The organism is Microvirga sp. BSC39 (assembly GCF_000739015.1).
Classification (GTDB): domain Bacteria; phylum Pseudomonadota; class Alphaproteobacteria; order Rhizobiales; family Beijerinckiaceae; genus Microvirga.
This window is the reverse complement of sequence record NZ_JPUG01000044.1, coordinates 1-49,410: the sequence shown is the minus strand read 5'-3', so window position 1 is coordinate 49,410 and position 49,410 is coordinate 1. Positions and strand designations below refer to the sequence as shown.

At 59.1% G+C, this 49,410-nt stretch carries 42 protein-coding genes and 2 pseudogenes; 21 read left to right on the top strand and 23 right to left on the bottom strand.

Going from position 1 to position 49,410, the window contains the following annotated elements:
• Window positions 1–421, top strand: a 421-nt coding sequence (locus MA07_RS05490; RefSeq protein WP_036347889.1) for an acetamidase/formamidase family protein, incomplete at its 5' end; no start/stop codon positions are given.
• On the opposite strand, the gene MA07_RS05485 is transcribed toward MA07_RS05490, so the two are convergent.
• On the bottom strand, window positions 418–1,662 hold the full coding sequence (locus tag MA07_RS05485; RefSeq protein WP_036347888.1) for a DUF763 domain-containing protein: 1,245 nt from the start codon (window positions 1,660–1,662) through the stop codon (window positions 418–420). The two genes, MA07_RS05490 and MA07_RS05485, sit on opposite strands and share 4 nt — an antisense overlap.
• A 108-nt stretch (window positions 1,663–1,770) precedes the next feature.
• A complete protein-coding gene (locus tag MA07_RS05480; protein WP_036347887.1) occupies window positions 1,771–3,285 on the bottom strand; it encodes a DEAD/DEAH box helicase in 1,515 nt (504 codons plus the stop codon).
• Between the two features lie 269 nt (window positions 3,286–3,554).
• Between MA07_RS05480 and MA07_RS05475 the strand changes: the two genes are divergently transcribed.
• The 3 genes from MA07_RS05475 (at window position 3,555) to glpK (ending at window position 7,890) form a co-directional block, all read left to right on the top strand.
• A complete protein-coding gene (locus MA07_RS05475; RefSeq protein ID WP_081928803.1) occupies window positions 3,555–4,757 on the top strand; it encodes an MFS transporter in 1,203 nt (400 codons plus the stop codon).
• Window positions 4,758–4,846: 89 nt separating this feature from the next.
• Window positions 4,847–6,367 (top strand): glycerol-3-phosphate dehydrogenase, encoded by a 1,521-nt coding sequence (gene glpD, locus MA07_RS05470; protein WP_036347886.1) that lies wholly within the window; start codon window positions 4,847–4,849, stop codon window positions 6,365–6,367.
• A gap of 26 nt (window positions 6,368–6,393) precedes the next feature.
• On the top strand, window positions 6,394–7,890 hold the full coding sequence (glpK, locus tag MA07_RS05465; protein WP_036347885.1) for a glycerol kinase GlpK: 1,497 nt from the start codon (window positions 6,394–6,396) through the stop codon (window positions 7,888–7,890).
• 137 nt (window positions 7,891–8,027) lie between these two features.
• Here the strand turns inward: glpK and MA07_RS05460 are convergent, their stop codons facing one another.
• Window positions 8,028–8,459, bottom strand: a complete 432-nt coding sequence (locus MA07_RS05460) for an HIT family protein (RefSeq protein ID WP_152568745.1) — start codon at window positions 8,457–8,459, stop codon at window positions 8,028–8,030.
• 431 nt (window positions 8,460–8,890) lie between these two features.
• Here MA07_RS05460 and MA07_RS05455 point away from each other — a divergent pair, with 431 nt between their 5' ends.
• Window positions 8,891–9,082: a KGG domain-containing protein gene (locus MA07_RS05455; protein ID WP_009494027.1), complete on the top strand. Its 192-nt coding sequence runs from the start codon at window positions 8,891–8,893 to the stop codon at window positions 9,080–9,082.
• 79 nt (window positions 9,083–9,161) lie between these two features.
• Here MA07_RS05455 and MA07_RS05450 read toward each other — a convergent pair whose 3' ends face one another.
• From MA07_RS05450 to MA07_RS05425, 5 genes are all read right to left on the bottom strand, one after another.
• Window positions 9,162–9,710, bottom strand: a complete 549-nt coding sequence (locus tag MA07_RS05450; RefSeq protein ID WP_152568744.1) for a hypothetical protein — start codon at window positions 9,708–9,710, stop codon at window positions 9,162–9,164.
• 27 nt (window positions 9,711–9,737) lie between these two features.
• Window positions 9,738–9,974, bottom strand: a complete 237-nt coding sequence (locus MA07_RS05445) for a hypothetical protein (RefSeq protein ID WP_036347882.1) — start codon at window positions 9,972–9,974, stop codon at window positions 9,738–9,740.
• Between the two features lie 314 nt (window positions 9,975–10,288).
• Window positions 10,289–11,047 carry a PRC-barrel domain-containing protein gene (locus tag MA07_RS05440; RefSeq protein ID WP_081928802.1) on the bottom strand — a complete coding sequence of 253 codons (759 nt, stop codon included), beginning with the start codon at window positions 11,045–11,047 and terminating at the stop codon, window positions 10,289–10,291.
• 362 nt (window positions 11,048–11,409) lie between these two features.
• Window positions 11,410–11,940, bottom strand: a complete 531-nt coding sequence (locus MA07_RS05430) for a hypothetical protein (RefSeq protein WP_036347879.1) — start codon at window positions 11,938–11,940, stop codon at window positions 11,410–11,412.
• A gap of 304 nt (window positions 11,941–12,244) precedes the next feature.
• A complete protein-coding gene (locus tag MA07_RS05425; RefSeq protein WP_036347878.1) occupies window positions 12,245–13,051 on the bottom strand; it encodes a response regulator in 807 nt (268 codons plus the stop codon).
• Window positions 13,052–13,233: 182 nt separating this feature from the next.
• Here MA07_RS05425 and MA07_RS05420 point away from each other — a divergent pair, with 182 nt between their 5' ends.
• Complete coding sequence (locus MA07_RS05420) at window positions 13,234–13,455, top strand: NepR family anti-sigma factor (protein ID WP_036347877.1); 222 nt, start codon at window positions 13,234–13,236, stop codon at window positions 13,453–13,455.
• Window positions 13,452–13,997: a sigma-70 family RNA polymerase sigma factor gene (locus MA07_RS05415; RefSeq protein ID WP_036347876.1), complete on the top strand. Its 546-nt coding sequence runs from the start codon at window positions 13,452–13,454 to the stop codon at window positions 13,995–13,997. Before MA07_RS05420 ends, MA07_RS05415 begins: the two co-directional genes overlap by 4 nt.
• Before the next feature lie 81 nt (window positions 13,998–14,078).
• Here the strand turns inward: MA07_RS05415 and MA07_RS28675 are convergent, their stop codons facing one another.
• On the bottom strand, window positions 14,079–14,252 hold the full coding sequence (locus MA07_RS28675; RefSeq protein ID WP_009494036.1) for a DUF1328 domain-containing protein: 174 nt from the start codon (window positions 14,250–14,252) through the stop codon (window positions 14,079–14,081).
• Between the two features lie 197 nt (window positions 14,253–14,449).
• Between MA07_RS28675 and MA07_RS05405 the strand changes: the two genes are divergently transcribed.
• Complete coding sequence (locus tag MA07_RS05405) at window positions 14,450–14,653, top strand: hypothetical protein (protein ID WP_036347875.1); 204 nt, start codon at window positions 14,450–14,452, stop codon at window positions 14,651–14,653.
• On the opposite strand, the gene MA07_RS28670 is transcribed toward MA07_RS05405, so the two are convergent.
• Window positions 14,583–14,912: a hypothetical protein gene (locus MA07_RS28670; protein WP_244445162.1), complete on the bottom strand. Its 330-nt coding sequence runs from the start codon at window positions 14,910–14,912 to the stop codon at window positions 14,583–14,585. The two genes, MA07_RS05405 and MA07_RS28670, sit on opposite strands and share 71 nt — an antisense overlap.
• A gap of 158 nt (window positions 14,913–15,070) precedes the next feature.
• The gene (locus MA07_RS05400; RefSeq protein WP_036347873.1) at window positions 15,071–16,402 is read right to left on the bottom strand and encodes a solute carrier family 23 protein; all 1,332 of its coding nucleotides are present in this window, start codon (window positions 16,400–16,402) and stop codon (window positions 15,071–15,073) included.
• Window positions 16,403–16,591: 189 nt separating this feature from the next.
• Here MA07_RS05400 and MA07_RS05395 point away from each other — a divergent pair, with 189 nt between their 5' ends.
• The gene (locus MA07_RS05395; protein ID WP_036347871.1) at window positions 16,592–17,611 is read left to right on the top strand and encodes an alpha/beta hydrolase-fold protein; all 1,020 of its coding nucleotides are present in this window, start codon (window positions 16,592–16,594) and stop codon (window positions 17,609–17,611) included.
• On the opposite strand, the gene MA07_RS05390 is transcribed toward MA07_RS05395, so the two are convergent.
• Window positions 17,608–18,555 carry an NAD(P)/FAD-dependent oxidoreductase gene (locus MA07_RS05390; protein ID WP_036347869.1) on the bottom strand — a complete coding sequence of 316 codons (948 nt, stop codon included), beginning with the start codon at window positions 18,553–18,555 and terminating at the stop codon, window positions 17,608–17,610. The two genes, MA07_RS05395 and MA07_RS05390, sit on opposite strands and share 4 nt — an antisense overlap.
• Before the next feature lie 272 nt (window positions 18,556–18,827).
• On the bottom strand, window positions 18,828–19,481 hold the full coding sequence (locus tag MA07_RS05385) for a hypothetical protein (protein WP_152568743.1): 654 nt from the start codon (window positions 19,479–19,481) through the stop codon (window positions 18,828–18,830).
• A gap of 982 nt (window positions 19,482–20,463) precedes the next feature.
• Between MA07_RS05385 and MA07_RS27565 the strand changes: the two genes are divergently transcribed.
• The 8 genes and pseudogenes from MA07_RS27565 (at window position 20,464) to MA07_RS05345 (ending at window position 31,434) form a co-directional block, all read left to right on the top strand.
• Window positions 20,464–21,483 (top strand): calcium-binding protein, encoded by a 1,020-nt coding sequence (locus MA07_RS27565; RefSeq protein ID WP_052002868.1) that lies wholly within the window; start codon window positions 20,464–20,466, stop codon window positions 21,481–21,483.
• Between the two features lie 644 nt (window positions 21,484–22,127).
• Complete coding sequence (locus tag MA07_RS31155; RefSeq protein WP_280114228.1) at window positions 22,128–22,262, top strand: hypothetical protein; 135 nt, start codon at window positions 22,128–22,130, stop codon at window positions 22,260–22,262.
• 53 nt (window positions 22,263–22,315) lie between these two features.
• Window positions 22,316–22,576 (top strand): annotated as a pseudogene (locus MA07_RS28665) (integrase core domain-containing protein); the annotation flags it as partial.
• Window positions 22,577–22,671: 95 nt separating this feature from the next.
• Entirely contained in the window at window positions 22,672–24,033 is a 1,362-nt protein-coding gene (locus MA07_RS05365; RefSeq protein ID WP_036347862.1) for a DUF6395 domain-containing protein, read from the top strand.
• A gap of 699 nt (window positions 24,034–24,732) precedes the next feature.
• Window positions 24,733–26,793, top strand: a complete 2,061-nt coding sequence (locus MA07_RS05360; RefSeq protein WP_036347860.1) for a glycosyltransferase — start codon at window positions 24,733–24,735, stop codon at window positions 26,791–26,793.
• A gap of 1 nt (window position 26,794) precedes the next feature.
• On the top strand, window positions 26,795–27,751 hold the full coding sequence (locus MA07_RS05355) for a hypothetical protein (protein WP_152568742.1): 957 nt from the start codon (window positions 26,795–26,797) through the stop codon (window positions 27,749–27,751).
• A gap of 362 nt (window positions 27,752–28,113) precedes the next feature.
• Window positions 28,114–28,512, top strand: a complete 399-nt coding sequence (locus tag MA07_RS05350; RefSeq protein ID WP_036347856.1) for a hypothetical protein — start codon at window positions 28,114–28,116, stop codon at window positions 28,510–28,512.
• Window positions 28,513–28,875: 363 nt separating this feature from the next.
• A complete protein-coding gene (locus MA07_RS05345; RefSeq protein WP_036347854.1) occupies window positions 28,876–31,434 on the top strand; it encodes a glycosyltransferase in 2,559 nt (852 codons plus the stop codon).
• A gap of 338 nt (window positions 31,435–31,772) precedes the next feature.
• On the opposite strand, the gene MA07_RS27560 is transcribed toward MA07_RS05345, so the two are convergent.
• The 8 genes from MA07_RS27560 to MA07_RS05305 form a co-directional block, all read right to left on the bottom strand.
• Window positions 31,773–33,446, bottom strand: coding sequence for a glycosyltransferase family A protein (locus MA07_RS27560; RefSeq protein WP_081928798.1), 1,674 nt, complete (start codon window positions 33,444–33,446; stop codon window positions 31,773–31,775).
• Window positions 33,379–34,278, bottom strand: coding sequence for a glucose-1-phosphate thymidylyltransferase RfbA (gene rfbA / locus MA07_RS05335; RefSeq protein ID WP_036347852.1), 900 nt, complete (start codon window positions 34,276–34,278; stop codon window positions 33,379–33,381). The genes MA07_RS27560 and rfbA overlap by 68 nt, the downstream gene beginning before the upstream one ends.
• A 45-nt stretch (window positions 34,279–34,323) precedes the next feature.
• The gene (gene rfbC / locus MA07_RS05330; protein ID WP_036347850.1) at window positions 34,324–34,881 is read right to left on the bottom strand and encodes a dTDP-4-dehydrorhamnose 3,5-epimerase; all 558 of its coding nucleotides are present in this window, start codon (window positions 34,879–34,881) and stop codon (window positions 34,324–34,326) included.
• A gap of 83 nt (window positions 34,882–34,964) precedes the next feature.
• Window positions 34,965–36,026, bottom strand: coding sequence for a dTDP-glucose 4,6-dehydratase (rfbB, locus tag MA07_RS05325; RefSeq protein ID WP_036347848.1), 1,062 nt, complete (start codon window positions 36,024–36,026; stop codon window positions 34,965–34,967).
• Window positions 36,027–36,202: 176 nt separating this feature from the next.
• On the bottom strand, window positions 36,203–38,221 hold the full coding sequence (locus MA07_RS05320; RefSeq protein ID WP_052002866.1) for a glycosyltransferase domain-containing protein: 2,019 nt from the start codon (window positions 38,219–38,221) through the stop codon (window positions 36,203–36,205).
• Between the two features lie 138 nt (window positions 38,222–38,359).
• A complete protein-coding gene (locus MA07_RS05315; RefSeq protein WP_036347845.1) occupies window positions 38,360–39,124 on the bottom strand; it encodes an ABC transporter ATP-binding protein in 765 nt (254 codons plus the stop codon).
• A gap of 9 nt (window positions 39,125–39,133) precedes the next feature.
• Window positions 39,134–39,937 (bottom strand): ABC transporter permease, encoded by an 804-nt coding sequence (locus tag MA07_RS05310; protein WP_152568741.1) that lies wholly within the window; start codon window positions 39,935–39,937, stop codon window positions 39,134–39,136.
• Window positions 39,938–40,067: 130 nt separating this feature from the next.
• A complete protein-coding gene (locus tag MA07_RS05305; protein WP_036347843.1) occupies window positions 40,068–41,375 on the bottom strand; it encodes a nucleotide sugar dehydrogenase in 1,308 nt (435 codons plus the stop codon).
• 476 nt (window positions 41,376–41,851) lie between these two features.
• On the opposite strand from MA07_RS05305, the gene MA07_RS05300 reads away from it, so the two are divergent.
• The 3 genes from MA07_RS05300 (at window position 41,852) to MA07_RS05295 (ending at window position 44,703) form a co-directional block, all read left to right on the top strand.
• A complete protein-coding gene (locus MA07_RS05300; protein WP_036347841.1) occupies window positions 41,852–42,760 on the top strand; it encodes a glycosyltransferase family 2 protein in 909 nt (302 codons plus the stop codon).
• A 68-nt stretch (window positions 42,761–42,828) separates the two neighbouring features.
• On the top strand, window positions 42,829–44,349 hold the full coding sequence (locus tag MA07_RS28660; RefSeq protein WP_081928797.1) for a glucosyltransferase domain-containing protein: 1,521 nt from the start codon (window positions 42,829–42,831) through the stop codon (window positions 44,347–44,349).
• Between the two features lie 51 nt (window positions 44,350–44,400).
• Window positions 44,401–44,703 carry a transposase gene (locus MA07_RS05295; protein WP_152568740.1) on the top strand — a complete coding sequence of 101 codons (303 nt, stop codon included), beginning with the start codon at window positions 44,401–44,403 and terminating at the stop codon, window positions 44,701–44,703.
• A 922-nt stretch (window positions 44,704–45,625) separates the two neighbouring features.
• Here MA07_RS05295 and MA07_RS05290 read toward each other — a convergent pair.
• Window positions 45,626–47,095 carry a DDE-type integrase/transposase/recombinase gene (locus tag MA07_RS05290; protein WP_200879324.1) on the bottom strand — a complete coding sequence of 490 codons (1,470 nt, stop codon included), beginning with the start codon at window positions 47,093–47,095 and terminating at the stop codon, window positions 45,626–45,628.
• Between the two features lie 123 nt (window positions 47,096–47,218).
• Window positions 47,219–48,049 (bottom strand): annotated as a pseudogene (locus MA07_RS05285) (IS481 family transposase); the annotation flags it as partial.
• A gap of 545 nt (window positions 48,050–48,594) precedes the next feature.
• Here MA07_RS05285 and MA07_RS05280 point away from each other — a divergent pair.
• On the top strand, window positions 48,595–49,410 hold an 816-nt coding region (locus tag MA07_RS05280), incomplete at its 3' end, for an IS5 family transposase (RefSeq protein WP_036349069.1).

The window sequence follows — 49,410 nt, the reverse complement described above, 5'->3', positions numbered from 1 at the left end:
CAAGGAACTGGTGGCGGGCACGACTCTCTATCTGCCCATTCATGTGGACGGCGCCCTGTTCTCGGTCGGCGACGGCCATGGCGTCCAGGGCGACGGCGAGGTCTGCGTCACGGCCATCGAGACCGGCCTCATCGGCACCTTTGAGCTGCATCTGCGTGAGGACATGCATCTCACCTGGCCCATGGCCGAGACGCCGACGCACGTCATGACAATGGCGTTCGATCCTGATCTCGACGATTGCGTGGTCATCGCTCTGCGCAGCATGATCGACCTGATCGTTGCCCGCACCGGCATCACCAAGGCGGAGGCTTACGCCCTGTGCAGCCTCGCGGCCGACCTGCGCATCACCCAGGTGGTCAACGGCAACAAGGGCGTCCACGTGATGCTCGACAAGAGCCTGCTGCAGAAGGCGCAGCGCTAAACCTTTTCCGGCGGCGGCTCATCACCGAAGATCGAGCGGCCGACGTAAGCATGCGATTTAGCCCGTTCCTGCCTGATGTGATCCTCCACATCAGGACCGCTGGCACGGCGCTCGAGCTGACGGGCCTGATCGTCCAGGCGCTTGAGCGCAAAGAGCTCCTCCTGCTGACCGAGCTTCGCCTTCTGCACGGCTGATTTCAGCACGCGGATGGTCTCGTCATAGACCCGCACCGGCACGGGATACGGGTGCCGGTCCTTGCCGCCATGGGCGAAGGAGAAGCGGGCCGGATCGCTGAAGCGGCAGGGCGTGCCGTGCACGACCTCCGCCACCATGGCGAGCGCCTCGACGGTGCGCGGACCGACGCCCGGGGTCATCAGCAAATCGGGAAAATCGGTCGGTCCGCGATCCGCCGCTGCCGCGAGGGTTCCGTGGAGCCGGCGCAGCACCACGTCCTTTGGTCGAACATCGTGATGCTCGGGCATCACCAGATGCGGCAGCAGGGGCTGCGGGCTCGCGGCTGGCGCCGTTTCACGCTCTTCGAGCGCCAGGAACTTGCGGGCGATGGTGTCAGGTCCGAGCGAACTCAAGAGATCGATCTGCGCCTTGCGCGAAGCCGCCGCCCGCCGGTCCGTTAGGTTGACGATGGTGCCCTGCCCTTTGCCGTCGATTGCCGTATGCGGCTCTTCGACGAAGCTCCTCAAATCCTCGGACAGCCAGTGATAGCGGCGTGCCAGCCGGGAGGCATCGTTCATCCCCTGCTGGACCACGGCCCATTTGCCGTCGTCCGTGACGATGAAGCCATGCAGATACAGATCGAACCCGTCCTGGATCGCCGCGCTGTCGACCTTCGCCACGAGACGGCTGGCATTCGCAAGCGTCGCGCCGTCGAAGCCGACGCGCTCGCCTATGGCGACCAACTCATGCGGCGTCTGCCGCGAGTGCTTTCCGCGCCCGCCGCAGACATGGATGCCGAGCTCCTTCGAGAGCGGCGTGAGCCCACGCTTCAAAGCGCCGATGACGCTGGTGGTGATGCCCGAGGAATGCCAGTCCATGCCCATCACGGCGCCGAAGGATTGGAACCAGAACGGGTGCGCCAGCCGGCGCAGCAGCTCGTCGCGCCCGTAATGGTGCACGATGGCCTCAGACACCACGCCGCCGAGACGCGTCATGCGGTCCGCCAGCCATTTCGGCACATGGCCGGAATGGAGCGGCAGATCGGCGCTTCCGGCGCGCTTGGCCATCGGGCGGGGGCTCCTCAAAGCTTGTCTTGAGCTGCAGACTTCATGCCATGAACCAAAGCGGTGAACTACAGCGCAAGAAAAAGGCGCCCGAAGGCGCCTTAAACTGTCTTAGCGGCGGCGGGGGCTCTTTTCGAGCCAAGCCACCTGGGCACCATCCCCGCGGCGTCCTTCTGAACGCTGCCCGGCAGGCTTTCCCTGTGCGGGGCGTTGACCCTGCGCAGGCCGTTGGCCCTGAGCCGGACGCTGGCCCTGCGCGGGACGCTGCTGGTTCCCTGTCGACTGGCCGCCCTGCGGCTGGCCGTTGCCTGCAGGCTTTCCGCCGCGACCGCGACGGCGCTTCGGCCCCCGGTCGGCATTCGGATCGGCGCTGCGCGGCTGGCCATGGCCCTGATGCCCGCGGGCATGAGGAGCTGCGCGGCCCCGCGGCTGACCGTTGCGCCCGGACTGCTCGCGGCGCGGCTCGGACGACTCCGACACGGCGGAAGCGGCCGGAAGACCCTCGGGGAGCGGCATGACCGGCACCTTCAGGCGGGTCAGCTTCTCGATGTCCTTCAGGAATGCCTTTTCCTCGTCGTTGCAGAACGAGATGGCGGAACCCGTAGCACCCGCGCGGGCCGTGCGGCCGATGCGGTGGACGTAGGATTCCGGCACGTTCGGCAGGTCGTAGTTGATGACGTGGGACACGCCCTCGACGTCGATGCCGCGGGCCGCGATGTCGGTGGCCACCAGCACGCGGCACGAGCCGTCACGGAAGCCCGCAAGCGCACGCTCTCGCTGCGGCTGGGACTTGTTGCCGTGAATGGCGGCTCCCGCGATGCCGGCCTTGTCGAGGCCGCGCACCACCTTGTCCGCCCCGTGCTTGGTGCGGGTGAAGACGAGGACGCGGTCGATGCTTGGGTCGCGTAGGAGCGTCTCGAGCAGAACCTGCTTGCGGCCGGTCTGCACGAAGATCACGCTCTGCTCCACGCGCTCGGCGGTGGTCGCCACCGGGGTGACGGCCACATGAGCCGGATTGCGCAGGAAGGACTCGGCCAGGGTCGAGATCGTCTTCGGCATGGTGGCCGAGAAGAACAGGCTCTGGCGCTCCTTCGGCAGCAGGGTCACGATGCGCCTGAGCGCATGAATGAAGCCGAGATCGAGCATCTGATCGGCCTCGTCGAGGACGAGGATCTCAATCTCGCGCAAGGACAGCGCCCTGCGGTCGATGAGGTCGATCAGGCGGCCGGGAGTGGCGACGAGCACGTCGACGCCATTGGCCAGCGCCTTCTCCTGGCGGGAGATGGTGACGCCGCCGAACACCACCTCGGTGGTGAGACGCAGGTTGCGGCCATAGACCTTGAAGCTGTCGGCGATCTGGCTCGCCAGCTCACGGGTCGGGCTGAGCACGAGCACGCGGGGGCTCTTGGCACGGCGCGGCTTCGGGGTCTCGGACAGGCGATGCAGGATCGGCAACGCGAAGGCGGCCGTCTTGCCGGTGCCGGTCTGGGCGATGCCGCAGACGTCGCGGCCTTCCATGGCATAGGGAATGGTCTGGGCCTGGATCGGGGTGGGCTTCTCATAGCCCTCGGTCGCAAGCGCCTTCAGGATCGGCTGGGCCAATCCGAAATCGGTAAAGAGTGTCAAAGCAGGTGTCTTTCGAACGGATGCGGTGAGCCGGAAAGCAGGTTCGGCTTCATAAAGCAAAGGCGCTTCAGGGCTCTTTAGGAAACAGCCCGCGTGATGGGGCCGTCTTATGATGGAGCGATTGAAGAAGGGAACCGGGGTCTTCGCTCATGCGAATATCCGTCACGCAGTCCCGCTCAAGCGGCCCGGTATGCCGGTCGCCGTCGCCTGTTGTGCATATGGGGGCTGAAAACCTATCCGTCAACCGCAAGGCCTGACATAAAGCAAGAATGTCACCCTCCGGCTCCATGCCCTGGCGTATCGTCTCGGTTCTCTCGATCACGCATCTGATCTCCTACGGGACGCTGTTCTATGCCTTCGCGCTCCTCATCGAGCCCATGGAGCGGGATCTCGGATGGTCGAAGACGGCCCTGACCGCCGCCTTCTCGCTCGCCCTCATATCCTCCGCGTTCTTCGCCGTGCCGGTCGGGCGGCTGATCGACCAGGGCTACGGGCGGGCCGTGATGACCGGGGGCTCGGTGCTGGCCGCCTTCCTCCTCGTCCTCTGGGCCTATACGGACAGCTACCCGGTCTTCGTCCTGATATGGGTCGGCCTGGGCGCCGCCACGAGCGCCCTGTTCTACGAGGCGGGCTTTGCGGTCCTCGCCTTGAACCTCGGCCTTTTGGCCCGCCGGGGCATCACCATCATCACCCTCGTGGCCGGCTTCGCCAGCACGGTGTTCATCCCGCTCCTTCACATGCTCATCGACCGCTATGGCTGGCGCGATACGATCCTCGTGATGGCAGCACTGAATATCGGGATCTGCGCGGCGTTGCATGCCTTCGGCATTCCTGCCGCTCCGGCCAAGCCAAGGCACGCCGGCGAAAACCGCACGAGCCTTCTCCCCGCCTCGAACCCGCGCCGGGTTCTCGCCAAGCCCGCCTTCTGGCTCTTCGTGATCACCAGCGTTCTCCAGGGGATCATCTCGGTCGGGATTCCCGTCCACCTGATCCCGATCCTCCTCGAGCGGGGATTTTCCATCGAGGCGGCTGTCGCCGCATACACGGTGATCGGGCCGGCCCAGGTGGCTGCGCGGTTCCTGACCGGCTTCGGAGAGCGGGCCATGAGCCTGAAGGGAATCGGGGTGGTGACCATGGCCCTGAGCGCCCTCGGCTTCCTGCTGCTGCCCTTCATTCCGGCCGGGTCCTGGCTGATCCTCGTCTTCGCAGGACTTTATGGCGCCTCCAACGGAATGCTGACGATCGTCAGGGCCCTGCTTCCGCCCGAGTTGTTCGGGCGTGAGGATTACGGAGCCATCCAGGGCATGATCGCCATGCCGGTCCGAGTCACCATGGCCATTGCGCCCTTTGCCTTTGGTGCCCTCTGGGCCTGGTGGGGCAGCTATGATGCCGTGTTGGTTCTCTGCCTCGGCATGGCCGTGTGTTCCCTGGTGGCTTTCGTGCTAAACTTGGCCTTTGCGAAGGAGCCTTGAACAAGTTCAAGAATTGTCTTGCCTAAGGCGGCTAAAGAAACCATGTGCAGGACACCGGGATAGCCCGGATTGAAGGAAAGACGCATTCCGTGACGACAGTGACCGATCTTCTGATTGTAGGCGGCGGCATCAACGGCGCCGGCATCGCGCGCGATGCCGTGGGCCGGGGCCTTTCGGTGGTGCTCTGCGAGCAGGGCGATCTCGCCGGCTACACCTCCTCAGCCTCCACGAAGCTGATCCACGGCGGACTGCGCTACCTTGAGTATTACGAGTTCCGGCTGGTTCGGGAGGCCCTGTTCGAACGCGAGCGGCTGCTGGAATCCGCCCCGCATATCATCTGGCCCCTGCGCTTCATCCTGCCGCATGAGAAGGGCATCCGCCCGGCCTGGTTCGTGCGCCTGGGCCTGTTCATGTATGACCATCTCGCCCCGCGCAAGAAGCTGCCGGGAACGGAAGGCATCAAGCTCACCCGGCACCCTGCCGGCCAAGCCTTGAAGCCCGGCTTCGACACCGCCTTCGTCTATTCCGACTGCTGGGTCGAGGACAGCCGCATGGTGGCGCTCAATGCGCTGGATGCCTTCGAAAAGGGCGCCGACATCCGCGTGCGCACCAAGCTCACCTCCGCCCGCCGCGACGGCCAGACCTGGGTCGCCACCCTCCAGAACGTGGAGACCGGCGACACGGAAGAGGTTCGCGCCAAGGTGATCGTCAATGCGGGCGGCCCCTTCGTGGCCGATGTGCTCAACGCCAAGCTCGGGCTGAACACCACCAAGAACGTGCGCCTCGTGAAGGGCAGCCACATCGTGGTGCCGAAGCTCTTCGACACCAAGGAAGCCTTCATTCTCCAGAATACGGACAAGCGCATCGTCTTCGCCATTCCATACCAGGAGAAGTTCACCCTCGTGGGCACCACCGATATTCCCGTGGAGTCGGTGCCGGACAAGAAGGTCGAGATCACTCCGGACGAGGTCCGGTATCTCTGCAACGTGGTGAACCACTTCTTCAAGCGCGAGGTCACGCCGGCCGAAGTGGTGTGGACCTATTCCGGCGTACGCCCGCTCTTCGACGACGGCTCCACCAACGCCTCGGCCGTGACCCGCGACTACGTGTTCGACATGGACGCACCCCAGGGGCAGGCGCCGGTGCTGTCGATCTTCGGCGGCAAGATCACCACGTTCCGCAAGCTCTCCGAGCATGCTCTCGAGGAGCTGAAATCCTACTTCTCCAACATGAAGCCGTCCTGGACCGAGAAGGCCAAGATGCCTGGCGGCGACATGCCGGACGCGGACTTCGACCGCTTCTTCGCCACCGTGCGCCAGCGCTGGCCCTTCCTGCCCGAGCAGATCGCCCATCGCCTTGCCCGCGCCTACGGCACGCGGATCGAGGAGCTTCTGGGCTCCGCCAAATCCATGGCCGATCTCGGCGAGGATTTCGGCGCCGGTCTGATGGCTGCGGAAGTCGACTACCTGGTTCGCCGCGAATGGGCACGCACCGCCGAGGACATCCTCTGGCGCCGCTCCAAGCTCGGGCTGCATGTGCCGGTTGACGCTCCGGCCAAGATCGATGCCTACTTGGCCAGGACCAAAGCGGCCGCCGTCGCGGCTCAATAAACTTCGGGGCAAATTCGGGGAACGTCATGGCTCAATACGTCGGTGCCATCGATCAGGGCACGACCAGCTCGCGCTTCATCGTGTTCGACAAGGCTGGGAGCATCGTCTCGGTCGGACAGAAAGAGCACGAGCAGATCTACCCTAAGCCCGGCTACGTGGAGCACGATCCGCTCGAGATCTGGCGCAACACGCAAGCGGTGATCCAGGAGGCCCTGGCCAAGAAAGGGTTATCGCCCCGCGATCTCGCCGCCATCGGCATCACCAACCAGCGCGAGACGACGCTGATCTGGGACAGGCGCACCGGCAAGCCCCTCCACAACGCCCTCGTCTGGCAGGACACCCGCGTCGATCCGATCGTCGAGGAGTTCGCCCGCGACGGCGGCAACGACCGCCTGCGCGACAAGACGGGCCTGCCGCTGGCGAGCTACTTCTCCGGGCTCAAGCTGCGCTGGCTCCTCGACAACGTGCCCGGCGCCCGGCAGAAAGCCGCGGCCGGCGACGTGCTGTTCGGCAATATCGATACCTGGCTGGTCTGGAACCTGACCGGCGGCGTCAACGGCGGCTGCCACATCACCGACGTGACCAATGCCAGCCGCACGCAGCTCATGAATCTGCGAACCCTCGACTGGGACGAGAAGATCCTGCGCCTCTTCGACATTCCGCGGGCCTGCCTGCCGCAGGTCCGCTCGTCGAGCGAGGTCTATGGCGAGGCCACCGACAATCTTGCCGGCGTGCCGATTGCCGGCATTCTCGGCGACCAGCAGGCGGCGCTCGTGGGGCAGGCGTGCTTTCAGCAGGGCGAGGCCAAGAACACCTACGGCACCGGCTGCTTCATGCTGATGAACACCGGCGAGACCCCCTACCCGTCCAAATGCGGTCTCCTCACCACGGTGGGCTACCGTTTCGGCCAGGGAAAGACGGTCTATGCCCTGGAGGGCTCCATCGCGATTGCCGGCGCCCTGGTGCAGTGGCTTCGTGACAATCTCGGGATGATCGAGAAGAGCCCCGATATCGAGACCCTCGCCCGCAGCGTCGAGGACAATGGCGGCGTGACCATCGTGCCGGCTTTCTCCGGCCTCTACGCGCCGCACTGGAACTCCCATGCCCGCGGCCTCATCGGGGGCCTGACGCGCTACGCCACCAAGGCTCACATCGCCCGTGCCGCACTGGAGGCCACGGCCTTCCAGACCCGCGAAGTGCTGGACGCAATGACCAAGGACACCGGCATCACGGCCACGGAGCTGCGCACGGACGGAGGCATGGTGGTCAACGAGCTGCTGATGCAGTTCCAGGCGGACATCCTCGATGTGCCGGTGGTGCGCCCGAAGGTAATCGAGACCACGGCTCTCGGTGCCGCCTATGCGGCCGGCCTGGCCACAGGCTTCTGGAGCGGGACCGACGAGCTGGTGCGCAACTGGGCCGTGGACAAGCGCTGGACGCCGGCCATGGAGGCCCCGCGCCGCACGCACCTGAATGCCCTTTGGGACAAGGCCGTGTCCCGCTCCCTCGACTGGGCGGACTGATTCAGAGGCGTGAATCCTCCACGGCATGGCCGGTCTTGTGCCGGCCATGCCGGTCAGACAAGCGCAGCGCCTCACAAATCGAGATCACCGGCACAAGGCCGGTGATGACATGGGGAGCGATGCGCGGACCCGGCCGATCACGCGTCCGGCAGCGCAGCCTGGATCTTCGAGGCTAAACCCGCCAGCACGTCCGGCTTCTCCATCTGGCCCGTGTGGGGCTTCAGCGCCACGCCGTCGAAGCGGGGAATGACGTGGAAGTGGATGTGGAAGACCACCTGCCCGCCCGCGCTCTCATTGAACTGCTGGATCGTCAGGCCATCGGCCGACAGTGCAGCCTTGGCCGCCTTGCTGACGACCTGCACGGCCTTGGCGAGTTCCGCGAGGTCGCCCGGTTCGATATCGAGGAGGTTGCGCGCTTTCGCCTTGGGGATGACCAGGACATGCCCGTCGCCGCGGGGCATGACATCCATGAAGGCCAGGACGCGATCCGTCTCGTAGACCTTGTGACACGGCAGCTCGCCGCGAAGGATCTTTGCGAACACGTTGTTGTCGTCGTAGGTCATCCTGATCTCTGTCCTCCACCGTTTCCACAAGAGCGCCCTAGCACTGCGCCTTCCCTTATACCGATGTGGGCCACCCGAGCACCACTGCCTCTGTGCCTCTTGCAGAGAACGAACGTGTGATTCCGGCTCATCTGAATTCAGAACCCGATTTCAGCCCGAACATTCGATCTTCTATGACTTACCTTCAATAGGCCATCTATTGGCAAATATAGACGCCATTCCTCACCTGTATCGAGGTAAGTACCTTCTTGGCTCTTATTCCTACCGACAAGATGTTGCCTTGTTTCCTCAAGTCAAACGTTTGCCTTAAGTGCGTCAATTCGTGAGGCCTGAATAATTTCGTAAAATTTTTTGCAAAGGTTCGCCCTTTCTCACCGGAACCATCGATTCCGCGAGCGGTTGATGAAGCACGAACACCACTCGATTAGGAGGCATAAATGGCAGGTGGTTCGACCTCGAAGCGTGGCTTCGCGTCGATGGATTCCGACCGGCAGCGTGAAATCGCCAGCAAGGGCGGCAAGAGCGTTCCCGCCGAGAAGCGGTCCTTCTCTCAGGACCGTGAACTCGCCTCGGAAGCTGGCCGCAAAGGCGGTCAGGCCTCGGGCAATACCCGCGGCAACCAGGAATAACGCTCTTATCAGCTGAAATCATCAAAGGGGCCGCTCAGCGGCCCCTTTACTTTATCCCGATGCAGTAAAACCAATATTGTTAGTGTCTGAAGTTGAATTCGGCGCGCGTCAGGGCGGTTTCCACTTGCACCTCCTCGAGTGCTCCAACGCCCATGATGGCCCGGAACTCGGGAAGGTCCGGGACGTCGAACGCCACAGCACCGAGATCCATCTGCCGCACGAGATCTCCTGCCAGGGCCGACATGAAATCGAGCGACACGATGTCCAGATGACGGGCCGCTTCGAGAGCCACCGCCGAAGAGGGATCCCGTGACGCGCCGATCAGCGTCAGAAGAGAATATTCATCCAGGCTTCCATGCCTGGACCCCACCGGCCTATGGATGAAGGGACGTCCGCGCTGCCTGGTCAGAGCAAAGGCGAGAAGGAGCGCTTCCGAGACGATCCCCTTTGCAGTTTCCGGCTGAGTGTAGGTTGCCAGCGCCTGTTCGGGGCCATCGAGCATGGCAAGGTCGTATTGATCCTCAAGACGGTTCAGGGAGCGAAAGACATCGATGACCGGAACTGTGCTCGGATGGAGCAGAACCGCCACGGGATGGCCTGCGGACGGAAATGGCAATGCTTCAACCATGAAAGGAAACCTTGAACTATGGGCTGCTCAGACGATGGAGCTCACCCCGGCCGGCACCACATGCGGCCACGCGGGAACGACGAGATGGCGCCTCAGCATCAGGGGGCAGGTCACCTCGTCCTGGTGGCAGACAGGGATCATGCCGCTCAGCATGGAGGCCACTGAAGGCTGGTCCCTGGAAGGAGAACTCGAGGTCAGCCTGGAGAACTCATCAGCCAGTTCCTCCTGGCATAAAACGGCATCCAGCTCATTCGCTGCAGTCATGGCTTCCTCCGCATCTTGCTAACGGCAACGTATGCCCCACACCCAGGTTCCTTGTGCGTCAACGAGTCCGGATTGTTCGGCAGGTACCGGTGAATGGGAGCGGAGGAAGTTTTCGAAAATTCTCTGGAACCAGACCGCGCGAGGTCCGTTAGGATGATAACCGGTCCGAATGCCCCCTTGGACTGGCACCTTTAAGGCGCAGCTTCATGGCTGCGCCTTTTATTTTGCCCCAAGAGCCTGCCGCACTTGCCTGGATGTGAAAACGGCGCCTGGGTTGCCCCAAGCGCCGCAGAGTCCCTCAATGAGGCAGCAGATTACTGCTTCGGAGCCGTCGAGGTGCCCGACTGCCCGGCAGAACCGGTGGTCGAGTTGTTGGCGTTGCCGCCATCCTGATCGAAGGCAGGAGCAGCCTGGAGTTGATCCTTGGTCATGCGCAGAACCACGCGCTCGGGCTGGTTCTGGTTGCTCGAGGAATTGCTGGCCGTCGTATTGGCCGAGCCAGCCGTGCCAGAGCCAGTCGTGGCGGTGTTGCCCATCGTGGCGCCGCCGGTCGTGGTCGAGCCCGTCGTCGCGACGTTGTTGTTGCCACCGCCGCTGTTGCTGTTCATGGCCTGGGCCTGCTGGGCGTTCATGAACTCAAGAGAATTGAACGGAACGGCCACATCCTTCTCACCGATGCCAAGGAAGCCGCCGACACCAACCACAGCCGCCATGATCTGACCGTTGCGGTCCATGATGACGTCATTGATGTCGCCGATCGATTCGTTGTTGGCGCCGACCACCCGGGTGCCGATCAGATCGGAGGCCATGACATGGTTCGATTCCATCTTGGTGATGAACTGACCCTGCATGCCGCCGCTCTGGCTCATGGTCGACGAGGACTGGCTCATCGTCGTTGACGACCCGGAGGCGCCGGGCTGCATGGCCGGCGAACCGGTCGAGGTGGTGCCGGTGCCGGACGCGGCCGGACGATCGGTCGGAGCCGAGGGCGAGGTGGTGGAGGTCTGTGCAAGGGCGGGCGCAGCCGCGAAAGCCGTCACTACAAGGCAAGCTGCCATATGCTTCTTCAGCATTGCTTATTTCTCCTGAGGGTACATTAAATCGCGTTAAGCGCCAAAGTGCGCGGGGGTTAAACGCCCGGCATGAGCAACCGTTCCGAACATTGTCTTATTCAAGGCAATGTGAATGGCCTGCTCAACATTCCATCCGACTGTGAATACTTAATAATATTTTTTACACCAACGAATTTGCTCTGCCGCGTCTCACGGACGAGCAGCAACACTCAGTCTAACAATGGGAACCTTCGCGACGGCAACCGGTTCCCGGGCAGTCTTGGCCACTGATATGCATGAGGACCATTTCGCTCTCACACGATGCTTGCTTCATGGAGCGAGACGCCTGCGTGGTCCGGGCGCCTCACGACCTCTCACAGATGTCAGGATAGCGACTGCTGAAGGAAGGCCAGGCAGAGGCTCGGCATCCTGTCGGCACTTGCCTTGACGAGAGGGCTGACATCGCCGAGGCAACCGACCGGCTTGCGCACTTTCTGCTTCTGCTCGCTGGGGGCCTCATTACCTTCGCGCCGGTTGGCGGGGTGCTGGGCTGCAGGAGCCTGCATGTCTTCCTTGAGGGTGACCACCGGCAGATCCGTATCGCGAGCGTAGATGGTGCTGCCCGCTTGCGGATCTGACTTGTACAGCACCTTCCCGTCTCGGTCGCGAAGGATCACTGTCGCCTGGGCCACACCAACGAGTTCGACGATCGACACGGTCGCCGGATTTGCGCTTGGGACCGGGGCCATCATACGATCCCCTTTGGCCGAAGCGTTCATGCGCTGGGGCAGCGCAGCGTCGGACAGGACTTCGGATTGCGCCTCGTGAGACATATTGAAGGATGCGGGAACGAAGCTTCCTGCAACGAAGAAAATTCCAGCTAGTCCCACAAGTGCCACGGGGATACGGAACATCCCTCTCTCCTGCTCTTCAACCTCGACGTTTCAAAAAATTAACGCGACCATATCTTTGATGTTCCTGCATCCTTACGTAGGAGAGAAGAATAAAAAGAGGGATAAAAACCCTGGAACCTTTGTTTTCGATAGGGCGTTCTTTAGGTACCGGCCTCCTGGTCCTCCCCGCATTCCCCTTGTGCATTGGCCGGCACCTTAGACGGGCTTTTGAGCCCGTCTTTTTTTGTGCCCAATACATCCGCACAAAAGAATAGCCCGGCCTTTAAGCCGGGCTATTACTATTCAGACTGTTATCCGTTTGTTTTCAGGCCGTCGCTGCGCGAGCCTCGCGCCGCCGCGCGCTCTGCTGGAAGAACAGGGCCTGGCTGATGACGGCGGAGACGTTTGCCGGCTGGAACGGCTTGGCGATCAGGAAGGCCGGCTCAGGGCGTTCACCCGTGAGGAACCGCTCCGGATAGGCCGTGATGAAGATGACCGGAACCTCGAAGGACTTGAGGAGGTCGTTCACCGCATCGAGGCCGGAGCTTCCGTCCGCCAGCTGGATATCCGCCAGGATCAAGCCGGGCTGCTTGGCAGCGGCCAGCTTGACGGCCTCCGTCCGCGTGCGGGCGACGCCGGTGACGTTGTGGCCCAAGCCTTCGACAAGAGCTTCGAGATCCATGGCGATCAGAGGCTCGTCCTCGATGATGAGGATGTCGGTCGCCATATCGGCTGCGAGTTCACGGCCCGCTTCGTCGACGAGGTCACGCACGGTTCGTGTGTCGACATCGAGGATCTGGCCGACTTCCTCTTCTCCGAAGCCTTCGAGGCAGGAGAGAAGGAAAGCCTGACGGGGAAGAGGTGTGATCTGCCCGAGCCGAACCTCAGCCGGGAGGTCGCGCTGGATCTGCTCGCTCCGGCCGTTCACCGACAGGGAGTTCCAGATCCGGGTGAACACCTGGAAAAGCTCGACCTTCACGTTCCCGGAAGGGCCGATGGTCTCAGGCTCGCTCACAAGCGTCTCGAGGGTGGCCGCCACATAGGCGTCCCCGGCCATCTGGCTCCCTGTAAGAGCGCGCGCGTAGCGGCGAAGATATGGTAAGTGCTGGACGACAAGCTGGGCTGTCGACATTCGCTTCCCCTTAACTGTGCTTTTGACTCGTTGTACCGATGGTTCGTTCAACGCGGCAAAGCTGCAAAAGTTCCGCTGCATGGAACCGGGTGCAGCAATGAGCGTTATTGCTCGAAAACGAATATATGGATACTGCCAAGGTTGGCTACCCCGGATAAACGAGGGGTGGCAAGGGGAAGAATATGACGGTTGATAAGGGGAACAAGCTCGCCCGGGCCAGTCTCGACAATGGCTCCGGCGGAAAGCTTGCAACCGATCCTAAACTCGACAGCGGCAGCCAGAAACGGATCGGCGACCAACTCCGCGCCATGTACGACGAGCTCATGCAGCAGCCCGTCCCGGATCGTTTCAGAGACTTGCTCGACCAGCTGGACAAGAATGGGCAAAAGGGCGGGTCTCAATGACCCTAGAGCCGGAGCCCGAGTTACGGGAGGCTCTTCTCGCGGCGGTCCCTAGCCTCCGCGCCTTCGCCATCTCACTCTCGGGCCAGGTCGACAGGGCCGATGACCTCGTTCAGGACACCCTCCTCCGAGCCCTCTCCAATCTGCATCGGTTCGAACCCGGCACGAACCTGAACGCATGGCTCTTCACGATCCTGCGCAATCTCTTCCACTCCGAGTACAGAAAGCGGCGCCGCGAGGTCGAGGATCCCGACGGATCCTACGCCGGCCGGTTGAAGGTTCAGCCCGGGCAGGGCTCTCACCTGGATTTCGAAGACTTTCGCAGCGCCCTCTCCCAACTCCCCTCCGACCAGCGTGAAGCCCTCCTTCTGGTGGGAGCATCCGGCTTTTCCTATGAGGAAGCGGCGAGTATCTGCGGCTGTGCCGTCGGCACCATCAAGAGCCGCGTGAACCGGGCGCGCCTGCGTCTCGCTTCGCTCTTGAATGTCGACGACATCGACGATCTGGGCCCCGACAGCATGACCCGAGCAGCCCTGCAGGGCTGACGCATGGCACGCCGAGCACCCTGGAACGACAAACGCCGCCCCTGAGGAGCGGCGTTCGACGTCAGGTATGCCGAAGCGGCATCACATAGGGCTGCGTCCGCGCAGCAGTCCGATGACGGCGGAGATTGCGAACAGCACGATCGCAACGAAGAAAATCAGCTTGGCGATTTCAACGGCAGTGCCGGCAATGCCGCCGAAGCCGAACAGAGCTGCGACGAGTGCGATGATGAGAAAAGTGACTGCCCAACCGAGCATGGTGTTACCTCGCTAACATGACAATCGACTGTAAGCCGACGATGTTCAAACAACGCCAAGCGCGACTGTAAGGTTCCGCCTTTCGCCGTTCATCGGTTCTGTTCATCAGTCGTTCAAAAGTAATCTTCCAGGCTTTTGTTCACATGGAACTCGACTTCAGCCCACACGTTTTCCAGAACACTTGGGAGAGATGGCCAATGAATCGTTCGGTTGCCCTTCGTGCGCTTTTCATCTTTGCAGTTGCTACTGTCTTTGCAGCGATCACCGGCGTGGCCTCTCAGGTCGAGATCGCGGAAATTCTCTTTCTGATTGGCGGCTCTCTCTCGGCTGTCATGCTGCTCTTCGTTCTGATGACGCCGGCGCAAACTCCGGTTCCGGTGCGTGTGCGCCGCAGACGCTGATATCGTCAGCAGCGATCCAAAGAATTGGGCGGCTCTTGCGAGCCGCCCTTCTTGTTTTTAAGCCCGGTGGGATCTCCGCCGTTCGGGTGCAGGAGCAGCCGGTGATGGACAACGAATCCTCGAACGCCAGGAACAGGTAGGACGGCGCCACTTCACGTGGTTGGCCGGGGCGTCTCACAGGCGTGATGGCGCCGAACTGCTTCACCTTTCCGACCCGGAAGATCGAAGAAGCCGGCGGCGTCCAGATCGGTCCCAGCACCACGCCATTCACGCGAATGCCTCGCCGGCGAGCTTCTGCGCTAAGGACTAGAAGGATGCGGACCTGTTAGCCGCCATAGTGAAAGAGGCCGAGCCAAATGACGAAGCCCGCGTTGAAGCTCAACGCGGGCTCGGAAAGCGTGTTTCTGGCGATGCTGGTCAGTGCACGGTCTCGGTGCGATCCGCCATGCCCGGTGCCATGCTCAGGAGGTGGTAGAGGATGATGGCGCCGAAAGTCGCTGTGCCGATGCCGTCCAGGGTAAAGCCGGCCACGTTCAACTTGAAGTTGCCAGCGCCCAGAACCAACGCCACCGCCACCGTGATGAGATTGCGCGGATTCGAGAAGTCGACCCGGTTCTCCACCCAGATCCGACCCGCCGTCGCAGCGATGAGGCCGAAGACCACGATGGAGAGGCCGCCGAGCACAGGTCCGGGAATCGTGCCGATGAAGGCGCCGAACTTGGGCGAGAGACCGAGCAGCAGCGCGAAGGCAGCCGCGATGAGGAAGACTAGCGTCGAATAGATGCGCGTCACGGCCATCACGCCCATGTTCTCGGCATAGGTCGTCATGCCCGTGCCGCCGGCTGCACCGGACAGCATGGTGGCGACACCGTCGCCCATGAAGGCGCGGCCGAGATAGGGATCCAGGTTGCGGCCCGTCATGGCGCCGATCGCCTTGATGTGCCCGAGGTTCTCGGCCACCAGGATCACCGCCACCGGAGCGATCAGGCTGATGGCACGCATATCGAAGACGGGGCTCTGGAAGGACGGCAGGCCGAACCAGGCCGCTGCACCGATCTTGGCGAAGTCGATGGGCTGACCGAGGCCCAGGATATTTGCGCAGATGAAGTAGATGAGATAGCCGAGCGCCCCGCCGACCAGCACCGGCAGGCGACGCCACATCCCGGGCGCATAAACGGCCACGAGGCCGACCGCAACGACGGTGGCGAGTGCGATCCAACGGGCGAAGTCGCTGCCGTTCTGGTTATCGGGCGTGATGCCTGAGGCGCTGTTGATCGCAATCGGCGCAAGCACCAGGCCGATGGCCGCCACGATGGCGCCTGTCACCACCGGCGGCATCAGCCGCTCGATCCATCGGTGTCCAGCCAGCTGCACTACGAGGCCAATGAGGAAGTAGAGCGCACCGGCCGCGATGATGCCGCCGAGCGCCAGGGGGATGTTGGGATTGGGGCTTCCCACGCTCGCACCGGTGGCGACCAGGACAGGGCCGATGAACGCGAAGCTCGAGCCGAGATAGCTCGGCACCCGGCCGCCGACCACGAAGAAAAAGATCAGAGTCGCGATGCCGGAGAACAGGATCGAGACATTCGGATCGAAGCCCATCAGGATCGGCGCCAGCACGGTCGCGCCGAACATGGCCACCACATGCTGCAGGCCGACCACCACCATCTGGCCGGTCGGCAGCCGCTCGTCCGGCATGACAACCCCTTCGGTCTTCAGGCTCCAACGCGGCAGGAAACCATCGCTCATGACTACACCCCCAAGTACGGCGCCAATGTATGACACCATTGTCTGACACCTGGGGCTGCACCGTAGACTTAGCGCCTGTGGAATGGCTAGGTGGGATAAGGACTTATTAACCGGCACGAAAGCTCCCGTTCTGGACAAGTGCCGTTTCAGCCGTCACATCTCAGGCAGTTGATCTGGCGAGGAACAGCGATGCGCAAGAACCATGACGTGCCCGCAGGCACGGTGCACAGCCTCTGGATCGAGAGCGATTTCCTCAAGGACAACCTGCTCGGTGATCCCTCCCGGCGCCGGATCGACGTCTATATCCCGGCCGGCCATGATGGCCGGGACCTGCCCCTCCTCGTCGATCTCGTCGGCTACACGGCCGGCGGTCCCGCTCATACCAACTGGAAGAACTACGGCGAGAACGTACCCGAGCGCCTGGATCGGCTCATCGGCACCGACGTCATGCCACCCGTTGCCGTAGCCTTCCCCGACTGCTTCACGCGCCTTGGCGGCAACCAGTATGTCGACAGCATCGCCATGGGGCTTTGGGAGACTTTCCTGATCCGCGAGATGCTGCCCTTTGTCGAGGAGCGCTTCGGCTGCGGCAGAGACGGACGCCGGGGCGTGTTCGGTAAGAGTTCGGGCGGCTTTGGTGCCATGGTGCATGCGCTTCGCCATGGCGGCTCCGTCTGGTCGGCCGCGGCCTCCCATTCGGGGGATGTGGGTTTCGAATATCTCTATCACCTGGGCGAGTTCGCCGGAGCGCTCCGCCATCTGGTGGATCACGGCATGTCCATCGAGGCCTTCATGCACAAGTTCGAGGCGGGGCCCAAGGCTAAGGACAAGGATTGGCATACGCTGATGCTGCTCGCCCAAGCGGCGAGCTTCGATCCCGACCCGAGCCAGTTCTACGGCATCCGCCTGCCGGTGGATCTCGAGACCTGCGAGATCATCGGGGAGCGCTGGGCCAACTGGCTGCGTTGGGACCCGCTGCGGATGGTGGACGACTATCGGTCCCATGAGAACCTGCGTGGGCTCAAGGCCTTCTACATCGATTGCGGCGACATCGACCAATACAACATGGTCTACGGTTCACGGATCATGCGCCGGAAGCTCGAGGCCGCCGGCATTCCCCACATTTACGAGGAATTCCACGACGACCACTCCTCTGTCGACTATCGCATGGACATCAGCCTGCCGCTCCTGGCGAAGGCGCTTACTTAAGCACCACCGGGCTCGTCCTCGGTGGGCAGCTCGCAATGGTTGTGGATGTGAGCGGCCGCGAAGGCGGCATGGCCCATGCCCACCACGATCTGATCGAGACCCCGTACGATGTCGCCGACCGCATAGAGGCCTTTGACCGTGGTCTGGCAATGGCTGTCGACGATCAGGCTGCCTGAAGGGTCGTGCTCGGCGCCGAGGGAGATGGCGAGGTCAGAGCGGTACTTGAGGCCGAGCGCTGAATAGAGCACATCGAAGCGATGCTCCGTGCCGGCAACATTCACGGCGGAGATCCGGTCGCTTTCCATAGACAGGGACTCCACCGGAGCCTCGACCACCTTGATCCCATGCTCGTCGAGCTTGGCCTGCTGCTCCGGGTCGAGTTCGAGGCGCTGCCCCAAGGTTAGGAGCGTCACATCCCGGGAATAGGTGCGTGCGATGAAGACCGCCTCTCCGATCCCATGAGCCCCGTAGGCGATGACGGCGATCTTCTGGTCACGAGACTCGTAGCCGTCGCAAATCGGGCAATAGCGCACGAGTCCCTGCTGGATCGCGTTGGGAACATCGGGCAGATCAGGTTCGATATCGACCGCCCCCGTGGCCAGAACCACCCGGCGCGCGGCAATCTGGCTCGTGGAGCCGTCACTGCCCTCCACCACGGTGATGAAGCGGTCGGGCTGCTTGCGCAGACCCGTGACCATGCCGGGCAGAATGCAATCCCCATACTGCTCGAGATTGGCCCGGGCTCTGGCCAGGAGATCCTTGCCCGAGATCCCTTCCGCGAACATGGGGATGTTGTGGCTGGTCGGGATCCAGGCCGCCCGAGGTGACCCGCTGTCGATCACCCGAAACCGCCGCTTGAAGCGGGCCAGATACAACGCCGTCGTCAGTCCCGCCGGGCCTCCTCCAACGATCAGGCAGTCCAGAATTTCCCCATTGCCCGCCATTCCGCACGACCCTTTCCCCTGGCTTCACAGGAAGCACAACACCCGAACGGGGGAAAAGATCGGGAGGGGTCAGGCATTGCAGCATGTCGCATCTTAGAGCGCACACGACAGATGCATTTGGCTTCGTTCTGCCAAAACCGATCTACGACCTCCGGTGCAGCATAACGAGATCAGGTACTCAGAGGCTGGAAGGGAGGAGCCCCCAACGGCTCAAGGGAACCTTTCACTCTGATGTCAGTTAACGTAACATTAATTTAATGTTATATAGTTAATTAGTGGTATAGGAGGTGCTCGCATGAATGATGATCGAGATCGATCCACTCATCATTTATATCTACATGCTGACCTCTTGTTTCCGGGCTGATTCCATCGACTGTAACCTCTGTAAACTCGGCGTCCTCAATCTCCTCCTCCGCATGGTGCAGAGTTGAGTTCCGGTACCATTCGAGGTCTCGGATTGCTGCGTCGCGCAGAGCCTCGGCGCGGGTCCGCTGGCGGATAATTTGTTCCAGGGACACACCATGCTTCTGATAGGCAGCGAGAAGTGTCGTCCGTGCTGCGGCGCGGTCTGCCTCAGATGGCGTTGTCGGCCTGCTACGGCGCGGTGCTGTGCCCTGGCCTTGCGGTAGCCCGATGGGTTGGCGGGTAGACGTCGGCATGGCTGTAGCGGTTTGGCTCGCACCTTCCTGTTTGGGACCCGCCAACAGGCATGCCTCGATCATCCGGCAGCGTTGGATCTTCCAGATCTCATCGATGATGGTTTGAACCAATAAAGTCTCGATGGCATCACATGGCTTGGTATCGGCAGTGATCGCTTGGTGAAGCGCCCGATAGGCCCTGTGATCCTCGCCGCGGGCGAGCGTCAAGCCTGCTGCAGATGCCAAGGATCTCCGCCGAGGGTTGGTACGCAAACGGGTGCGGGTCATCGGGGAGGCTCTCGTGCTGTACCATCTGCCGTCAGTACAACGCGGCAGGTTCTATGAATAAGGCGCGGCTTCTCCCTGCTCTGCGGGCCCGAACGCGTCAGGCCGCGCGGTATTGCTCCAGTTCGTGGAGTACTGATCGGCGCCGGGCCTCCAAGATTGCGATCGTGCGCCCGATCCGATCAAGCTCGGCGCTGTGGTGGATAAAGGACTGAGCTATATCACTCGGACCGGCTGGATCACTCTGTGAGACCGAGCCCTGAGAATCCGTGGCAAGATACTCTTCCACGATCTTGGCGAATTGTGCCCTGATCTCTGGCGTGTTCGACCGATGGTCCAGCCCTCGCTCCTGAGCCCAGTTGTAAATTGCGAGGCCGGCATATGCCTCTGCCATGTGCCGCTGGATTGCGTCGTCGGTGCGGTCCGCATTACGAGCCTGCGCCTCAAGAAGTCCGGTCTAAACCTGCCTTAGTCTCTCGATCTCTAGGGTCTGATCGACGAGGTCCTTGGCCCAGAATGTCTCGATTGAATCCTGCGGCTGCAAGGTTGCGAGCATATCGGCCAGACGCCGCCTGTATGAGTGCTCGTCATCTCCAGCGTGCACGGCAAACCGCTCAAAGAGCTTGCGGGCAGCAGTTGGAAGTGAAGGAGGCAAGACGAGAGAGTTGCGTTTTGAGCTCATAGGCAACCTCGGTGACAGGGCTCAGGTGTCGTCAGACGGAGGAACGCGCAAGTTCAATCTTTGTTCTCACTTCGGACGACATCTCATGTGACCGGCAGATCAACCATGGATCCAATCATCCTCAAGGAGATCGCCGTGCTATGCTTCAACTGCTTCGAATTAAGTCTTGACCGAAGCAACAGTGCCGGCTTGTTCTACGGTTGCGCTACTTTGATGCAGCATGGAACGGCAAAGCCACAAGCAAAGTTGATGAAGGAGAAATGAAGTGTCCGGGGCATCCCGGTCCGTTGTAGGAGTCTGCCCATGCCCACCGTGATTGCTATCGAGGCCAAGCCCGTTGAATTCGAGGGGATCGATACCGGCTTCGTCCACCTTTATCTCGTCAAGACCGTAACCGACGACCAGGGTCGTGTGATCTCGGAGAAGGTGATCCGAGGCACAGCAGGATCGAACGGCGATCTCGAGACGCTTGTCGACGCCAATCTGGCCACCTCCCCCGACAGGAGAGGCTCGGACACGCTCGAGGAGAGGCATAGAGAAGTCCTCGATCTCGGCACCAGGGACGCCAATGATGTCTGGAAGATCATGGTGCAGCATGCCAACAACATCGAGAAGGCGGACCTGGACTACAGCATCGACATCTTTCGTGAAGCTCCCGGAGGGGACCTGAACAGCAACTCCGTTGTCGCATCGGTGCTCCATTCGGTGGGGCTGAACTTGACCACGAGCTTCCCGGATGGCGTGAGCCGCTCCGATGCCCCTCTCTATGGCCAGCTTCAGTTCATGGCCGTGGATGACGCGCTTTTTGGGACATCCAACAACGACCGGGTTATGGGAGGTGTTGGGAACGACCGGCTTTATGGTCGAGAGGGAAATGACGGCCTATATGGCGAGAACGGCAATGATCGTCTTTATGGCAGTTTTGGCGATGATGTTCTAAGTGGCGGGAATGGGAATGACCGCCTCTATGGCGAGTCTGGCGCAGACATTCTTCGAAGCGGTTTGGGTCAGGACGCCTTCGTTTACAATTCGATTCCAAACAGCCAAGCAGGGGTAGACACTATCGAAGACTTCTCCGTTGCCCATGACACGTTTTGGCTGAACAACAGGAAGTTCACGGGGCTCGGAGGCGATGGAACCTTGAAATCCTCGGCCTTCTGGACCGGAACGCAGGCACATGACGCAACCGACCGTGTCATCTACGATCGCGCCAACGGCGTCCTCTACTATGATCAGGACGGCACCGGCGCAACAGAGCAGGTTATGGTGGCGAAGCTCTCCACAGGACTGCGGATGAGCAACTTGGACATCTTAGTCATCTAGGTTCCGCCTATAATGATCCTGCGCAGTGCAGCCGAGATCACAGGATGTGAGATCTGAGGAGGTTGTTCATCCCGTCTGAGGGCCTGAAGGTTGTCGTTGCGACACGAACCCCTGACGGACCTGAGAGATGAACAACCCGCATCAGAATGCTCGCACGACCCGCTTGGGTCGAGCGGAAATGATCGGCCGCATCCTTGAGGACGGCCAGCCTGTCGGGGAGGTCACCAGAGGTTTTGGCATCAGCGCACGTACGGCTCGCAAGTGGCTGGCCCGCTTCAAGGCTGGGGTCCAAGTAGGCCGGATGACCATTCGTCCCGCCCAAAGACCGTTGCCAATCGTGCGGGCGAGTACTGGGTCGGCGTGATGGCAATGCAGCGCGGGGGTGCTGGCTTGCCGCCGAGGAGATTGCCGGCAAGCTGATGCTGGCCCGCTCCACCATGGCGGCCCAGCTCACCCGGTGCGGCTTGGGGCCGCCTGGCGGCCTTGGAGCCGAAGGAGCCGCCCCGACGCTATCAGCGTCAGCATTCTGGCGAGTTGATCTATCTGGAGATGAAGAAGCTGGCTCGCTTTGAGCGTGTGAGCCACCGCATCCTCGGTGATCGGCGCCATGCGAGCACCGGTGTGAAGGCTACAATTGTTTCCCTGTGGCGATTAATGACGCCACCCGGCTGGCCTACGTCGAGGTGCTGCCGGATGAGACCCGCCGCTCCACCACGGCCTCCCTAGTGCGGGCGCTGCACTGGTTCAGTGCACGAGGCTCCGTGTCGAGCGGGGGATGACCGACAACAGGCCTGGTTACGTCGCGCGGCTGTTCGGCAAAGCCCCGCGGCTGCTCATAATCCGGCATATCCGCCCCCGTCCTTCCACGCCCAAGACCAATGGCAAGGCTGAGTGCTGCATCCAGACGCGCCTGCGGGAATGGGCCTATGTAATCCCATTCTCCTCGTCGGATGCTTGGGCCGCTTACCTGCTGCGGTGGCTGACTTGGTATAATCAGCACCGCCCGCATGGAAGTCCTGGCCGACGAACACCGGCTCAGGCCCTTGCCGGAACAACCGAATCAGAACTCACAGCTAGGAGCCCGTCCGTTTAAGATATCAACTGAGCTTGCGGATTTGACTTCGGTGCAACGGGATGCAAGTAAATATCATAAGCTTTGATAGCGTCGATATAGTAAGAGACACAAGCATGTTCATAAACTATCAAAATGTAGGCAATCGGGTTGTATTTAGTCTGCGTCCGACGGCGGACGAACAGCTTAATAAAGACCGAATAACTTTAGGAACGCACAAAGCTACTATTGATTTGCCCTACGACGTCGGCCGGGTTCACCCAGACATCATGGGCCTGTGCGCTTTCCTAATTGCTGGGCCGTTTGCAACGGAGACCCTGACCTTCCAAGACGGCATCAGCCCACAACTTGCGGATGCATTCGGAGCGGTCAAACCAAACTGCAAGATCGGTCCTGTCGATCATCATCTCGCCCCGCGTGCTCGACCGAAAAATGGAAAACCTGGACTGTGTTTCAGCGGGGGGGCGGACTCAACCGCTGCGTTAGAGCTCCTGCCTGCTCAAACTGAATTGTTCTTCCACAAAAGAATTGCCCCGCTGAACCCGATCAACACCTCTTATTGGGCGGCATTTCAGAGGGCTGCGCGTGCAGCAAAAAGGATAGCTCTCAACAGAAAGTCCTACCATAAGAGCTCGGCGGCGGGGGAGCGCTTCTGCGAGGCGTTGCAAGAAGCCGGACACACGGCATTCGTTGTCGGCTCTGATCTGGAATACGTCCGGAATCCTGTCGGATTCCCCCATAACATATCATGTTCGGTGCCCCTCCTCCTCATGGCAGAATCACGCAACTTGGATGCGATCGCCTGGGGAACGATTGGAGAGGCTGCATATCAATTCGGCAGTGCCGGCAAATACGTGGACTTCGCCACCCGCAACGCGTTCAAGCATTACAACGCATTACTTTCGACTGTAGGTCTGCCGTTCCTGAACCCGGTTGTTGGATTGAGCGAAGTCGCGACCAGTAGAATCGCCTTGTCATCCGCTTACAAACACTACATTCAGTCCTGCCAAAGTGGAACCGTCAAGCCTTGCGGGCGCTGCATAAAATGCTTCCGGAAAAGTCTTTTAGATGCCACCGTTACAGGACAGTGGCCGAGCGACCGTCAGTTTGATCGCTTCTTCTCAGATTCTGACATTGCCAGAAACTTGAAGGAAATTCCTATCAAACTGGAAAATGTCTATGCGTTCACGGCCTCGCGGTATGAAGGGAAGCACCCGATCATGCTTGCATTAAAGCAACGGGTCCGGGGCGGCCAGGTCCCCGTCAATTGGATGACCAAGTATATCCCTTCTTACATTGAGCAAGCTCCGCCCGAATATCGCTTGGGCCTGAAAGAGAAGCTATCCCGCTTCCTGGATCCAATGTCTGATGAGGATCTCCGAAATCTACAGAACTGGAATGTCACAAATATCGGCAGCGATCCGCAAATTGTTAGATATGCAAAGGAATTGAAGTCGCTCATCGAGAGCCGAGAATGATTCGAGCCACGGAATGCCTTCAGGCCAAAAGCGGATTAGAGAAGCATCTCTAGGGCGGTCTGGGTCCAGTGATTTATGACTGGCTACCTCTGCGGTAGTGATGTTTGACCCGAACGCAGAAGGTGATCATGCTAGACTGTCAGGCTCAGTGCTTCATCCTGGACATTCAAATCGCGTTGCCAGGGAAGCTTGGCCGCGGCCGAACAGACGGCGTGGAGCCTCAATCTGCGGCAGTATCATTTTGGCCTTTGTGAGCCCGAGGCCACCAAGACCGGCATGGCACAAACGCGTGATGTGAGCCACCCAACTGCGCAATCGTGGCATTGGTGTTTTGACCAGCACGGCCTGGAGGAATTGCTGGATCGGCCTTGGGCCTAGCATGCCCCGCCGCATCAACGATGCGGATGTGCGCTGGGCCATCACTCACACGCTTGAGGCTGATCCGATCGGAGTGGCTACACATTAGAGCACATGTTCCTGGGCCAGGACATGTGGCATGAGCCAGACGATGGCAATCCAAACCCGACTTGCTTCTGTGTGCAGCCGGATTGCTGGGGCGTACAAGCGCTCCCACTCACGCTTGGTCGCCATAGTTCGTGAGGCGGGCGGTTGTGCTACGACGCTCTTCTCAAACCACTCTCTCGACGCTAGTAAGCTCATTACATAGCCAACAGCGGCAGGCCCGGAATGGATACAACGATGCTTTTCTCGCAAGGAGGCGTTCGACAGCCACTCCTAAGTGTGGTGATCGGCATCCGGAACTGGGGCCTCGACAGGCTTGAAATTGCCATTCGATCCCACCTTCAGTCCAGTATTCACGACATTGAAATTGTGATCTCTGATTATGGCTCGGATAATAAGCAAGAAATCCAGGCTGTTGCCCACAAGTATAAATGCAAGTATATCTACACTGAGGCGAAAATCTGGAGTCGTTCGGCCGCTCTCAACTTGGGCATAAGGGAAGCCTCGAGCGAGAACATCCTGACCACAGATGCTGACATTATCTTCTCACCACGCGCGCATGAGATCCTTCTGACGCATCTGGCCATTATGCCGAATTCTGTTCAGATAATTCAATGCAGGGACCTTCCCGAAGGTTTTGGAGCTGACAATCTCGCTCACCTTGACTGGGAGCAACTCTTTCAAGTTTCGTCTATTCGCCCCCGCTGGGGAATGGGGGGCTCGGCGACTTTCACGAGAGCTCTGTTCTCAAGACTGCATGGATTTGAGGAACGGATGACGGTGTGGGGGGGTGAGGACACCGACTTCGTTCAGCGAGCTCGCCGGTCCGGCTCTTTGTTCAATTGGGTGGAGGATCCTGAGGCACGGATCTATCATATCTGGCACCCCCCCGACTCGAGGGGCACCTCCCCGGCGGGGACCAAAATCGTTCAGCAGAACAGGCAAATTCTACAAGAAGACCGCACAATCGTGCGCAATCTGGGCCAATCGTACCGCGGGGCATCCTCTTTTGTGCCAACGGTTTCGATTGTCATCACGACCAAGGACCGTCCGACCCTACTGCGAGAGTCCGTAGCGAGTTGCCTCAGCCAGACCTTCCAAGACTTTGAGCTTATCGTCGTAGATGATGGATCGAGCGATTATCTCAAACCAGCGCTGGACGAGTTTGCGGATGATCGGATTCGATTGTTGCATCTCGAACGCAGCAGAGGGATCAGCTTTGCAAGAAACGCCGCCAATCGAATTGCGCGTGGTGAGTTTATTGCGCTCCATGACGACAGCGACCTGATGCTCCCGCACCGTTTGGAACACCAACTTGGCGCAGTTATCGATGACTGTGCAGGTTCCTACGGTGGCTGGATCGACTTCGATGATGAAACCGGCGCGTTGACGCCGCAACCGGGCCGGACAACGTTCGACCGGCCCTCATTAATGTTCACGAGAACTCTCGTGCCTGGCAGTGTCCTTATTCGGCGTCAGGTGCTCGGGTTCTATCGGTACAATGAGAGCTTCCTCGCCAACCCGGACTATCACTTGTTCAACAGGATTGCACGAGGCGGCGTACGTCTATGCCATTGTGGTCACTATGTCATTCTTCGTCGCTCGCACTCCCATCATCTCACCGGCACAGACAGTGTGACACCGGGTTTAACCGTCGCAGTCAGCAAGGCGATGGACAGAGGATCCATATCGGTGGAGCTTGAGCAGCAATACAAGACTGCCGCAAAAGCCACTCAGGAAGCAACGATCCCCTTCACCGAACTTGTAGATGCTGCGCAGCATCTGCCACCAAGATTGACGGCAAAGAGAGCAAGAATTGAGCTTGATGCACCATTAACTGCACGGAGTGGTCAGTTCCAAGCTCTTGGGACGATACTGTCAGCCAGTCACTGTCTTCACCTCGAGTTCGCGACGGGGCCGGCGAAAGGGATCAAAGCCGTTACCATACCTGAGGAGCCTAGTCGAAACATTGACGATATCGTTTCTCGCCTATCCACGCTTGGGATGATCAAACAGATTAGCCAATTGACGCTCCCATTGGCCTATCCCGATGTTCCGACTCTTGAGGCGGATGTCACAAGGGCGGGTTCCAGAGAGGAAAGTCATTTTGCTGTCAACGGAGAGATAGAACACCTGCTCGGTGTTCTGGAAAAGCATTGCAGCCATTGTGGCCTGATTGCCAACGGAGATTTTGGATTCACGCTAGCGCTTCCTCCGCTCCAGCCCTCTGTGAGAGCCCTCGTGCATGCAAAACTGCGACGTTTTCTGACAGCCAGCCATGGTCAAGGAGGAGCTTGACTTGCAGATCGAGACCGTGTTCGACCCTTCGAAGCAGATCACGACCATCCGGTGCGTACCAGACAATTACGATGCCTTTCCTCCCGCCAGCATTGCGTGGCTGGACGGCCGCATCATTGAGCACAACAAGGATCGCGCCGCGGCCGCTCAGGCCCTGCTTCTGTTGCCCTATGTATCGGGTCGACTGTCGCCGATCCAAGGCTGTGGCGTAGAAATTGCCGGTTCGCTGCGCGACCTGTTCTTGCCAAGAAAGATCATTCTCGATCACGTGGAGCTCAAGCCGGCGCGCATTCCATCGGGGACACGAACCGTCCATTTATGTGATGGTTCATACCGCTCCGCGGCACTGCTGCGGGCGCGCCGGCACGATGTGATGTTGCGGCTGAGCGAGAGCGCCTACACGACTGCAATCAGCCCTCGTCAAGCTGTTATCTCTTCAAATTTCGGACTGTTTGCTCGCCGGGATGGCCAGCTGCACGCGATTCTCCCGCTCATCGCAGCGGCACTTTTGTATGCCGAAGACCTGAGCCTTGCGCGTTTTCTTGTGCCTGTTCAGGATTTGACAGCGGAGGAAAGGCAGCTATTTGCCCGGGTGACGGCCCTTCTGGCTGCCGTGAATGTCGCTGTCGAAGCTCCCTTCCTTCAGGTTGAGTTACCAGCCTTGTCCAAATTCCTGCCCGAGCCTGCAGCCCTTGAGATGTTTTTCTTCGAAAGGCATGAGCATACGAGTGCTCCAGAGGATCTACCTGATTTTTGGATCGCGATTCTTCTGCGGGCGCGAGCGAACGGAGATACGAAGACGATGGTTGCCGCCTCTGAGCGGCTTCAAGTCCTCGGTCAGGCCGGCCACCAATTCTCCCAACGGGAGCACTGCTTCATACAAGCGCATCTTCGCGAGGCCGGTGTCGCGAAAGTCTGCTTATGCGATAAAAATCTAGCCGAAGACAGCAACCAATGATTTTGAGAAAGCTCAAGGACCTTACGCCACTCACGCTCCGCATTTTTCTGAAGCAGCGGCTTCCCCAGGGCTTTGTAGGAGCAGTGGCGACAACACCGTTGCCCGCTCCAACGGGCGTTGGTGCTGGTCATAAGTCTGGCACGGCTCAGCGCAAGCGACGCCCAATCAAGCCGGAATGCCCGATTTGCGGTACCCCCCTCACCTCCTCAACCGATCATGAGGCAAAGATCAGTTGCATAGGATGCAGTTCCTCTCCGCAGCAGCGTCTACACGCTCTCGCTGTATATGGCCATGCACAAGTGCCCGACCGGCGCCTTCTGGTCCTTGGCTCCGATAGCATCCTGAGACCTATCTGCGACGGAATGGCCAACGTCTCCTTTGCGCGCGACTTAGCCCAAGTCCCACCAGAATTGAATGGGACTGTTGATCTCTGCCTGCATTCAGATTGGCTTAGCGACAGTGGGCTTGCTCCACAGAAGGCCCTGATGAGAGTTGATGCGCTCTTGTCCTCCCACGGGGAGCAGATCTTCACCGTTTCTGGGCTGAAGCTGAAGTGGCATGTACTCAAGCGGCCACTCCGCACCCATGCTTTCATCGAATGGCTTCGCCAGCGAGGATGGGGCAAGGCCGCATCGTTCAAACCGGAAAGCGCCTTTGGCGAGGACGCCGGCGCAACCTTTGTCTGCCAAGACACAGGGTATGTCACCGACAGCGTGATCGTCCTCCCCAAGGCTTCAGCGAAGGCCGACAGAACAACTTGATAGCAGGCAAGTTCCCTTCAATTGCCCCAGGCGCCCTGTATCAAACTGATGCGAGCAATCCCCTCACTGTTGCCAAATGCGTCAATCTCCAGGCTATGCTGTGAAAGTGTTGGGAGCCGTAGCTGCTGGGCACAACTGACGAGCGTATTAATATCGTCCCGATCAATGCCGGGCCAAAGACTTTCTCAACGGTTACGATTCGACTTCCCAAGCAGGTTGCTCGGGATTATGCAGGCATGCTGACACTTGGGAGCTAAGGTGCGAAGCAGCTTTAAAGCATCTGTCCTGGTGACAATTGTACAATGCCTTGCAAGCTTACGGTCAAGTAACTACTAACATCTGAGCGGCCTCGGAGGGGACGCAGTGAACATTACAAAGTCATTAATTTTCAAGGCGATTGAGTATTGCCCAGCTTTCATCCGGAAGGGCGCAAAGCGGATCCTGCCCAAAGCGGCTACCCGCCGCCTGATCGCCACAATTGCTCAAGATGCGGTACTGTCCCGACGGCGATTGTCTGGCGTATTGGCCAATCCCCGCTCGGTATTCCCTGCACTCGAAGGGAGCCTCTGGAGTTCATTTGGGCACTGCTCCGAGGCCGAACTCCGTCGGATTTGGCAGGACCCGTTTGCAGATAGGCTTGCCCGAGCCTATGCGTTGTGGGCGCTCGCGCGCCGGAGCATGGCCGCTCAAGACCACGCGCAAGCGCTCGCCTGTTTTTACGCCCTCAGGCGGGCTGCTCCCAATATGACTTCACTCGTGCCGTTCCAGTTGCTCGAGATCAATGCTCTGCTATCCAATGGCCAAGCGTTTGATGCCTACTTGGCGGCGCAGGAGGCGCTTGGCGCACAGAACAATGATCATCCGGAGTTGCTGCTTGCAGCAGCCAATACTATCGACGCAAAAGATCCTAACGATGACGCCGCGCGTCTTGCATGGGTGAATCGCGTCTTGGGTTGCGGAGCACTGGCTCCCTTATCTCTTCGAAGCCAAGCTCAGAAGATGGCAATCGACAATCTTTGTGTGCCTGGAGCGGTGCCGGAGGACGACTGCTCAGCGGCCAAGGTCAGCATCATAGTTCCGGCCTTCAACGCGGCTAGTACGCTTAGGACCGCTCTTGAAGGCATATTGTGTCAGACTTGGCGAAATCTGGAGGTCATTGTTGTGGACGATGCAAGTACAGACAAGACAGCTGACGTTATTCGGGATTTCGCCGAGCAAGACAGCCGAGTCAAGGTAATCGCGCACCAAACCAACAGTGGCGCCTACGCTGCCCGAAATACTGGTCTCGCGCAGGCCACCGGCGACTTTGTGACAGTTCATGATGCCGATGATTGGTCACACCCGCAGAAGATCGCACTTCAAGTCAAGGATGCGCTCGAGAATGGTTCGAAGTTCAATGTGACGAGCGGCGTGAGGGTCTCGCAGGGCCTGAACTTTTTCACGCAGCCCCAAGATGGCCGGATCGTGGTCGTCAACATGTCATCGATCCTGTACCGGCGGAAAGATCTCGTTCAGTTAGGCGGCTGGGACAAGGTCCGTTTTGGCGGTGATGCGGAACTCTATGTGCGGGCCCAGAAATACTACAGCACTCCCTGCAAACGCATTGCTAGTGACATTCCCCTGACCCTCATCCTCACAAGCCCCGGGTCGCTGACCCAACACTCCGTCACAGGGAAGCAGAGCTTCCATTATGGTGCGCGCCGCGAATACCGTGAAGCGTTTGAATATTGGCACTCCCTGTCGGACAATCTCCAACTTCCTGAGCAGGGTCGGGCTTTTCCTGTCCCTCACATTGTGCGCACGCGGGATCCTGGCGCTCTACGATACGACATCCTGTTTGTGTCTGATCTTACCCTCCCCGGGGGAACGACATCGAGCAATATGAACATGTGGCAGGCTGCGGCCGAGGGTGGCTTGAAGCAGGCTGTTTGGCATTGGCCCCGCAGTGAGAATGTGAGTCATCCCACACAGCCCCGCCTGAGGAAGCTCATCCACGAAGGGTTGATAGACGTGGTTGTTCCCGGCGAGCGCATTGCATGCGATCTGGTCATCGTGAATCATCCCAACCTGTTGATGACGCAGCCGGCGGCGCTCCCCCAAATTGAGTGCGGTGCCTGTGTTGTCATTTTTAATCAGTCGCCGATGACCCGACGGATCGGAGGTCGCAGCGCTTACGATCCTCATCAAGCACTCCAGAATGCCGAGCGTGTTTTTGGCGTAAAACCCCAAGCCGCTCCCTTGTCACCTTTGCTCAGGCGGATCCTGGAAGATACTGATGCCGATATAGACCTGACACCGACTAACTGGACGCCATTGATCAATTATACGCAGTGGAGGCGCCATCAGCCCCCGGACCGCACGCCCCATCGCCTCCCTGTTATCGGTCGTCACGGGCGAGACCACCATGACAAATGGCCAGATGATGTTGAGAGCCTCATGGCCGCCTACTGCGTCGATGCTCCTGTCGAGGTGCGGATCCTTGGTGGAGCCGCTCACGCGATCGCGCAGCTGGGCCGCAAACCTGACAATTGGAACGTCCTGCCCTTCAACAGCGTCGATGTTGCGTCCTTCCTGGCCGACCTCGATTTCTTTGTCTATTTTCCTCATCCGGACCTGATTGAAGCGTTTGGCAGGGCTCCCATGGAGGCCATGGCGACCGGTGTCCCAGTCATTCTTCCGCATCATTTTCGGGACACGTTTGGTGATGCGGCTGTATACGCCGAGCCAAGTGATGTTCCTGGAATTATCCAGCGTTTGTGGAACGATCATGCCGAATACCGGGCTCAGGTGGACCGGGGCCTTTCTTACGTTGAGCGTACCTGTAGCCATGAAAGCTTCTTAGGACGCGTGAGCCCATACCTAACACATGATAACGCCAGTGTGGCGGGCTCGGATCCGGCCCTCGTTGCAACGACGAGGTGATCATCGTTCCGCCTCTCGAACAACTTGTTTGAGGGGTGCTCTGACGGTGCTTGCCGGTCCGGCTGCCTCGCTCTCCAACTCGGCCCAAGCGGCAACTCAAATTTTTAATGTGTCATACGCGCCTGTCGGGCAAGCGACGTGTCGTCGCCTCGTATGACGGGGCTCATACGACCCAAGCCTCCGATAACAGCAGGGCTTCGCCTTTCGCTCCGCGGCCTTAAGCAAATTCAGAGAAAACTCATCACGAACATCGATCTTGCGGCCATCCACAACTGTGCCAATTGAACGCCCTCCTTTGAACCAGATGAAGCTCTTCCGCTCGTGAGGTGCGACCCCGGTCAGGGGAGAAGGCTATCAGGTATCGGAAAAGGACGTTCCGCAAGTGGAAACGACATATACAGATGATCTGCCGTCTCATGCCAGACACTGAACGACCGACGGTAGCTGCTGCGCGCAGGGCTGTAAGAATTCACATCACTGTCAATTCGAAAGACTCCTCCACCCGAAAGGGTCGTCTCGGACCAGTTCACGAACGAAAGAAGTTTGTTGAGTTGTCGGATGCTACGGCGTCCATAGTACCGCTCCATCCGTAGATGGAACTCTCCATCACCAGCGGCTCGAACAGAATCGTACCAGCCGATGGTCTCGACTACGGGTCTCCGGCGGAACATTAGTGAGGATGCGTCTGGTCGGATATAGCCATTGAGCGCTCTAAAGCCGCGCTCGCGCGAGCACCGAATATGCTCGACCCATGTCGCAATGATTGATGGGTCGCGCTGCAACTCGGCGATCGCTGTGGCGATCTTCTGTGGATGCGCCCAATCATCTGCATCCTGGTTCGTAACAAACTCTCCTGTCGCAGCCGCAAGAGCTGAGTTTCTTGCGACGAATGGACCGGAGTTTTGACTGAGTGGAATAAAACGAATGCGCGGATCAACGGCACAGGCGCGAGCAATCACTTGGACCGTCTCGTCCTGACTGGCGTCATCAACGACAATGATCTCCAGATCATGATAGGTTTGGCTGCGCAGCGATTCTAAAGCATAGGCAATCGTTCCAGCACTGTTGTAAGCCGGCATTAAGACTGACACCAGAGGGCCGCGTACAGGTGAGCGGACTGGCGTCGACGTTCTTAAGTTGTCGCAAATTAAAGGTACGCTCGAGTCCTTAAGAGCAATGGGATCGAGCTTCTGCTTGGCGAGCACGTCGTTTACAATCGCTGCCTGCAGATCAAAGCGACCTTCCCAAAATTGGACCTGCGCGTCGAAGATGGCAAGCTTCGTCGCATTCCTTGCACCTCGGGTCTCACGCCTCAACGCTCGCGCAAGCTCGAGCGCTTCCGTGAGCTGGCCTCTCTCTCGAAGGTCATGCGCACATTTCAAGGTCGTATCGAATTGATCGACGGCAAGCTGGGATGAGTACGCGATGATGCGCCTGACCACAGCTTGGTGAAGATTAGGATCCAATTTCTCAACGAAGGGGCGAACTCGGCTTAGGAACTCGGCTCCGGACGGATGGCTTGGCTCCTTCAGGACGTCCTCGATGATCCCGCCCACAGTGGCGAATTGCCCTAGGTTCGCAGCGGCCGCGAGATAGAAATAGCGGCAGAGATAGTCGTCCTTTAGATCTGCCGGCATCGTATTGTATGCCGAGACGACATCCTCAAACCGGTGAACCGTAGAGTAGCAGGTGAGCAGAACCTTCCACGCACGCCTCGTCTTAGTCTCGATCCCCTCAAGAACTGCCGCTGCCGCGTTGCAGTTGCCAAGTTCGACGAGCTTTCTGGACCGTTCCAGCGCGATGCGCTGCCGGTCAAAGCCGAGCGTCCTTACCCGCGCAACAGCCTTTTGAACAAAACCAATGGTCCTCAAATGAGAGCGCGCTCGGTGTAAAAGGTGTCTCATCAGCACGACGCGACCTACTGTCATGGGACCAATCTGGTTGTCAGCCTCCACTCGACGTCGAGGCGAGTCCATCAGAACCGCGTGCGATCCGCAGGAGATATTGTCCATAAGAACTCCTGGCGAGCTTGGTGCCAAGCGCGACCAACTGATCACGATCAATCCAACCGGTGTTGAAGGCTATCTCCTCTGGGCAGGCGATCCGAAAACCTTGCCGCTTCTCCAAAGCACGTACGAACTCTGCCGCCTCTACTAGGCTATCCGGCGTCCCAGTATCCAGCCATGCATAGCCGCGCCCCATGAGTTCAACTTGGAGTTCTCCGCGCTCAAGATAGGCGCGATTCACGTCGGTGATCTCAAGTTCTCCGCGGGCGGATGGCCTCAGACCTGCGGCGATGTCGACTACTTGGTGATCATAAAAGTATAGTCCAGTTACAGCCCAGTTAGAGCGGGGTACCTTCGGCTTCTCTTCGATCGAAACCGCTTTGCCATCGCTGTCGAACTCAACAACACCATACCGCTCGGGATCGGTGACATGGTATGCGAAGACGGACGCGCCGGAAGTTCGGTGTGCTGCGTAACGCAGAAGATCAGTCAATCCGTGGCCGTAATAGACATTGTCTCCGAGGATCAGCACGGACGGCCCGCCTGCGACGAAGTCAGCACCGATAACATAGGCTTGAGCAAGCCCTTCGGGTTTCGGTTGCTCCGCATAGGACAAGCGAATGCCCCATTGCTCCCCGGTACCCAAAAGCTGCTGAAACCGCGGCAGGTCATCCGGCGTGGAAATGATGAGAATATCGCGCACTCCCGCCAGCATGAGGGTGGTCAGCGGATAGTAGATCATTGGCTTGTCGTAGATCGGCAGCAGCTGCTTTGACGTAACGTACGTCATAGGATGCAGGCGCGTTCCGCTACCCCCAGCCAAGATGATGCCCTTCATCGCTATACTCCTTGATATCTCTAACGTCACCGGGGCGAGCCTAAGCTACGGGAAGTAAACCGGAAGTTCTGCAAGCTTTGGCTGGCGGCGGTCTTTATCGGAAAGAATGGCTCGGGAAGGCTCGACTGGCCACTCAATCTCGAGAGCAGGATCATCCCAGAGCAATCCATGATCGTGAGCCGCAGAGTAGTATGACGAAACTTTATAATGGACCTCTGTACTAGGCTCGAGTGTACAGAAGCCGTGAGCGAAGCCTATCGGCACGAACATCTGTCGACCATTCTCCGCTGAAAGCTCAACAGCAACGTGCTTTCCATAGGTCGGAGAGGACCGACGCATATCAACGACAACATCAAGAATAGAGCCCCGCACGACGCGGATCAGCTTGGCCTGAGCAAATGGATCGGCTTGAAAGTGCAGGCCCCGCACAGTGCCTGCTGACGCGGAAAGAGAACAATTGTCCTGAACGAAATCGGCCGCAATGCCCGCCTCGGCAAAACGCTGCTTGTGAAAAACTTCCGAAAAATATCCTCGGCTATCGCTCAGGCGCCTTGGCGTGATCACCTTCGCATCAGGGATTTTCGTTGGCTCCACACTCAGCACGGCCCATCCTCATTCTGGTTTGGCTGCTTCAACATACTTGAATGCTGTCAGTCGCAATAACCGGGTCAGCCCATATCTGCGAGTTAGACCGCCACTCCGAGCCGCTCGCCCTGATAGACCCCCGAGCGAACGCGCTCCCACCAACCTTGATTGTCGAGATACCAGGAGACGGTCTTCCGGAGCCCGGTCTCGAATGTTTCGGACGGACGCCATTCTAACTCGCGCTCGATCTTACTGGCGTCGATGGCATAGCGCAGATCGTGGCCGGGCCGATCGGTCACGTAGGAAATCAGCTTTTCTCGTGGCCCGATCGCGTTGCTCGGCGCCATCTCGTCGACGAGCTGACAGATAGAGCGCACGACGTCGATATTCGTGCGCTCGTTCCATCCGCCTATGTTGTAGTTCTCGCCCACCCTGCCCTTACTGGCCACGAGGATCAGCGCGTCCGCGTGGTCCTCCACGTAGAGCCAGTCGCGCACATTCTCGCCCTTTCCGTAAACGGGCAGAGGCTTTCCCTCAAGCGCATTCAGGATCATGAGAGGGATGAGCTTCTCAGGGAAATGGTAAGGTCCGTAGTTGTTAGAGCAGTTGGTGATCAGCGTCGGCAGGCCGTAGGTGTGGTGCCAGGCGCGCACGAAATGGTCCGACGCGGCCTTCGACGCTGAGTAAGGCGAATTGGGTTGATACGGGTACTCCTCATGGAAGAATCCTTCCTGACCAAGGGATCCGAAAACTTCGTCCGTCGAGATGTGATGGAAGCGGAATTTGTCGCGCCGCGCGGCATCAAGCCTACTCCAGTAAGCCAGCGCCGCCTGGAGCAGTGTGAAAGTGCCGACGACGTTCGTCTGCACGAACTCTCCAGGACCGTCGATCGAGCGGTCAACATGGCTTTCGGCGGCGAGATGCATGATCACGTCCGGCTGATACTCATTGATCACGGTCTTCATCCGCTCGGCATCGACGATATCGGCGCGCATGAAGCGGTACCGGTCGCTGCCTGCGACAGATCGGAGGGAGTCGAGATTTCCAGCATAGGTGAGTTTATCGACGACGAGAACCTCATGCGGCGTGCTGGCGACAAGCTTGCGCACGACCGCCGATCCAATAAACCCAGCGCCCCCGGTGACCAGATATCGCTTTGCCATGACCTGTGCTCTCTCCATCACCAGTTACTGTCGGCACTGCCGAGCAAGCCCGCTCTTTGAGGCGAGGGTTCTAACCTATCAAAGAAATATCGTCCACGGCCTCTGGCGTCTCCTCTGCATGGGGCGCGAAAAGCCACAACTGAGGCTCCATCTCAACTATAGGTAGAAAAAAATGACTACTCGCTCATCCGCCGCACTGACCGGAAATAGATCGCCGCTTCCTTGCGGATCCGCTCCAACAGGGGGTGCTCCTCCACCTGACGGTAAGCGGCGAGGATCTTGTCAGCGCCGTAGAGCTCCCGCAGGCGCTTCCAAGCTTCCGCCATGTGAACGACCCGCTTTTCCTCGTCGATGCTCCTCGACTTGCGGTGAAAGACGAAGGTGTTAGTTGCGACAGCGAGTTCGAAGCCCGCAGCGCGAGCCCGGAAGCAGTAGTCGTTCTCCTCGCCATAAAAGAGCTTGAAATTCACTTCATCGAAGAACCCGATGCTCTCAATGACGTCCTTCTTGATGCCGAAGCAAAAGCCGTGAACCAGCGGAATCCGAGGCATGAGATCCGCCTTGCTCCAGGTCTCACAGGCAAGGTCGAGGTCGGAGTGTTTCAGGCCACGCGGTAGCGGATTGATGGTCGTGTTGTTGCGCTTATCCTTGATCCGAGGAATGGATTGCGCTCCCGCTGCATTCGAGAGCGGGCCGACAATGCCGATCCTGTCGCTCTGGTTGGCTGCATCGAGCAGTTTCAGGGCCCAGTTCGGGCTTACGATCGTGTCGCTGTTGAGAAGGATGCGAAACCCGGCTCCCGCAGCGGCTAGGCCACGATTTGCCGAACGCGTGTACCCCAGATTGTGCTCGTTTTCGAGCAGGACGACCCGGTCCCGGGTCGCTGAAAATTCTCGCAGATACGAGGTCGTCGCCTCGTCGGAACGGTCATTGACGACAATGATCCTGTGACTTGGCAACAGGCTCGCCCATGCTGCCTCCAGGCAAAGCCGGACATCGTCGAGAGCGTTGTGAACGCAGACGATTATGTCGATGGGAATGTCGACTAGAGGCTCCAGCCGCTTCCTCTTGACCTCGGCGAAGCTCAATCCCGCTGAAGGGGTAGCAACATGGCCGAGTTTTACGAGAATGTCTGGTACCTTCAAAGCCCGCGCGAAGCTGTGGCGAAAATAGGAGAAGTCCTCGTGGTCTCTGACGGACGCACCCTGCGGCAGAAGCGGAACGATCTGGAGAGCTGGATGGCTGTAGTTGACCCATGCCAAGGCAAGCTGATCTCTGCGGCTGAAGCTTTCGATCTGCTGCCACCAGGCATGAAGGGCATCGGCGGTCTCCTGACTTTTGAGGAGAACGACCATGAAACCGGTTTCGAATAGCGGTTGGTTCAAGGGGAGACCAGCGCTCCTGTAGTGCTCAATCTGTAAATCGATGAGCTTCGCAGCATCCTTCTTAAGCCGCTTGCAGGCTTCGGCCTCCTCATAGAAGCATGTGCGATGCGGGTGCGATATCAGACCAAGCTGGGCGCCCTGCTGCCTGACCATCTCGATATAGTGATGTACATCGCCTTTGAAGATAATGTTGGCGTCCAGCCATACGGCAGCCTGGTGGGTCGGGAAAAGCTCGTGCGGATGCGTCTTGACCCATCGGGCAATCCTCGTTGGATCAGCGTGATAGTATGGCGAGGATCGCATCTGCCACACGCCGTAGTCGTTACGCGGGCGATCCGTGAAACAAACGTACTCGACATCAGGATCGATGCGATCCGGAAGAAGTAGGTTGTCGTATTCGCCGAAGATGGCCGTGTAAAAGACGATTCTCCGGTCCTCCGGTGCAGAGGAACGGTGGGCAGAAATCAGCCGCGCGATATCGTCCTTTGCATCCCATCGATTGTCGAAGAAGGCCTGGGCGGCCCGCCTCGGCAATCTTGTCGCTACAATGTCCTTGGTTCGATCCAAACTGCGCTGCACCCCGGCGGCCACGCCGGGAAGTCGCCTGGCCAGCAGGCGCAAGGGACGCGTCACTGCCCAGGACAGGGAACCCCGTAGCCCGTTGATCTCCGAACGCAGTTCCCGGATCGTGGCTTTGAGTTCCGCGATCTCGACCTTTTGTTGCTGGACTTGCTCCTGCAGTGGGACGGCATTCGGTAAAACGCCGGGATCAGCGGTTTGGGACGTGGAACGCGGAACATCCTGAGTCATGTGACCGAGACCTTGCTGCTCAGAACCCGCAAGCTAGGCCAAGAGCGGCTTGAGAATGCTGAACCCGAGACGAGCATGCTGTTTCTCGCGTCAGTTCCATGCCCATTATCTTTGAGCCTTTTCGACGGCATGACAGGATCACCCGTCGTTAGCATCTACGCCCATGGAGGCAGCGTATGTTTCAATGACCTCATCGATGGGTCCAGATGCCTTGATTCGACCGTGCTCCAAAATAACCGCCTTGTTGCAGAGGTCTCGCAGCACCTTGTTGGAATGGGAGGCAAGCACCAGGAGTTTGGAGTCACGAGCGAAGCTCTCTAGCTGCTCATTGGCCTTCTTCAGGAATCGTGCATCGCCGGTAGCAACCACCTCATCCAATAACAGGATGTCGGTTTCAACGTGTGTGGAAATTGCAAAGGCCAAACGTGCTCGCATACCAGAGGAATAGGTACGCATCGGAAGATCGAGAAAGTCTCCGAGTTCGCTGAATTCTGCAATGGCATCAGCCTTCTTCTTCAGGTCAGCTTTGCTCATCCCCAGATACAGACCACGAATGAAAATGTTGTCGTAGCCGGTGGAATCCATGTCGAGACCGAAGCCGAGATTCAGCAGTGGTGCCACCCGTCCTTGAACGGTGACGCGCCCGTGGGTCGGCGGATAGAGCTTCGCCATGACGCGCAGGAGCGTTGACTTGCCTGCACCGTTGTGTCCCAACAGAGCCAAACGATCCCCTGGCCCCAGCGTGAGCGACAATTGATCCAGGGCGCGAACCACCATTTGGCCCGACTGCCCCTGTGACAACTGCCCGCCGATGTGGCTTTCCTTGGACGACTGCCGCCGGTCGGACTTCGACGCTTGTACGGGAAATTCAAGCGTTATGTTTTCAAGCTTGATTAGTGCCATTGCCCCACCTCAAACCCAGAACGCAATGCGCCGACGCCAATGGGCATAGATCGGGACGGTGACACCCCAACCAATCGCTGTGATCCCGATGGCCACCGCCCAGACCAAGGTGGTCGGTGCGTGCCCAAGCAGTGGTGCGCGTAAGAGTTCGATAAAATAATAGAATGGATTGAAATCCACGAAGATCGTGCGGATTCCAGTGACACTGTCCGGATACCAGAGGATCGGGGTCACGAAAAAGGCGAGACGCATGGCATTCGGGATCATCTGCCCCAAGTCTCTGTGCCGCACGTTGATGAGACCAAGCAGCAGTGCAACCCAGATCCCGTTGAGAAACACAAGCATCAAGGCAGGCAGGAGCAGGATGACACTAGGAAATGGTGACACACCGTAGAGAATAACGACCGCAACATACACAAACGAGTTGAAGCCGAGGATGATCAAATTCTTCCAGAGAAGCTTATAGATATAGACGGTCCTCGGAACCGGGATCTCCCGGATCGCCGTGGCATTACCCACAAAGGCGTCTTTCCCTTCGAGCACGAGAGCATTGAGAAAAACCCATACCATATAACCTGTGACGAGATGCGGGATGTAATCGGACATCGGATGGCTCATGATCCCGCCATACAGGCTGCCGATGCAGGTCACGAAGAAAGCCAGGCTCAGCGTATTCCAGAACGGGCCGATGCTCGAGCGACGGTGACGTGTCTGCACATCCCGCCACCCTAGCGTCATCCACAACTCACGCCAGCGCCAGCCGTCCCGAACCTCTTGCAGGACATCCAACATATTCGAACCGTTGGTTCTCAACTTCTCTTCCTTGATCCCATTCCTGGCGTTCGAGCGCTGAACCCGAGATGCCAAACATATCCAAATTTGTGCCTACGCCCAATGATGACGCAGTAGCTCTCTCGCCTCGGATGCCCTCACATCTACGCGTTCACGCCTTCACCACGTTGCTGCGGATACCTAGATATCGTCCGCGCGTATCGACGATAAGCTTCGCGTGTTTTTCAATGATGTCATAGTCGAACTTGTCGTGGTCCGTTGCGAGAAGTACCAGATCGTAATTGGCAAGCGTCTCAGGATTCAGCTCGACACTTTTGAGATCGAAGGAATAACGCCGCATCTTTGGGAAGCTCGGCACATGCGGATCGCTATAGGCAATCTGCGCCCCTTTGTCCTGAAGCAGCGTCATCAGCTCGACGGAAGGTGATTCCCGCATATCATCGACGTTCTTCTTGTAGGCGATGCCGAGAACAAGGATCTTGCTGCCGCGGATTGGCTTCTCGCGCTCGTTGAGGGCATCGGCGATTTTCTCGACGACCCATTCCGGCATAGTGCTGTTGATCTCACCAGCGAGTTCGATAAAGCGCGTGTGCAGACCGTACTCACGAGCCTTCCAGGTCAGGTAGAACGGGTCGATCGGGATGCAGTGCCCACCCAAGCCTGGGCCGGGATAATAGGGAACGAAGCCGAACGGTTTGGTCGCGGCTGCCCGAATGACCTCGTGGATATCGATTCCCATCCGGTCCGCGATAATCTTCATCTCGTTGACGAGACCGATATTGACAGCGCGGTGGATGTTCTCGAGCAGTTTCGTCAGCTCGGCCGCCTGGGTAGAACTCACCGGAACGACCGTGTTGATCACCTGGCCATACAGAGCAAGACCCACCTCGAGGCAGGACGGCGTGCTGCCCCCGCAAACCTTGGGAATATTGTGTGTGCTGAACCTGGCATTACCCGGATCCTCGCGCTCGGGCGAGAACACGAGGAATACGTCCTCTCCAATCGTGAACCCCGCCTGCTCGAGGCGAGGCCGCAGCTCCTCCTCGGTTGTGCCGGGATAGGTCGTGCTCTCGAGCGACATCACCTGGCCAGCCCGCATGTGCGGCACCAGGTCCTCGACCGTGTTCAGGACGAAGCTAAGGTCCGGCTCACGGTACTTGTTCAGGGGCGTCGGGACGCATAGGATCAAGGCATCGACTGCGCAGGCCCGGGAGAGATCGGCGGTGGGCTCGAAGCCGTTCTGGATCGCCTTGGCAATCCCGTCTGCGGCAATGTGCTCGATATAGGTCTGGCCCTGCTTGAGAACATCGACCTTCCTTTGGTCAATATCGAAACCGACCACCTTGTAGCCGATGTCCGAATAGCGGAGGGACAGCGGCAACCCCACGTAGCCGAGTCCAACGATACCGATAACAGCCGTCTTATCATTCAGTTTCTTCAGCAGCGCATCTTTGTTCATCGGAGATCTCGGTCTCAAGCTCGTTGAAAGTGCACCCCCTGTATAAAGCCACTGAACGGGGCCGCACGCCTCCGGGAAGCGCCACAATGTCGCGCCTGCCAGAACAGGGAGGGCAGTTGTCCGGCGGAAAACCTGACCGGAGCTGCTCGGACGCCGCTATACCTCCTCAAGTACTCTCCAGCAACCCTCACCAAGCCGGAGGGCAACGCCGCCGCAACATAAGCTTGACTTTAGATCCCCAGCATTCCTTGTGCTCCTGGAGCAGTTTTAGCGAACGGAAGGCCGGAAAACATGTGCGGTAAGTAGTTTCGACCGTACCTGCAGTGCACAGAGAGCTTCAGAATGGCAGGAACTAGGGCTAGTGGCCGCAAGTCCGGATCCCGTAGCCCCCTCCCCTGGCCCACCCCACTTTCCCGCCTCACTTGCCCGCCTCACAGGTTCGCTCTACTAGAGCGGTTCGATCCCGGAGAACCTAAATGCGCATCCTAGCGGTCGCGGTGACATACAATCCAGATGTTGCGCTGCTGAGCAAGGCCGTGCAGTCGGTTGCGCAGCAGGTTCAGGGACTTGTCGTCGTCGACAATGGGTCAGCCAACGCGAAGGATGTTCGTGCTCTTGCAACGAAAGCCGGAGCGCACATCCTAAGCAATGAGCAAAACCTCGGCATTGCTGCAGCCCAGAACCAAGGCCTGAGTCTGGCTCGGACAACTGGTTTCTCACATATCCTACTGCTCGACCAGGACACGGTTCTGGCACCCGGGGCTGTTGCCATCCTGGCGGACAACCTAGCTACGTTAGAGAAGGAACACGGGAAAGTAGCCGCCGTTGGTCCTGCCTACTACGAGCTCAACAGCCAAAGGCAAACCCAGGCCTGCCGAACTAGCGGCCTTCGCCTTACCCGGATCTCGCTTGAGAGCAAGAATCAGCCACAGGGAAGCGACTTCATAATCGCATCAGGGTCCCTAATCCCCCTTGCTGTTCTCGACAAGATTGGCGGCTTCAAAGAGGAACTCTTCATAGACCTCGTTGATGTGGAGTGGTGTTTTCGGGCCCGTGCCGCCGGTTACGGGAGCTTCCTGTCCCCAGCAGCAACTGTCGATCATCGTATAGGCAGCGGAACGGTCAAGCTCGGACCAAGGCAGATCGCAGTCCACATCCCAGTTCGGAACTATTACTGGGTGAGGAACGCCCTTTGGCTCGCACGCCAGCCCTACACCCCGGCAGCGTGGCGGCTCTACTTTCTAAGTAGGTGCTTAATGTTCTTTTTTACCTATACGACTTTAGTCGACAATAGAATCTCAAGGATGCAATTGATCTGTCGCGGAATTAGAGATGGCTTCAGAGGCCATATGGGAGAACTGAAACAGATAAAGCGCCCTAGTTAGCAACGACTTCCTCAAGCCACCAATAGAACAGCAGCACGATACTTGACCTAGTAAGAAGAAATCTGACAATGAATAGACTTGCATTCACATTGAAAATTTTAGGCGCTAGATATTCTATTCCAATAATAGTCGTTACAATAATGGGATTTATTGCCCGGGGACAAGCAATTTTTACTCCCCTCTACTCTATTGACACGTACCAGTCAGCATACAACAAGGGACCAGGGGCCAGTTACGACTTCTTATTGTCCCAAGGTAGATTTGGTCTAGCAGCGCTATGGTGGCTCCGCGACGCCCTAGGGTTCTACGGAATCGAGGTGTCGTCAGCATCCCTAATCCTTTCCGTCATTTTGTTTGCCATTGCAGGTGTGTTGTTTGCTCTGTCGGTTTTCGAACACCTAACTCCGGGTGAAGCATTCATTTTCACAGCCGTATTCACCCTGCACCCTTTCAACACAGAATTCTTTCACTTCGCGGATGCAACCTTCAATATTGTATTTGCTATCTTTCTTGCAGCCGCAGGGATTGCTTTAGCTTTTACCGCTCATTCAAATTGGATAGCAATAGCAGGCGGGGCAACGTTGATTGCGCTATCCCTTAGTATTTATCAGCTCGCCATAGCGCATATAGGCACTGTTTGGCTCGCCGCGCTAGTTGCGCGTGTAGTATACCCCACAGGGACAGGCAATTTAATGAGAGAGCACCTAGCGAGGTCGGGACAGGCTCTTATCACAACGGCAGCCGGCTTGGTACTGTATCTAGTCAGCATTTTCGCCCTTAGGCACATATTTGATATTAGCCTAGATGGAAGAACTGACTTCTCCCAGCTAGTTAAAATCCACGAGAAGCTTCAGGCTGTTGGACGAGCTCTGCAATTAACTCTCTGGCCTGATCCAAGTTTGATACCTCGCAACGGCTCCCTTCTTGTCATTGCCCTGATTATAACGTGCTCGACCCTTATAACTTGGCGGTCACTAAAGAAGGGCAATTATGCCGGTGCGATGGCTTGCTTGGTTTTCGTTGTAGTGGGGCTCGCTTGGTCCTCGGGCGCATCTGTTGCCGGAGCGATAATTTGGCTCGTACCGAGAGTTCTATCACCCGTATCTGTTTTTATCGCGGCCCTCTTGGTTCTAGCTTGGCATGGTTCTTCAAGATTGATTCGAGGAGCACTAGCAACTGCGACTTGTATTCTATGCATCTTCTACGTGGGTGTCTCAAACCACATCCTATTTGACCAACGTCGTTTAAACTTGTGGGATGCACAAGAAGCTAATCGAATCATTGCGCGCATCGAACAGCAGCCCCAATTCTCGCAGGTTACATCACTCGCAATCATCGGGGGCAAGTGGCGAAGGTCCTCTGGCCTTTCTACAACGACCGGCGATATGAATGTATCCGCTCTGGCTGTGGCTTGGGCTAAAGTTGGTCTAATTGAGCAGTCGACAGGTTATCGCTTTAGCGAACCAACGGCTGCCGAGTGGGCTGTTGCACGCACCCACTGCACGAACGCACCGCTATGGCCAGCTATAGAGTCCACAACAATAATCAACGCACTTGGAATTGTATGCCTCACCAGGCCATCATCCTAATAATCCTCACGGAAGCTTGCAACGGAGGGGCCTGCGTGCCGAAAGAAACTGATGATCACCTATCCGCCAGGCGTGGTCGGTCAGCGCTATAAGAGCCTGTATCTGTTCGCGGCCTGCCGTCGCGGCACGGATGAGACTTTCGCTTTGGCTCTGCCGAGAGCGGATGCAGGCACAATGGAGGTGTTTCTGGAACACTTTGCCCGGCAGCTTGCGCCAGGCGTGCACGCAGTGTTGATCCTGGACCAAGCGGGCTGGCACGATGAGCGGGCCTTGCACGTGCTCGCCACCATAACCCTGCTGCCGCTGCCTTCCGCCTCACCCCAGCTGAACCCGATAGAGCGTGCCTCGCTGTAGTTGCGCAAGCGCTATCTCTCGCACCGTGTGCTGGACGACTATGGGGCTGTGCTTGAGGCCGTCTGCCGTACCTGGAACAAGCTCGTCGACGAGCAGGGCCGGCTCACGCCCCCACGGCTTACTCGTACCTCATCGCGTCGGAGATTTCGTGAACGGGTATAAGGTGGGTTCAGTGATAAATGGGATGTTGGAGCTCCGCGTCCCATAGCCTTTGAGGCACTCGCCTGTTGTTCATCTTGACCCCTATGCGTTTAGACGCTGCATGAAGCGGGGGCGAATCGACTATGACGCTAGCTGTCTGGATGCGAGACCTCCTTGGCGTGAGCGACGACCTGGAGGGCTGGCGGCAAAGCGTCTGAATCGGGTGGCTTGTAGCGCCGGTTGGCCAGCTTCGGCTCGGCGGCCAGGCGGCTTTGCACAACCTGCTCAGGAGATCGCCCCTTGAGCACGCGCTGGCGTCAGTCGTGTTGCCTCACGTCATTTTGCTACCGGCTGCCTCATCCGGAATGTTACCCACTCGCCCGGCATGAGGGATCTGGAGCGGTATATAGCGCTGGGCTGCTGGCCTCGCCGATGAGCCGTGCACGGCTTGTTGTCGCCAAGCCCTGACTCGCTTCTGCAGCGTGTAAAGCTGTCGCAAGCTGTATTGTCCGGGGTATCGGGCTTGGAACTCGACGAGAAGTTCAAGGGCGGTCTGATCTGGACGTTCTTCAAGGCACACGACCATCTCCGCCCAATGGTCCTTGAAGATATCGGGGCGTCGACCCCGCGGTTTGTCGTTGAGCCGACGATACGTTTTGGGCCCGATGACAACGCCGCGCGCGCGAGCCGCCTGGCGCCAGAGACTGACCCGTCGCGAGAGCGTTTTGTACTGCTTGCGCGTCAATCGACCTGGAAACTGGATGCACAACTCTTCGAAGAGCTACATGGCGCTGATAGTGGGGAATTCTTCCAATCGACGGCACGCGATCGGCCACACCATGCGCAGCGCCTGGATACGGGCTTGGCCAGGTTCCGCGTAGACTGGCTTCGGCTTGTCCGATGTCATCGCTGGCTGTATGGCGGCCGTAGGTGGGATCGCCAGCTCGAGCGCGGCGGTCGGACTTGCTATAGGGGTCTGTGCTGAGACCTTTTGCAGGCTTCGCAGGTAACGCGGTTTGGCTTCGATCGAGAAGGTCGGACGGATCTCGCCGGCGTGCCAGGCGCTCGATAGGCTTGCCACGAACGCCGCCAGATTGGGCGGCTCGGATGTCGCCGGTGGCGGTGTTTCGCCGTCAGCCAACGCTGCCAGATACGCCTGTACAGCTCGCATCTCCTCCAAAAGCTTCAGCGGATCGAGCTCGGCGGCGATCTCGCTCAGCTTGCTCCTGACAGCCATCGGGGTGCTCTCGGCCTGCAGGAGACGCTCGCAGGGCGTCTGCGGCGGATGATAGCGTTTCGACACCTTCGCCCCGTCGCGCTGCTTGGCAGCCAACTTGAACGACGGCTGGAAGAAGTTCACAAACAGCCTGGATGCCGCGTAAAGACGCGTCATCGCCCTGGCGGCCGCCAAGCCTTCAAAGCGCCGATAGCCCAAGAGCTTGCGCACAACGGCGCCATTTTTCTGCTCGATCCAGGCCCGGTCGTTCTTCCGGTAAGGCCGTGAGCGAGTGAGTTCGATGCCGTGACCAAGGCAATAGTCGATCAGCGTGTTGTTGACGAACTCACTGCCATTGTCCACGTCCAGGGCTCTCAGGGCAAAGGGCAAGCCCGCGCGGATGCGATCGAGGGTCTCGACCACAAGGGTGGCGTCTCGGACCGCGAGGGGTGCGGCCTCCGTCCACCCGCTTGCGATATCAGTCAGCACCAGGCTGTGAACGTAGCTCCCACGGTTCACCTCCCCACAATGAGCGACCAGATCCATTTCCATGCTGCCGGGGGGCGGCTCATTCCAGTCAGCAAAGGTGCGCATTTTGATGCGCCGCCGCGGCTCAGGCACCGCCCGTGCGGGCTTTTTCGTGCGGGTGGCGCGCCTCGGCATCTGGAGCAGGCGGTCGATCGTGGCGGCGCTCATCGACAGGACCTTGGAGCGGAGCTCCTCCTCGAGCTTCAAATGTCCATTGCGTTCCAGCGCCGGCAGGAGAATGGGCAGCAATGCCCTAAGGCGCTTGCCGCAGACGCGATCGGAGGCCTCCCAAAGCACAATCAAAGCCCCTCGAGCGGCCTCATCATAGAGCGATGGACGTCGACGGGTCTGCCGGCGCTTCGGCTCCGGGCGCCTGCTCAGGACACGGATCGCGGATTTTTCGTGATACCCTGTTGCCGCGACGAACTCCTCCAGGATCCTGCGCTTGTCCCTGTTCGCGGCCGCCGTATAGCGATCCCGGATCGCATTGGCGAAATCCATGCGCATGGCATGCGTCATCTTCGTTGTCATGATGCCTCCCTCCTGGTGAAGGCATCATGCGGGGGCCGCCTTCACGGGTAACATTTTAGGTGAGGCAACGAACAGGCTCGGTAACATTCTCCTTGAGGCAATGCGACAGCGTCTCCGGTTGTAGGCCTGGTTGAAGCCCTTGAGCAGCGTCCCCAGATCCCGGTGGCGGTAGATGGTAATGCCCAGCACCTCGTGCTGCACCCGCCCGTTGAAGCGCTCCACGAGACCATTCGTTTGCGGCGTGTAGGGTTTGGTTTTTCGATGCTGCACCTTCAGCTGGCGGCAGGCCTCCTCGAAGCCATCCGCCGTGAAGCAGGATCCCCGATCCGTGAGCACGTGCGTGATTTTGAAGGGGAACGCGCGAACCGCCTCTTTGAGGAAAGCGACCGCGCTGGTGGCCAGCTCGTCGTCCTTGACCGCCAGATGCACCCAGCGCGAGCAGCGATCGATGGCCACATACAGGAAGCGCTTGCGGCGCTCGCCGTCGTCGGTCTGCAGCTTGGGCAGGTACTTGATGTCCATGTGCACGAAGCCGAGGTCATAGTCCTTGAAGGTGCCGCTCCCGCGCTTTCGCTGCTCGGCCGGTGGTAATCGTCCCAGCCCCTCGGCTTTGAGGATGCGGTAGACCGCATCGTGGTTGAGATGCGGCAGGAAGTGGGTGACCACGAAGGTAAGGTCATCGAGCGGAAAGCCGGTGGCCTGGCGCAGGGCGCAGACGATGGCACGCTCTTCCTCGGTGGCTTTCCAGGACAGCTTGTGCGGCCGGCTGCTGTAGTCCTGGCAATCCTGTGCCCCACGCTTGCGCCATTTGCGGATGGTCTCGGTGCTGACGCTGAAGCGCTGCGCCAGCACGCCGGTGGGCTCTTTCGAGCGGGCGATCTCCCGGCGGACGGCTGGGGTGGTGCGGGCTTGCGGATGAAGGGAGAGCATCACGTCCTCCTGCGGCGTGGAGCTCGGCGTCGCAGTCCCTCGAAACGCCAAGTATACTCCTCAATCGCGCAACGCACCTGATCCCAACAACGTTCCGCTACCAAACAGCTAGGGACAATCCAAGTGGGCTTGGCACGCCCGTCACAAGCAACCATCAAGACTGGCAGCACTACACCGGCTCTATTTTACTTTGGGCTATTCGTCTTTTTTCTGTTGATGGCGCTGCCCAAAGGCATGCAGACCGAGCTTTCTCTTCATGGCAACAGCCAAGATTGCACCCATACCTCAAGGAAGTTCTCTTTTTCCTGTCGGGCTAAGAAAGCTTTGACGCCACTCTCAACCATCGATGACGTCATCAACGTGACCAACTCAATGACCACGCGAGTTATGCCAAGGCCGCGAAGACAAGCTACAAGACCGTAGCTGCATACTGGCCGCCTGGTATCTCCGTTCTAGAGGGGATTTTTTATTCGATCTCCTCAAACTTCCCAGTCGGACTAGAGACTGTTATGGACCCGGCTTGAGGTCATTGCCGTTGGGGTGAGATGACCTCACCTCGCAAGCCTTACCCCTCCGATGTCTCCGATGAAGAATGGGCGCTGGTGGCGCCCTATCTGACGCTTTTGCCTGAAGAGGCAGGTCAGCGTGAACACTCCTTGCGTGAGGTGTTCAACGGCCTTCGCTACATCATCAAGACGGGAGCGCCCTGGCGCTGGATGCCCAACGACCTGCCGCCCTGGGCTGAGGTCTACCAGCAGACCCAGCGCTGGCTCAACGCCGGCTGCTTCGAAGAGTTGGCGCACGACCTTCGCGCGGTGCTGCGCCTGGCGGCCGGGCGCGATGAGGAGCCCTCGGCCGCTGTGCTCGACAGCCGTACGCTGCGCTCCAGCCCGGAGAGCGGAGCCCGCGCGGGCTATGATGGCGCCAAGCGCAAGAAGGGCTCCAAGCTGCACATGGCGGTGGACACCCTCGGCCATCTGCTGGCGGCCCACGTCACACCCGCCACCGCTGATGATCGGGCTGAGGTGGGACAACTGGCGCAAGCCATGCAGGCCGCCACCGGCGAGAGTGTGGATCTGGCCTATGTCGATCAGGGCTACACGGGCGAGAGGGCCGCGGCTGCCGCCCGCGAGCATGGGATTGAGCTGGAGGTGGTCAAGCTGGCTGAGGCCAAGCGCGGTTTTGTGTTGTTGCCGCGCCGATGGGTGGTCGAACGGACCTTCGCCTGGGCCACCCGCTTTCGCCGTCTGGTGCGCGATTACGAGCGTTTACCTCAAACCCTCGCAGACCTGCATGTGATTGCACTGGTCTGTATTATGCTGCGACAGGCCGTCAACTACAGCGCAGTCCATAACAGCCTC

Bases quoted from the DNA above. Each gene is read 5' to 3' on its own strand.
- MA07_RS05485 (WP_036347888.1), bottom strand. From the start codon at position 1,662: ATGGCCAAGCGCGCCGGAAGCGCCGATCTGCCGCTCCATTCCGGCCAT.
- MA07_RS05475 (WP_081928803.1), top strand. From the start codon at position 3,555: ATGTCACCCTCCGGCTCCATGCCCTGGCGTATCGTCTCGGTTCTCTCG.
- glpK (WP_036347885.1), top strand. From the start codon at position 6,394: ATGGCTCAATACGTCGGTGCCATCGATCAGGGCACGACCAGCTCGCGC.
- MA07_RS05455 (WP_009494027.1), top strand. From the start codon at position 8,891: ATGGCAGGTGGTTCGACCTCGAAGCGTGGCTTCGCGTCGATGGATTCC.
- MA07_RS05450 (WP_152568744.1), bottom strand. From the start codon at position 9,710: ATGGTTGAAGCATTGCCATTTCCGTCCGCAGGCCATCCCGTGGCGGTT.
- MA07_RS05445 (WP_036347882.1), bottom strand. From the start codon at position 9,974: ATGACTGCAGCGAATGAGCTGGATGCCGTTTTATGCCAGGAGGAACTG.
- MA07_RS05440 (WP_081928802.1), bottom strand. From the start codon at position 11,047: ATGCTGAAGAAGCATATGGCAGCTTGCCTTGTAGTGACGGCTTTCGCG.
- MA07_RS05430 (WP_036347879.1), bottom strand. From the start codon at position 11,940: ATGTTCCGTATCCCCGTGGCACTTGTGGGACTAGCTGGAATTTTCTTC.
- MA07_RS05425 (WP_036347878.1), bottom strand. From the start codon at position 13,051: ATGTCGACAGCCCAGCTTGTCGTCCAGCACTTACCATATCTTCGCCGC.
- MA07_RS05420 (WP_036347877.1), top strand. From the start codon at position 13,234: ATGACGGTTGATAAGGGGAACAAGCTCGCCCGGGCCAGTCTCGACAAT.
- MA07_RS05415 (WP_036347876.1), top strand. From the start codon at position 13,452: ATGACCCTAGAGCCGGAGCCCGAGTTACGGGAGGCTCTTCTCGCGGCG.
- MA07_RS28675 (WP_009494036.1), bottom strand. From the start codon at position 14,252: ATGCTCGGTTGGGCAGTCACTTTTCTCATCATCGCACTCGTCGCAGCT.
- MA07_RS05405 (WP_036347875.1), top strand. From the start codon at position 14,450: ATGAATCGTTCGGTTGCCCTTCGTGCGCTTTTCATCTTTGCAGTTGCT.
- MA07_RS05400 (WP_036347873.1), bottom strand. From the start codon at position 16,402: ATGAGCGATGGTTTCCTGCCGCGTTGGAGCCTGAAGACCGAAGGGGTT.
- MA07_RS05395 (WP_036347871.1), top strand. From the start codon at position 16,592: ATGCGCAAGAACCATGACGTGCCCGCAGGCACGGTGCACAGCCTCTGG.
- MA07_RS05390 (WP_036347869.1), bottom strand. From the start codon at position 18,555: ATGGCGGGCAATGGGGAAATTCTGGACTGCCTGATCGTTGGAGGAGGC.
- MA07_RS05385 (WP_152568743.1), bottom strand. From the start codon at position 19,481: ATGACCCGCACCCGTTTGCGTACCAACCCTCGGCGGAGATCCTTGGCA.
- MA07_RS27565 (WP_052002868.1), top strand. From the start codon at position 20,464: ATGCCCACCGTGATTGCTATCGAGGCCAAGCCCGTTGAATTCGAGGGG.
- MA07_RS05365 (WP_036347862.1), top strand. From the start codon at position 22,672: ATGTTCATAAACTATCAAAATGTAGGCAATCGGGTTGTATTTAGTCTG.
- MA07_RS05360 (WP_036347860.1), top strand. From the start codon at position 24,733: ATGCTTTTCTCGCAAGGAGGCGTTCGACAGCCACTCCTAAGTGTGGTG.
- MA07_RS05350 (WP_036347856.1), top strand. From the start codon at position 28,114: ATGGCCAACGTCTCCTTTGCGCGCGACTTAGCCCAAGTCCCACCAGAA.
- MA07_RS27560 (WP_081928798.1), bottom strand. From the start codon at position 33,446: ATGGACAATATCTCCTGCGGATCGCACGCGGTTCTGATGGACTCGCCT.
- rfbA (WP_036347852.1), bottom strand. From the start codon at position 34,278: ATGAAGGGCATCATCTTGGCTGGGGGTAGCGGAACGCGCCTGCATCCT.
- rfbB (WP_036347848.1), bottom strand. From the start codon at position 36,026: ATGGCAAAGCGATATCTGGTCACCGGGGGCGCTGGGTTTATTGGATCG.
- MA07_RS05320 (WP_052002866.1), bottom strand. From the start codon at position 38,221: ATGACTCAGGATGTTCCGCGTTCCACGTCCCAAACCGCTGATCCCGGC.
- MA07_RS05315 (WP_036347845.1), bottom strand. From the start codon at position 39,124: ATGGCACTAATCAAGCTTGAAAACATAACGCTTGAATTTCCCGTACAA.
- MA07_RS05305 (WP_036347843.1), bottom strand. From the start codon at position 41,375: ATGAACAAAGATGCGCTGCTGAAGAAACTGAATGATAAGACGGCTGTT.
- MA07_RS05300 (WP_036347841.1), top strand. From the start codon at position 41,852: ATGCGCATCCTAGCGGTCGCGGTGACATACAATCCAGATGTTGCGCTG.
- MA07_RS28660 (WP_081928797.1), top strand. From the start codon at position 42,829: ATGAATAGACTTGCATTCACATTGAAAATTTTAGGCGCTAGATATTCT.
- MA07_RS05295 (WP_152568740.1), top strand. From the start codon at position 44,401: ATGATCACCTATCCGCCAGGCGTGGTCGGTCAGCGCTATAAGAGCCTG.
- MA07_RS05290 (WP_200879324.1), bottom strand. From the start codon at position 47,095: ATGCGCATGGATTTCGCCAATGCGATCCGGGATCGCTATACGGCGGCC.